Origin of the sequence: Psychrobacter sp. K31L, assembly GCF_017942195.1 — a bacterium.
GTDB classification, from domain to species: Bacteria; Pseudomonadota; Gammaproteobacteria; order Pseudomonadales; family Moraxellaceae; genus Psychrobacter; species Psychrobacter glaciei.
Map to the genome: position 1 here is coordinate 1 of NZ_JAGKSC010000010.1, position 57671 is coordinate 57671.

Annotated in this window: 49 protein-coding genes (1 of these 49 running past the window's edge); 22 read left to right on the forward strand and 27 right to left on the reverse strand. The window is 43.6% G+C overall.

What is annotated here, in order from left to right:
- Nucleotides 1–279: 279 nt before the first annotated feature.
- The 4 genes from fusA to J5X94_RS12595 all read right to left on the reverse strand — a co-directional run bounded on the left by fusA (nt 280) and on the right by J5X94_RS12595 (nt 5390).
- Nucleotides 280–2406 carry an elongation factor G gene (gene fusA / locus J5X94_RS12580; RefSeq protein ID WP_010200606.1) on the reverse strand — a complete coding sequence of 709 codons (2127 nt, stop codon included), beginning with the start codon at nt 2404–2406 and terminating at the stop codon, nt 280–282.
- 363 nt (nt 2407–2769) lie between these two features.
- The gene (gene rpsG, locus J5X94_RS12585) at nt 2770–3243 is read right to left on the reverse strand and encodes a 30S ribosomal protein S7 (RefSeq protein ID WP_010200608.1); all 474 of its coding nucleotides are present in this window, start codon (nt 3241–3243) and stop codon (nt 2770–2772) included.
- Between the two features lie 210 nt (nt 3244–3453).
- Nucleotides 3454–3828 (reverse strand): 30S ribosomal protein S12, encoded by a 375-nt coding sequence (gene rpsL, locus J5X94_RS12590; RefSeq protein WP_010200611.1) that lies wholly within the window; start codon nt 3826–3828, stop codon nt 3454–3456.
- Between the two features lie 410 nt (nt 3829–4238).
- Nucleotides 4239–5390 (reverse strand): EcsC family protein, encoded by a 1152-nt coding sequence (locus J5X94_RS12595; RefSeq protein ID WP_210541464.1) that lies wholly within the window; start codon nt 5388–5390, stop codon nt 4239–4241.
- Nucleotides 5391–5984: 594 nt separating this feature from the next.
- Here J5X94_RS12595 and J5X94_RS12600 point away from each other — a divergent pair.
- Both J5X94_RS12600 and J5X94_RS12605 read left to right on the forward strand, forming a co-directional pair.
- On the forward strand, nt 5985–7220 hold the full coding sequence (locus J5X94_RS12600) for a beta-ketoacyl-ACP synthase II (protein WP_210541465.1): 1236 nt from the start codon (nt 5985–5987) through the stop codon (nt 7218–7220).
- 3 nt (nt 7221–7223) lie between these two features.
- A complete protein-coding gene (locus tag J5X94_RS12605; RefSeq protein WP_210541466.1) occupies nt 7224–8897 on the forward strand; it encodes an anthranilate synthase component I family protein in 1674 nt (557 codons plus the stop codon).
- A 99-nt stretch (nt 8898–8996) separates the two neighbouring features.
- Here the strand turns inward: J5X94_RS12605 and hisC are convergent, their stop codons facing one another.
- The 8 genes from hisC to J5X94_RS12645 all read right to left on the reverse strand — a co-directional run bounded on the left by hisC (nt 8997) and on the right by J5X94_RS12645 (nt 17329).
- Nucleotides 8997–10130 carry a histidinol-phosphate transaminase gene (hisC, locus tag J5X94_RS12610; RefSeq protein ID WP_210541467.1) on the reverse strand — a complete coding sequence of 378 codons (1134 nt, stop codon included), beginning with the start codon at nt 10128–10130 and terminating at the stop codon, nt 8997–8999.
- An 87-nt stretch (nt 10131–10217) separates the two neighbouring features.
- Nucleotides 10218–11513 carry a histidinol dehydrogenase gene (hisD, locus tag J5X94_RS12615; RefSeq protein WP_210541468.1) on the reverse strand — a complete coding sequence of 432 codons (1296 nt, stop codon included), beginning with the start codon at nt 11511–11513 and terminating at the stop codon, nt 10218–10220.
- A 285-nt stretch (nt 11514–11798) separates the two neighbouring features.
- Nucleotides 11799–12494, reverse strand: coding sequence for an ATP phosphoribosyltransferase (hisG, locus tag J5X94_RS12620; RefSeq protein WP_210541469.1), 696 nt, complete (start codon nt 12492–12494; stop codon nt 11799–11801).
- A 146-nt stretch (nt 12495–12640) separates the two neighbouring features.
- Nucleotides 12641–13909, reverse strand: a complete 1269-nt coding sequence (gene murA / locus J5X94_RS12625) for a UDP-N-acetylglucosamine 1-carboxyvinyltransferase (RefSeq protein WP_210541470.1) — start codon at nt 13907–13909, stop codon at nt 12641–12643.
- 117 nt (nt 13910–14026) lie between these two features.
- On the reverse strand, nt 14027–14278 hold the full coding sequence (locus tag J5X94_RS12630; RefSeq protein WP_010200621.1) for a BolA family protein: 252 nt from the start codon (nt 14276–14278) through the stop codon (nt 14027–14029).
- A 176-nt stretch (nt 14279–14454) separates the two neighbouring features.
- Nucleotides 14455–15435 (reverse strand): alpha/beta hydrolase, encoded by a 981-nt coding sequence (locus J5X94_RS12635; protein ID WP_210541471.1) that lies wholly within the window; start codon nt 15433–15435, stop codon nt 14455–14457.
- A gap of 243 nt (nt 15436–15678) precedes the next feature.
- The gene (locus J5X94_RS12640; RefSeq protein WP_210541472.1) at nt 15679–16533 is read right to left on the reverse strand and encodes a BON domain-containing protein; all 855 of its coding nucleotides are present in this window, start codon (nt 16531–16533) and stop codon (nt 15679–15681) included.
- A gap of 271 nt (nt 16534–16804) precedes the next feature.
- Nucleotides 16805–17329 (reverse strand): YraN family protein, encoded by a 525-nt coding sequence (locus J5X94_RS12645; protein WP_210541473.1) that lies wholly within the window; start codon nt 17327–17329, stop codon nt 16805–16807.
- Nucleotides 17330–17453: 124 nt separating this feature from the next.
- Between J5X94_RS12645 and rsmI the strand changes: the two genes are divergently transcribed.
- Both rsmI and J5X94_RS12655 read left to right on the forward strand, forming a co-directional pair.
- A complete protein-coding gene (gene rsmI, locus J5X94_RS12650) occupies nt 17454–18410 on the forward strand; it encodes a 16S rRNA (cytidine(1402)-2'-O)-methyltransferase (protein ID WP_210541474.1) in 957 nt (318 codons plus the stop codon).
- Nucleotides 18411–18462: 52 nt separating this feature from the next.
- A complete protein-coding gene (locus tag J5X94_RS12655) occupies nt 18463–19482 on the forward strand; it encodes an adenosine kinase (protein ID WP_210541475.1) in 1020 nt (339 codons plus the stop codon).
- A 112-nt stretch (nt 19483–19594) separates the two neighbouring features.
- Here the strand turns inward: J5X94_RS12655 and J5X94_RS12660 are convergent, their stop codons facing one another.
- Together J5X94_RS12660 and nfuA are read right to left on the reverse strand one after the other, a co-directional pair.
- A complete protein-coding gene (locus J5X94_RS12660) occupies nt 19595–20869 on the reverse strand; it encodes an O-acetylhomoserine aminocarboxypropyltransferase/cysteine synthase family protein (RefSeq protein ID WP_210541509.1) in 1275 nt (424 codons plus the stop codon).
- 285 nt (nt 20870–21154) lie between these two features.
- Nucleotides 21155–21835, reverse strand: coding sequence for a Fe-S biogenesis protein NfuA (nfuA, locus tag J5X94_RS12665; protein WP_010200634.1), 681 nt, complete (start codon nt 21833–21835; stop codon nt 21155–21157).
- A gap of 498 nt (nt 21836–22333) precedes the next feature.
- Here nfuA and J5X94_RS12670 point away from each other — a divergent pair, with 498 nt between their 5' ends.
- The 4 genes from J5X94_RS12670 to J5X94_RS12685 all read left to right on the forward strand — a co-directional run bounded on the left by J5X94_RS12670 (nt 22334) and on the right by J5X94_RS12685 (nt 27080).
- Nucleotides 22334–23335 (forward strand): alpha/beta fold hydrolase, encoded by a 1002-nt coding sequence (locus J5X94_RS12670; protein ID WP_210541476.1) that lies wholly within the window; start codon nt 22334–22336, stop codon nt 23333–23335.
- 112 nt (nt 23336–23447) lie between these two features.
- Entirely contained in the window at nt 23448–24515 is a 1068-nt protein-coding gene (locus J5X94_RS12675; RefSeq protein WP_210541477.1) for a bifunctional nicotinamide-nucleotide adenylyltransferase/Nudix hydroxylase, read from the forward strand.
- Nucleotides 24516–24814: 299 nt separating this feature from the next.
- Entirely contained in the window at nt 24815–26212 is a 1398-nt protein-coding gene (locus J5X94_RS12680; protein WP_210541478.1) for a nicotinate phosphoribosyltransferase, read from the forward strand.
- Between the two features lie 4 nt (nt 26213–26216).
- On the forward strand, nt 26217–27080 hold the full coding sequence (locus J5X94_RS12685; RefSeq protein ID WP_210541479.1) for an SGNH/GDSL hydrolase family protein: 864 nt from the start codon (nt 26217–26219) through the stop codon (nt 27078–27080).
- 208 nt (nt 27081–27288) lie between these two features.
- On the opposite strand, the gene J5X94_RS12690 is transcribed toward J5X94_RS12685, so the two are convergent.
- Nucleotides 27289–27588, reverse strand: coding sequence for a type B 50S ribosomal protein L31 (locus tag J5X94_RS12690; RefSeq protein ID WP_010200640.1), 300 nt, complete (start codon nt 27586–27588; stop codon nt 27289–27291).
- Nucleotides 27589–28350: 762 nt separating this feature from the next.
- On the opposite strand from J5X94_RS12690, the gene J5X94_RS12695 reads away from it, so the two are divergent.
- Nucleotides 28351–28956 carry a YceI family protein gene (locus J5X94_RS12695; protein ID WP_210541480.1) on the forward strand — a complete coding sequence of 202 codons (606 nt, stop codon included), beginning with the start codon at nt 28351–28353 and terminating at the stop codon, nt 28954–28956.
- Between the two features lie 85 nt (nt 28957–29041).
- On the opposite strand, the gene J5X94_RS12700 is transcribed toward J5X94_RS12695, so the two are convergent.
- On the reverse strand, nt 29042–29476 hold the full coding sequence (locus tag J5X94_RS12700; protein ID WP_010200644.1) for a hypothetical protein: 435 nt from the start codon (nt 29474–29476) through the stop codon (nt 29042–29044).
- A 699-nt stretch (nt 29477–30175) separates the two neighbouring features.
- Here J5X94_RS12700 and J5X94_RS12705 point away from each other — a divergent pair.
- Complete coding sequence (locus J5X94_RS12705; RefSeq protein ID WP_228293262.1) at nt 30176–31843, forward strand: FAD-dependent oxidoreductase; 1668 nt, start codon at nt 30176–30178, stop codon at nt 31841–31843.
- Nucleotides 31844–31999: 156 nt separating this feature from the next.
- Here J5X94_RS12705 and J5X94_RS12710 read toward each other — a convergent pair whose 3' ends face one another.
- Nucleotides 32000–32677, reverse strand: a complete 678-nt coding sequence (locus tag J5X94_RS12710; RefSeq protein WP_010200649.1) for a TIGR00730 family Rossman fold protein — start codon at nt 32675–32677, stop codon at nt 32000–32002.
- Nucleotides 32678–33210: 533 nt separating this feature from the next.
- On the opposite strand from J5X94_RS12710, the gene J5X94_RS12715 reads away from it, so the two are divergent.
- Nucleotides 33211–34164, forward strand: a complete 954-nt coding sequence (locus J5X94_RS12715; protein WP_228293263.1) for an alpha/beta fold hydrolase — start codon at nt 33211–33213, stop codon at nt 34162–34164.
- Between the two features lie 55 nt (nt 34165–34219).
- On the opposite strand, the gene J5X94_RS12720 is transcribed toward J5X94_RS12715, so the two are convergent.
- Nucleotides 34220–34960 carry a putative quorum-sensing-regulated virulence factor gene (locus J5X94_RS12720; protein ID WP_210541481.1) on the reverse strand — a complete coding sequence of 247 codons (741 nt, stop codon included), beginning with the start codon at nt 34958–34960 and terminating at the stop codon, nt 34220–34222.
- Nucleotides 34961–35140: 180 nt separating this feature from the next.
- Between J5X94_RS12720 and J5X94_RS12725 the strand changes: the two genes are divergently transcribed.
- The gene (locus tag J5X94_RS12725; RefSeq protein ID WP_210541482.1) at nt 35141–35731 is read left to right on the forward strand and encodes a M23 family metallopeptidase; all 591 of its coding nucleotides are present in this window, start codon (nt 35141–35143) and stop codon (nt 35729–35731) included.
- Here the strand turns inward: J5X94_RS12725 and phoR are convergent.
- The 3 genes from phoR to dtd all read right to left on the reverse strand — a co-directional run bounded on the left by phoR (nt 35728) and on the right by dtd (nt 38179).
- Nucleotides 35728–36816 carry a phosphate regulon sensor histidine kinase PhoR gene (gene phoR / locus J5X94_RS12730; protein ID WP_051000744.1) on the reverse strand — a complete coding sequence of 363 codons (1089 nt, stop codon included), beginning with the start codon at nt 36814–36816 and terminating at the stop codon, nt 35728–35730. The two genes, J5X94_RS12725 and phoR, sit on opposite strands and share 4 nt — an antisense overlap.
- A 62-nt stretch (nt 36817–36878) precedes the next feature.
- The gene (gene phoB / locus J5X94_RS12735; RefSeq protein ID WP_210541483.1) at nt 36879–37583 is read right to left on the reverse strand and encodes a phosphate regulon transcriptional regulator PhoB; all 705 of its coding nucleotides are present in this window, start codon (nt 37581–37583) and stop codon (nt 36879–36881) included.
- A 143-nt stretch (nt 37584–37726) separates the two neighbouring features.
- Nucleotides 37727–38179, reverse strand: coding sequence for a D-aminoacyl-tRNA deacylase (dtd, locus tag J5X94_RS12740; RefSeq protein ID WP_210541484.1), 453 nt, complete (start codon nt 38177–38179; stop codon nt 37727–37729).
- Between the two features lie 116 nt (nt 38180–38295).
- On the opposite strand from dtd, the gene asd reads away from it, so the two are divergent.
- Nucleotides 38296–39138 carry an archaetidylserine decarboxylase gene (gene asd / locus J5X94_RS12745; protein WP_210541485.1) on the forward strand — a complete coding sequence of 281 codons (843 nt, stop codon included), beginning with the start codon at nt 38296–38298 and terminating at the stop codon, nt 39136–39138.
- Nucleotides 39139–39285: 147 nt separating this feature from the next.
- On the opposite strand, the gene J5X94_RS12750 is transcribed toward asd, so the two are convergent.
- From J5X94_RS12750 to fadB, 5 genes are all read right to left on the reverse strand, one after another.
- Complete coding sequence (locus J5X94_RS12750; RefSeq protein ID WP_228293264.1) at nt 39286–39891, reverse strand: DUF1287 domain-containing protein; 606 nt, start codon at nt 39889–39891, stop codon at nt 39286–39288.
- 91 nt (nt 39892–39982) lie between these two features.
- The gene (locus tag J5X94_RS12755; protein ID WP_210541486.1) at nt 39983–40612 is read right to left on the reverse strand and encodes an HD domain-containing protein; all 630 of its coding nucleotides are present in this window, start codon (nt 40610–40612) and stop codon (nt 39983–39985) included.
- A gap of 59 nt (nt 40613–40671) precedes the next feature.
- Nucleotides 40672–41247, reverse strand: a complete 576-nt coding sequence (locus J5X94_RS12760; RefSeq protein ID WP_189586717.1) for an isochorismatase family protein — start codon at nt 41245–41247, stop codon at nt 40672–40674.
- A gap of 320 nt (nt 41248–41567) precedes the next feature.
- On the reverse strand, nt 41568–42740 hold the full coding sequence (gene fadA, locus J5X94_RS12765) for an acetyl-CoA C-acyltransferase FadA (RefSeq protein ID WP_189586714.1): 1173 nt from the start codon (nt 42738–42740) through the stop codon (nt 41568–41570).
- Between the two features lie 230 nt (nt 42741–42970).
- On the reverse strand, nt 42971–45130 hold the full coding sequence (gene fadB / locus J5X94_RS12770) for a fatty acid oxidation complex subunit alpha FadB (protein WP_210541487.1): 2160 nt from the start codon (nt 45128–45130) through the stop codon (nt 42971–42973).
- A gap of 806 nt (nt 45131–45936) precedes the next feature.
- Here fadB and J5X94_RS12775 point away from each other — a divergent pair.
- The 4 genes from J5X94_RS12775 to J5X94_RS12790 all read left to right on the forward strand — a co-directional run bounded on the left by J5X94_RS12775 (nt 45937) and on the right by J5X94_RS12790 (nt 49994).
- Nucleotides 45937–47034, forward strand: a complete 1098-nt coding sequence (locus J5X94_RS12775; protein WP_210541488.1) for a polyprenyl synthetase family protein — start codon at nt 45937–45939, stop codon at nt 47032–47034.
- Nucleotides 47035–47104: 70 nt separating this feature from the next.
- Complete coding sequence (locus J5X94_RS12780; protein ID WP_210541489.1) at nt 47105–47923, forward strand: DUF72 domain-containing protein; 819 nt, start codon at nt 47105–47107, stop codon at nt 47921–47923.
- Between the two features lie 170 nt (nt 47924–48093).
- Nucleotides 48094–49134 (forward strand): ParA family protein, encoded by a 1041-nt coding sequence (locus J5X94_RS12785; RefSeq protein WP_210541490.1) that lies wholly within the window; start codon nt 48094–48096, stop codon nt 49132–49134.
- A gap of 2 nt (nt 49135–49136) precedes the next feature.
- The gene (locus tag J5X94_RS12790) at nt 49137–49994 is read left to right on the forward strand and encodes an SIR2 family NAD-dependent protein deacylase (protein ID WP_210541491.1); all 858 of its coding nucleotides are present in this window, start codon (nt 49137–49139) and stop codon (nt 49992–49994) included.
- 328 nt (nt 49995–50322) lie between these two features.
- Here J5X94_RS12790 and J5X94_RS12795 read toward each other — a convergent pair whose 3' ends face one another.
- The gene (locus J5X94_RS12795) at nt 50323–50952 is read right to left on the reverse strand and encodes a superoxide dismutase (protein WP_201593112.1); all 630 of its coding nucleotides are present in this window, start codon (nt 50950–50952) and stop codon (nt 50323–50325) included.
- A gap of 539 nt (nt 50953–51491) precedes the next feature.
- Here J5X94_RS12795 and rdgB point away from each other — a divergent pair.
- The 5 genes from rdgB to J5X94_RS12820 all read left to right on the forward strand — a co-directional run.
- Entirely contained in the window at nt 51492–52154 is a 663-nt protein-coding gene (gene rdgB / locus J5X94_RS12800) for an RdgB/HAM1 family non-canonical purine NTP pyrophosphatase (protein WP_228293265.1), read from the forward strand.
- 663 nt (nt 52155–52817) lie between these two features.
- On the forward strand, nt 52818–54161 hold the full coding sequence (gene tig / locus J5X94_RS12805; RefSeq protein WP_194621088.1) for a trigger factor: 1344 nt from the start codon (nt 52818–52820) through the stop codon (nt 54159–54161).
- A 391-nt stretch (nt 54162–54552) separates the two neighbouring features.
- On the forward strand, nt 54553–55248 hold the full coding sequence (gene clpP / locus J5X94_RS12810; RefSeq protein WP_026037287.1) for an ATP-dependent Clp endopeptidase proteolytic subunit ClpP: 696 nt from the start codon (nt 54553–54555) through the stop codon (nt 55246–55248).
- 116 nt (nt 55249–55364) lie between these two features.
- A complete protein-coding gene (clpX, locus tag J5X94_RS12815; protein ID WP_189586686.1) occupies nt 55365–56642 on the forward strand; it encodes an ATP-dependent protease ATP-binding subunit ClpX in 1278 nt (425 codons plus the stop codon).
- Between the two features lie 410 nt (nt 56643–57052).
- Nucleotides 57053–57671 carry the 5' portion of an SDR family NAD(P)-dependent oxidoreductase gene (locus tag J5X94_RS12820; protein ID WP_210541492.1) on the forward strand. The gene runs 398 nt beyond the window's last position, so the window shows 619 of its 1017 coding nt (coding positions 1–619); the start codon lies at nt 57053–57055; its stop codon lies beyond the right edge, outside the window.

Below are 57671 nucleotides of genomic sequence, written 5' to 3' on the forward strand. Positions count from 1 at the left end.
CCGATGGTACCGACGTTGACGTGTGGCTTGCTGCGTTCAAACTTGGCCTTTGCCATGGGTATTTCCTCTTTTTTTGGGGGCAGTGCTCAACTAGTATAAATACAATAATTGAGACAATCCTGACCACATTAAGATAATTGTTAAAAGGTCGCACATACTAATGTGCAGATATTATAAGAAAATCACGGCCAATAACAAGTCTTTTAACCAATTATTGACGTATTATTCAATGACAATATAGAGACCTGCCCTATATTGTCACCATTAAATAGACTTTACTTACTCGTCGCCATCTTTAGAGTTGAACTTAGAGATGATGTCAGCGGCTACTGATTTTGGAATCTCAGCGTACTTTTGGAATTCCATTGAGTACGTTGCACGGCCTTGAGACATTGAGCGCATTTGGGTAGCATAGCCAAACATTTCGGCTAATGGTACTTCTGCACGGATTTGCTTAGTGCCACCAGGCAGATCTTCCATACCTTGAACCATACCACGACGACGGTTTAAATCGCCCATGATGTCGCCCATGTAATCTTCAGGTGTCTCAACTTCAACTTTCATGACTGGCTCAAGTAGTGCAGGGTTTGCTGCCATGAAGCCTTTTTTGAAAGCGATAGAACCAGCCATTTTGAATGATAGCTCATCCGAGTCAACGTCATGGTAAGAACCGTCATACAATGTCGCTTTTACGCCAACGATTGGATAGCCAGCAAGTACGCCATTTTTCATGCGCTCTTGAATACCTTTATCAACCGCACCGTGGAACTCTTTTGGTACCGTACCACCAACAACTTCTTCAGAGAATTCATAAAGAACGTCGCCAGCTGGATCCATAGGCTCAAGACGTAACCAAACGTGACCAAACTTACCACGACCACCCGTTTGACGTACGAATTTGCCTTCTTGTTCAACCGTCTCACGAATCGTCTCACGATAAGCAACCTGCGGCGCACCGATGTTGGCTTCAACGTTAAACTCGCGCTTCATACGATCTACAAGAATCTCTAGATGCAGCTCACCCATACCACTGATGATAGTCTGACCAGATTCTTCGTCAGTGTGTACACGGAACGATGGATCTTCTTTAGCCAAACGACCTAAAGCGATTGACATTCTTTCTTGGTCAGCTTTGGTCTTAGGTTCAACCGCTAGGCTGATAACTGGATCTGGGAATTCCATGCGCTCAAGCGTGATAACATTGCTTTCGTCACATAGCGTATCACCAGTCGTTACATCTTTCATGCCAACCAATGCAGCGATATCACCAGTGCGGATTTCTTCAAGCTCTTCTTGCGTGTTTGCCATCATCTGTACGATACGGCCAACGCGCTCACGCTTCATTTTAACTGGGTTATAAACGCTGCCGCCCTGCTTGATAACACCTGAATAAACACGAACGAAGGTTAAATTACCGACGAACTTATCATTCATGATTTTGAAAGCAAGTGCTGAGAATGGTGCGTCGTCTGATGCTTCACGAGTACCTTCGCTTTCTTCTTTGTCATCAAGAATACCGCGAATAGCTGGTACATCTATTGGAGCAGGCAGATACTGAATAACCGCATCCAACATCTTCTGTACACCTTTGTTTTTAAAGGCAGTACCACAAAGTAGTGGAATGATTTCGTTATCGATAGTCAACTGACGGATAGCAGCGTTGATTTGATCTACTGTCAATTCGCCATTCTCAAGATACTCATTCATGAGTTCTTCAGAAGCTTCAGCAGCGTTTTCTACCAAATACTCACGATATTCTTCTGCTTTTTCTTGAAGTTCTGTTGGGATTTCGCGCTCGTCATATTCCATACCTTGAGACGCTTCATCCCAATAGATGGCTTTCATAGTCACAAGATCCACTACGCCTTCAAAGGCATCTTCTTTACCAATTGGAATAACCAATGGTACTGGCTTGCCGCCTAAACGAGTTTTGATTTGATCGATAACACGATAAAAATCAGCACCAACGCGATCCATTTTGTTTACGAATGCAAGACGTGGAACTTTATATTTGTTAGCCTGACGCCATACGGTCTCAGACTGTGGCTGAACGCCGCCTACTGCACAGTAAACCATGCAAGCGCCATCAAGTACACGCATAGAACGTTCAACTTCAATCGTGAAATCAACGTGACCTGGGGTGTCAATAATGTTGATACGATGTTCGTCAAACTGCTTAGCCATACCTGACCAGAAGCAAGTAGTCGCCGCTGAAGTAATAGTAATACCGCGCTCTTGTTCTTGCTCCATCCAATCCATGGTGGCTGCGCCATCATGAACTTCACCAATTTTATGACTAACACCGGTATAGAATAAGACACGCTCTGTCGTGGTCGTCTTACCAGCATCAATGTGCGCAGAAATGCCGATATTGCGATAGCGTTTTAGGGGAGTTTTACGAGCCATAGTGTTTTCCTAGGGAAATTCGTGTATATATTAATGTGTTGTATCTCTACCTCATACTCTATGACAAAGCAGTCAGCTTCGTAATATTACTTACTGATTATTGGGCCTAATACGGACAAAAAAAGAGCAAATACTTAGAATATAGCGGCATCAAATTGGGGATGCTGTCTATGAAGAACAGTATCCTTTTCAGGACAGCATCTTGACAGATGTCCGCCATCCAGATTATGTGAGTATTTTATTATCTTACGATGAAAAAATATCAATAACCTGATGAGGATGGCGGCAATCAATAGAATAAATAATTAACTAGCATAAACTATTGCTTTAAAACCACTCTTAACAAGTAGTCTAAAAAATAGTCTAGAAACGGTAATGAGAGAACGCTTTGTTAGCATCTGCCATACGGTGAACTTCGTCACGCTTCTTCATAGCGTTGCCTTTGCCGTCAGCGGCATCATTCAATTCGCCAGCCAAACGCAAAGCCATTGATTTTTCAGAACGCTTAGCAGCAGCTTCAGCTAACCAACGCATAGCCAAGGCAGTACGACGGGAGGGGCGTACTTCCATTGGTACTTGATAGGTAGCACCACCAACACGGCGAGCTTTTACTTCTACCATTGGGCGTACATTCTCTAAAACTTCTTCAAAGAAAGATACTGGATCTTCGATTTTACGTTTTTCACTGACTGTCTCAAGGGCACCGTAAACGATACGCTCAGCAGTAGATTTTTTACCATGACTCATTACATGGTTGATGAATTTTGCAACAGTTTGGCTACCAAACTTAGGATCCGGTAGGATCTCACGGGTAGCAACGACGCGACGTCTTGGCATAATAAATTTCCTTGTCTTCAGGAGTGTCCAACATTCACAACATCATACTCGTCATCATAGGACATAGTAATGAGTTGTCAGTTAGCCTTACTGCATGGTGGTATGTTTAGGTGTAGCTAGCCAATATAAAGTAATTTATATTAACCAATACTACTGTTGACACCAAACCCATGCACAGTTATTGGGTGATGCAAATAAGCTAAGCTAATATTAAGCTTTAGGCTTCTTGGCACCATACTTAGAACGACCTTGTCTACGGTCTTTAACGCCTGCGCAATCTAGTGCACCGCGAACAGTGTGATAACGTACACCTGGTAGATCTTTTACACGACCACCGCGGATAAGAACAACACTGTGCTCTTGTAGGTTATGACCTTCGCCGCCGATGTAGCTTGATACTTCATAGCCTGAAGTCAAACGTACACGACATACTTTACGCATGGCTGAGTTAGGTTTTTTGGGCGTGGTAGTATATACACGAGTACATACACCGCGACGTTGTGGGCACGCTTGCAACGCAGGAACTTTTGACTTTTCCTTGATGGTTTTGCGACCCTTGCGAATCAATTGGTTAGTTGTTGCCATAAGGCATCCTTCTCCCGTTTGGTATAAAACAAAAAAATGGGGAAATGCACCATCGATCTGACGCAATTCGCAGATTTCGGCACACCCATTTTTAGGACAGTATATTATAAAGAGTTGTTGCTGCTAATTCAACCACTTATGAGTTGTTTTACTTTACAACATTCGATATATATGCATTAAGCCTACCACTATAACACTTTATCTGTTCTGCACTGAAAAATAGCTGAAAAACAAGACGTTAAATACGGTGGTGTTGGCAGACTTACATACTATGAACACAAGCATTATCAATAAAAGATATTTAGAGGTAAATGCCTGGCAGTTCGTGACAACTAAATGGCGATATTATCTTACTTTTCAAGACAGCTAAGACAATATCGCTACATTTAAATATGGACGGTTGTTTCAATTTACTTATTTTGCTTATCTGCTGCTTTGTTTATGCTCTTTGATTTGCTGTCTGACGATTTGTTTGAGTTGTCTTTTTTGCTCTCTTTGTCTTCTGGGTCTTTGCGCTCATCGTTACTTTTATCATCAGAATTTTTGCTATCAGTACTTTTATCAGCACCTTTCTCATCATTGCTGGCGGTTTTGCTCACCTCTTCCTCGCTACCGCTATCATCGGTAATCGCACGATTGGCAAGTTTGGCTTCTGGGGCAAAAGTCGCTTGCGCCACACCGATCACTTCGTCAATGAGTTGGCTGTTATAACGCATGCCTACCACTACCGCAGTGCCTGGTAAAAAACGACGTATCCATGATAAATTAATTTGATCAAGATCGATACCTACCTGACTGGCAATATTGTCTACTTGTTCAGCATAGAAATTCACATTTTTGTTTTTAAGGCCTAGGTTTTTAAGCTCACTATGCAGACCATTGCTTTGCGCGTTGTCCAGCAAGCCTTTACCGATACCAATACCAGCAAGCAGCGCTTGTTTTTCTTGCATCTTACTTAGGTCAGCATTGGCAAGCAGCTCATATGCCATCTTGACGCCTTGCTTACCTGTTAACGGCTTATTATAAACCGCAGCCAATTGATAGACAGTACGCAAAGACACCAGCAATAACCATAAAGTATCAGCCAGCAAACCTGGTAATCCAGCCAAGCCCGTTAAGCCACCAATCGTAGCAAGCGCACGGTTTTGATTGGCAATATCGGTCGCCAGGGCATAACGCTCTTCATCGTCTAAACTTGCAACGCTAGCAAAACGATGCTCATTGGGCAGGTCAATTTGACTCCAAGTAGCGGCGAGCTTAGCAATTTGCGCAAAAGCGCCATCAACTGTCGATTGAAACAGGCTATTCGGCACTACTTTTTTGGCATACTTACCATAGGTAGCAAAACGAGTGCCTAATAATTGCTGAGTCGCCTTTAGGGTTTGTTCACGAAATAAATCTTGCTGATAGTCTTCATCACCTAAATCTACCGCTTTATAGTGACTCGGTTTACCCGTTTTTGCATTCATGCTATCAATCGCTGCACCCATACGTTCTAGGTTGTTGCGAGCAAAATAGCCAATAGTATTGATACCCTTAGAGAGAGTGCTACGCTTTGCCATCGTTATGTCCTTAATATGATGATTGGTCATTTTTTATAGTAGTAATGAATGGGTCATTTTAGCCAATGAGGCAAACAGCTGTCAGTGCGAACAATGTTATCGCGCTCACAAATTTTGTATCTAAAAGTACAGCTTATTCGTAGTTATCGACCTTTTCCTGCGTCTCTGCCCTACTTTTATCTGTATAAAAATAGCGGTATCTTAACGGCTAAAACCACGATTATCATATCGCAAAAAAGTCTGTCATGGCTACTTTTAACCGCAATCAATGTTTTGTGGTTATTTTGCACTTATCCAAAGATTTTGAACCCTTGATACGTTATCATATGACATAGGCTAAGGCATTAGCTGGCAATCATGTATTTGGTTCTATGATGATAAAAACAATCACTTTAGAGAAACCTTTAGAAGTTAAGTAGCCTCTAAAAGTTAAAAAACTTTTTAGAGTTAACATTTATTTAATTGTCTAGATTACCTTTAACCAGCTGCTGCTATCATAAAACAGCCATGCCAACCGCTACATAATAGAATGATGGACTCAAAAGCGATTATTAAAAGTAATTATCAAAAATCGTTATTAATAAGGAATAGAATATGCGCCGCGTTGTTATCACTGGAGCAGGGATTGTCTCTTGTATCGGACATGACTTAGCCACGGTTACTGCCGCTCTTAAGCAAGGGCAGTCTGGCATTACATTTAATGACTCTTATGCTGAACATGAATTTAAATCACACATTAGTGGCAGTATCGATAAAGCAGAACTCGACACCTCCGCTATAGATCGTAAGTTAAAGCGCTTCTTTAGTGATGCCAGCCTTTATGCATATGTCAGCGCCCTAAATGCGATTGAGCACGCTGGCTTATCGCTTGAGACTATCAATAGCAATCCACGTGTGGGCGTCGTAGCCAGCTCGGGCGGCGCATCGACAGAAAATATCGTCAATGCGATAGATGCGATGCGTGAAAAAGGTCTGCGCGGTGTCGGTGCGATGGCAGTACCAAAAACCATGGGCAGCTCGGTATCCGCCGCATTAGCCACTGGTCTAAAAATTCAAGGAGTGTCCTACTCTCTTGCTTCTGCTTGCGCAACCTCAACCCACTGTATTGGCCATGCCGCTGAGCTTATTCAGTTAGGCAAAGCCGATATCGTCCTCGCTGGTGGCAGTGAAGCTGAACACTGGACGCAGTCTTGTATGTTTGATGCGATGGGCGCAGTTAGTACTCAGTATAATGACACGCCAAAACTTGCCTCAAGAGCTTATGACAAAGACCGTGATGGTTTTGTGATTGCTGCTGGTGGCGCGATGGTTGTTGTAGAAAGCCTAGAACATGCTCAAGCACGCGGTGCCAATATATTGGCTGAAATCGTCGGCTACGGTGCCAGCTCTGATGGTGCAGAAATGGTCGCACCAAGCGGTGAAGGCGCAGTACGCTGTATGCAACAAGCACTAGCCGAAGCTGGTCTAGAAAGCGTCGATTATATCAACAGCCACGGTACGAGTACGCCACTAGGTGATATCACTGAGCTTAAAGCGATTGCTAAAGTATTTGATAATGATCTCAGCAAAGTACCGCCTATCAGCTCAACCAAATCGATGACCGGTCATAGCTTGGGTGCCGTCGGTGCGCAAGAATTAATCTATTGCCTATTGATGCTACAAGAAGGCTTTATCGCGCCAAGTATTAATGTTGAAAATTTAGACCCTGCGGCTGAAGGCTTTGATATCGTCACCGAAAAACGTGATGCCAATCTCGAAACCTTGATGAGTAATAGCTTTGGCTTTGGTGGTACGAATGCTACCTTAATTATCAAAAAGTTTGACGCGTAAATTATGCCCGCAGAAAATCATAAGAATACTGAGCAGACAGTTTCTGCCCTATCGCCAGCTACGCAACCTAGCTGGCGTTTTGGTGAGCTAACGGCTGCCGAATTAATACCACAACTGCAAAGTCATCTAATAGCAAAAGATACTGAAGCCAACTGGCAATTGGTTTGGTTAAGTAATGATGACCGACCAGTGATTGGTTTGCTCCCTAAAGTAAGCTGGTCCGTCCACTATGATGCTGCCAATAATAAGCCAACTGACGATCCGTCAGGCGCTTATAAAGTTAGTAAAAATTGCCGTGGTTCTTGTCTTGATGATAGCCCTACGTCAACAACGACATATATGAGCTATGCTAAATGGCAGGATGAATTAATTGCTTATAGCCAAGCTTGTGAGGATGCTAATAAAGACTCAAAGCCAGCAAGCGATGTAAATGAGAAGCCAAGTTATCATCATGGTCTGATAGGCTTTATCGGTTATGATATTGCTGCTCATGAGCTCAGCCCAGCTGCAAATATCGAGCTGGCAGCGCAGCCTTGTGCGGTATTAGGTCATTACGATATCTACCTAACCCCGTCTGATAAAGAAAATGGCTGGAGACTAAATACACTAGGTTTAAATACTGATAGCGAGGCAACAGACGCAATACTATCAGCGCTTATATCGTATTTAGACATGCTAGACCATGAATTATTCAATAGAAAAAAACCCTCTAATGACAGTGCATCATCGTTAGCGCCCTTAATATTGAACGAGCGCTGGCATAAAAATGATTATCAAAGGGCTTTTGCAAAAACCCAAGATTATCTACAGCAGGGCGACTGCTATCAAATCAATCTGACCCAAGAATGGCAAGGTTCTTTTGATAACAACCTCAACGATGATGGCATTTTACCGATGCTTATTGATTATTTACCTGCCCTACATCGGAATACAAAAGCTCCCTTTGCAGGGTACTTAGCCGCTAATCACTTTAACCAGGACATCAAAGACCATACGTCATTGCATCCGTTCGAATTATTGAGCTGCTCACCTGAGTTATTTTTTACTTTTACAAAAGACACTAACACCGGCAAACATCATATTCGCACCAAACCGATCAAAGGAACGATGCCGCGCGGATTGAATACTGCACAAGATAATGCTTATAAACAGCAACTGATCGATAGTGAAAAAGATCGTGCCGAAAACGTCATGATCGTTGATTTATTGCGCAATGATTTGGGTAAATATGCCAAAACTGGTAGCGTAAAAGTGCCGCAGTTATTTGCGATTGAGACCTTTAGCAATGTGCATCATATGGTTAGTACCATCACGGCTGAGTTAAAGCCAGATACGCATCCATTAGCCGTATTATTTGGCAGCTTGCCTGCTGGCTCTATTACCGGCACACCAAAAAAGCGGGCGGTTGAGATTATATCTGAACTGGAAACTGCACCACGTGGTGCTTATTGCGGTACCATGGGCTATATGAACTTTGATGGTAGTGGTCAATGGAATGTACTCATTCGTACCCTGCAAGCAAATGAATCGTTGATCGGCGCTAGAGAAGTCAGTTTATGGGCAGGCGGTGGTATTACTGTCGCTTCTGATTGTGATGCAGAATATCAAGAATGTCTCGATAAGGTAGGTAATCTGTTAAGTGTCTTAAGTCAAGAACATCTCTATAAACACACTTAAGCGTCATTCAAAAAGGCGACTAAAAAATCCTGCTAATGTTATGTTGAGCAGGATTTTTTATTACTACAATTTCAAACCATCAAGACCGCGAACGAGATATTAATCAGCAACGATTTCAGCCTTTTTCTGCAATGCTTGCAAAGCCTCGATTAAACGCTCATTCTGATCAGCCGTACCGGTCGTAATACGCAAGTACTCACTGATGCGTGGTTTGTCAAAATGACGGACGATGATGCCTTGCTCTCGTAATGCATTCGCTACCGTACTCGCATTACCCTCTTTTGGACGCACAAATACAAAGTTGGCATGTGACGGCAGCACTTGATAATCCAATGCCACTAAGTCTGCTGTTAGTGACTCACGCAGGTCAATAACCTGCTGACGCGTTTGCTCAAAATATTCAGTATCTAAGACGCTGGCCGTCGCCCCAGCTTGCGCCAGTTTATCGAGTGGATAACTATTAAAGCTATTCTTCATGCGTGTCAGTGCTTCGATTAATGAGATATTTCCAAAGGCCATACCGACGCGTAAACCCGCGAGTGAGCGTGATTTCGAAAAGGTTTGCGTCACAAGAATGTTGTCAAACTCATTAATTAAGCTCACTGCTGAAATTTCTGAATCTGAGCTGCCATCAACTGCCCCAGCAAAATCAATATACGCCTCATCAATCACAATCACTGCATTAGTGTGCTCGCCCGCCAACTTACGAATGTCGTCAAGCGATAATAATAAACCGGTTGGCGCATTAGGATTGGCAATGATGATACCACTGCAAGGCTGACGATATGCATCAGGGTCGATACTGAAATCCTCTTCTAGCGCAATTTGTATCAAATCGATACCAAAAGTCTGCGCATATACAGGGTAAAAACTATAGCTGATATCAGGGGCTAAAACGGGGCGCTCTTTTAGGAAAAAACTGGCAAAAACGAGCGCCAACACCTCGTCTGAACCGTTACCGACAAAGACTTGGTTTGCTTCAATACTATAAAGCTGTGCCAATGCGGCACGCAAATCATCAGATTCGGGCGCAGGATACAAGCGTAAATCATCCGCTTGCTGCTCTAAAACCTTTGCGATTGCCTCCCCTACTTTCGGTGAGGGTGGGAATGGGTTTTCATTGGTATTTAATTTACATAAATTGTCGTGTTGCGGCTGCTCACCAGGGACATAAGGTGACAAGTTACGCGCTTTAGATGACCAAAGTCTGGTATCTATCTTTGACTCACTCATAAATTATCCTAAAATTAGCCACGAAGACTATTAAAAGTAAATGTCTAAAAAAATGTCAAAAACAACTCTTAAACCATCCAAGCTATCTTACTGATAACGATAGCGAGCTGAACGTGCATGGGCTTCTAAGTCCTCACGCTGCGCTAAAATATCTGCCGTTTCAGCCAATGGCTTGCTGCCTGCTTCACTACAATAAATAATCGAAGACTTCTTTTGGAAATCATAAACGCCGAGTGGCGAAGAAAAACGTGCGGTGCCAGATGTTGGCAACACATGATTGGGCCCTGCGCAATAATCACCAATCGCTTCAGGCGTGTGACGTCCCATGAAAATAGCACCAGCATGACGAATGTCACTTAATAGCGCATCAGGATTATCAACAGACAACTCTAAATGCTCAGGGGCAATACGATTAATGAGCGCCAACCCTTCAGCTCTATCTTTTACTAATATCAACGCACCACGATTTTTTAGCGAATCACGAGCGATATCAGCTTTTGGTAATTCTGCCAGTGCTTTTTCAATTTCAGCGGCCACTTCTGCGAGCTGCTGTTCACTGGTCGTGACAAAGATAGCTTGGGCGATACGGTCATGCTCAGCTTGTGACAATAAATCCATGGCTAGCCAATCAGCGCGATCTTGCGCCTCGCCCTCTGCATAGACCAATACTTCAGAAGGGCCAGCAATCATATCAATACCAACTTGCCCAAATACCGCACGCTTCGCCGCTGCCACGTACTTGTTACCAGGTCCGGTGATTTTATCTACCGCTGGAATCGTTTCAGTACCGTATGCCAATGCCGCCACTGCTTGCGCACCGCCGATGGTAAAGACACGGTCAACTTGTGCCAAATGCGCCGCTGCCAATACCAATGGATTGAGTATACCTTTAGGCGCTGGCACCACCATGATCACTTCATTGACGCCGGCTACTTTGGCAGGAATAGCGTTCATCAATACAGAGGATGGGTAAGACGCCAGACCACCGGGTACATAGATACCAACGCGATCGAGCGCAGTCACCTTTTGACCCAAGCGATTGCCCAGCTCATCTTCGTATTGCCAAGTTTCTTGTACTTGGCGCTCATGGAAGGTCTGTACCCGTGTCGCTGCCGTCATCAATGCTGTTTTTACTTTTTCGTCAAGGTTAGCAAACGCCTCAGCAAGTGATTCTTTAGAGAGCTCTAGCTCTTGCATTGTCGTCGCTGGATGCTGGTCAAACTGCTGGGTTAACGCCAATACGACGCTATCGCCATCGTGGCGCACTCGGGCGATGATATCATCAACGGTTTTTAGTAAATTGGCATCATTGACCGTTTCAAAAGCAAGCAACTGTGTCAATTCACTATCAAAACTGGCATCTTGGGTACTTAACTGGCGCATGACCTCATCCTATGTCTGGGCATAAAATACTGCTAAAAAATAAACGATGGAAAAATAAAGCCAACGGTATAAATGTGGCAAAAGCTTTCGTCAGCTTATCTATAATTATTTTATTCAGATTATACTGAATACTTACTATTTGACAAGCCAACACAATAAAACCAGTTTAGCATGCTATGTCTATCATAGAGCGCTAAACTGGTTTAAAAATCTGCATGACCATGCTTTATATTATCAATACATACTTCATATTATCGATGATAGGCATCTTTATGCATTTCTGTTTTATGAGTTGCTAGCAACGCTGTTTTTAAAGCTATCCAAGATCGGCTCAAGTAGCGCAAATTTGCGCTTGTAGCTAACCTGATTGACAATCAAACGTGATGACACATCACAAATATGATCGAGAGCTTCCAGACCATTGGCGCGCAACGTATTACCTGTATCAACCACATCGACAATCAAATCACCCAAACCGACTAATGGGGCAAGCTCCATTGAACCGTATAGCTTAATGACATCGACTTGCTGACCTTGACTGGCAAAGTAAGCACGGGCAACATTGACATACTTAGTGGCGATACGTAGGCGGCGATTGGGCAGTGGCGCATCTTTTACGCCAGCGGTCATCAGCTTGCATTGAGCAATTTTCAAATCAAGCAACTCATAGACATGATTGGCACCATGCTCTAACAACACATCCTTGCCCGCTACCCCAAAGTCAGCAGCGCCGTGTTCAACGTAGGTTGGTACGTCGCTGGCACGCAGAATCAAAACACGCACATTAGGATTTGAGGTCGGAAAAATAAGTTTGCGTGAGGCTTCAGGATCTTCTAAAAGCTCAACACCAGCTGCGCGTAGCAATGGCATGGTCTCTTCTAGAATACGGCCTTTTGATAAGGCCAGTGTTAGACCTGAAAACTCATCATTTACTTCGTTTAATAAACCATTACTCGGTAGATTGTTGCTTGCTTCAGTCATAATGACATCGTGTCCATGTACAGTGAGTATCCTCACTAAAGAGGATTTTTTAAATTTATAACATCAAACGTTCAATTTTATAACGCCAATCCTAACAATAGTTGGCGCTACAAAATCTCATCAGCCAATCAAGCTTAATCGCTGGTTTAATCGTTGGTATTGATACGTTCGATATTAACCCCAAGCGCACGCAGTTTTTCTTCAACATGCTCATAGCCACGATCGATATGATAAATACGGTCGATTAAGCTTTCACCTTCAGCAGTCGCTGCCGCCATCACTAATGACATAGACGCACGTAGATCAGTCGCCATGACAGGGGCAGCCGTGAAATTTTCGACGCCTTTAACCACAGCAGTATGACCATCTACTTGAATAGATGCGCCTAAACGATTGAGCTCAGGCACATGCATATAGCGGTTTTCAAAGATATTTTCGATGAAAGTACTCGTACCATTCGCCAAGCAGGCAATCGCCATGACTTGCGCTTGCATGTCAGTGGGAAAGCCAGGGTGTGGCTGGGTACGGATGTCGACAGGCAGTGGACGACCTTTCATTTGGGCGCGAATCCAATCATCGCCACTGGTAATCACGGCACCCATGTCTTCGAATTTTTCTAACACAGGCGTTAATAATAGTGCAGAAGTGTTTTTGGTCAACACATCACCGCGAGTCATCAACGCGCCAGCAAGGTAAGAGCCAGTTTCGATACGATCCGGCACCACTGAATACTCACAACCGTGCAAGCGATCAACGCCTTCGATGGTCATGATCGAGGTACCAATACCGCTTATTTTGGCACCCATCGCGACCAACATATTGGCCAGATCAACCACTTCTGGCTCAAGCGCACAGTTACCCAAAACAGTCGTTCCCTTGGCTAAGGCCGCTGCCATAATGACGTTTTCAGTACCGCCAACGGTCACCATGTCAAAAGAGTAGTTACAGCCAATCAGCTTGCCACCTTTTGGCGCTTGTGCTTTTACATAGCCATTCTCGACACTAATCTCAGCACCCATCGCCTCAAAGGCTTTTAGATGTTGGTCGACAGGACGTGACCCAATCGCACAGCCGCCGGGCAATGAGACTTCTGCCTCGCCAAAACGCGCCAGCAATGGCCCAAGGACTAAAATCGAGGCACGCATGGTCTTTACCAAATCATACGGTGCATAGAAGTTATCAATAGTCTTGGTATCACAAGTGACGGTATCGTCCTGCTTTTGGATTTTGATACCCATGCCACCGATCAATTCAATCAACGTCCGCACATCTTGTAATGAGGGCACATTGTGCAATGTCGTTGGGGTCTCGGCCAATATCATAGCTGCCAGTAATGGCAAAGCAGCATTTTTGGCGCCTGAGATAGTAACTTCCCCTGCGATACGACTACTACCAGTGATTAAAAATTGATCCATAGAAGTGACAACCTAGCGATGAGTATTAAAAATAGTGAAAATCAGACTTATCGAACCAATCATTGTAATAATCGTTAAAACAATCCGTTCTTTAAAAGCCAATCGTATATAAAAAATTTAACCTTTTGACTGAACATCCCATTCAGCAGGCGTCAGCGCTTGAATATTGAGCGCGTGAATATCACCACTGGCGATCTTGTCATTGACTAACGCATAGATCGCTTGCTGACGTTGCACGGCGCGTTTGCCCTCAAAACTGGCATCAACCACGCGTACATCAAACTTATTACCTTGATTGGCAGCTTGAATAAAAGCGTCTGGGAAGTGAGTCTGTAAAAATGCAATCAAATCGTCAGCGTTCATGCTCATAAAATATTCTGCCTTAAAGTTTCAGATAGGGTATAGAGGTAAAGTGACGACATTATAACAAGAGTTGAAGCATCTTACAGTACTGTCTTACGCAACTGCGCCTAAGCGATTAAACCAGCACTAACAACACGGTTAAATGCCAAATATTTAAATAGCTGCAGTATGAGCAGACTTGACTATTTGAGCTTTTTATCCAAGTACGTTAATACTTGCGCACGCACATCATTGACCCATCGTAGCGGTGGTGCCATCGCACCGATACTGGTGGCATGGCTAGCCCCTTTGATTTCGCCGTTTTCCACAGTGACACCCGCCTCTTGCAGCGCTTTGGTCATTTTAATCGTATTGGTTGCATACACCACTTTGTCTTTTTCGGCAGTCAGCAATAGATATGGCGGCTGCTCACCTTTGATTTGACGATCTGGCATTACCTCGTCTGGCGTGGCATCAGCAGCAAAGGCTGTTGCGCTGTCAAATTTACGAAAGTCATAACTATAAGGACCAGCAATACCGACAACCGCTTTAATGTCTTTTGGCTTAACACCATAAGGCGCTAAAAAATCTTCATTAGCAACAGCAGCAACTGCATTGAATGCACCAGCAGAATGTCCGACCACCGCCAAGCGTTTTGGATCGGCATGCAGGCTGGTCGCATTGTCGAGGCTCCAAGCAATCGCTTGTGCCGCATCTTCGACATAATCAGGATAAACATGTTCAGGTGCTTTACGATAATTAATCACGGCGGTGACATAGCCTGCCTGCGCCAAGCTTTGACCAACAAAGGCGTACTGTTCTTTATTACCACTCTCCCACGAACCACCATGGACAAAAACCACCATTGGATAACTGTCGTTGATAGCGCTTTGGGCTTTCATCGCTTGTGCCAATAGCTTGGGATAATAAATATCTAAGTCTTGCGATGGCTCATCACCATATAGAATGTTTTTACTGACCCCAACGCCGCCACTTGACGTAATACCATTGACCACAGCAAGTGGTGACAAAGCTTGCGCATTTTGGGCAGCGAGTGCAATGCCGCCTATCGCCAATGCAGCAGTAACGCCTGCCCCTGTAAGTTTGAGCGTGCGGGCTTTAATATTTGGTTGTTCGGTATTGCGTGAATCAATAGCTGGAGCGCGCGTGCTTGAATCCTTCATAGCCAGTATTCCTATTATATTTATTTTCAATCAACAATGGATTGCCTTATAACAGCCGTATGGGTTCTGTACTTCATTCATCATAAAAAATAACGACGTTTTATGATGAATGAGCCTCACGCTGTCACACTTGTTTTTCACTTTTTATATCTTACTGGCTGGCTGAAGCATTATCGTGCTTTTACTGTTGCCACTGTTTAGGATTATTGTGATTACTTAACAGTGCGCTTATTGATTAAATACTTATTGACCCTGATAAAGATCAATATAAGGGCTGGATGACGGCTGATTAACCGACTCCCCTTCCTCTGTTATGACAATAGGTGTCGCAGTACTAGTAGCATTAGGCGTCACAGCGTTGTTTACATTAGAGTTAACGTTAGACGCTACATTAGAGTCAATAGCAGGCACCATCGTAGGATTGGCCAAATTATTTTCATACATAATATCGTCTTCAGCCAACTTCACCCCTCTATCATCGACGACGGTGGTCAGCAATACCAGCTCTGTAATACCGATTGTGTCGTTAGCGATATCAATCAGATGGCTTTGTTGGGTAGGCGTCATGCGCCCCATAATATAGACCACACCATTATCAGTCACTGCTTTGATTTGTGAGGCTTTGACACCGTCATTCGCTGCGACTTTTGCCAATAGCTTTGAGGTGATATAACCATCGTGAACGGTTGAGCTATAACCCTTCGAGGCACTAACATTCAGCTCGTTGTAGACACGGCGCACATCTGGCATGGAGCTGACAACTTTTTCGACTTCTGCTTTGATTGCCTCAGTTGGTACTTCGCCTGTCAATAACACTTCACTGTTAAAACTATCAATACCCATACGGCTGATTTGCTGTAGATCTTCTTTAAGCCCATAAACATTGATTTTGACCGTATGCTCAATACTGCGATCGAGCAGACGCTGTGGAATCGTGCGCTCGGTCATCGGCACGCCATAGGTGCCCTCGGTACTATTGGTCAGATAATTGGTGCTACAACCTGTACTGACGAGAACGAGACCTGTCATTAGCATAACGCCTATCGCTGTGCGACGTGATGAACCAAAAATAGCAGTGCGCAAATGCATCCGTGTCATTATTTACCTCTTAAAGCATGATGGTGACGATTGTATGAGATCAATTGGTTTAGCCGTTTTAACTGAGTAACTATCAAATATCAAATATCAAATATCAAATATCAAAATAAGAATTATCGACTGAGTAATCGCTAACGTCGTTGTTTCTACGACTAGCCATTTTCTTTCAATCACTTTACTTAATTTTTACGGTGGGCGGTTAGGTTTTTGGTAACGACAACATGGGGTCGTACTTTCTTTGCCTGATTGGTGACACAGTTAAAACGCACCATTACCATGCGCTTGCTATAAAAGCGCTTCTTAGCCATTCTGGCTGATTCTTCGATTTATTCGTAAAATCCCTGTTATTTTTATCCGTATTATTTACAGCAATGCTGTGAGTATTAACCTTATTCGTATCATAAGCAATCACATCAAAGCGGCACTCATAGTGACTATACTCAGGGTGCGCTTGTAAAAAATAACGAGCCGTCTTTATAATTTTACGTTGTTTGCTTGCCGTGACGCTAAGCGCGGCGTCACCAAAACCTGAATGCTGGCGCTGACGTACTTCAATAAATACCAGCGTCGACCACGCCTGCCCCGTCTCTAGCATTATTAAATCTAACTCACCAACTTTATGCTGCTGCCAGTTTTGGGTAATCAGCTGTAATCCTTGCGCTTGTAAAAACTCACACGCTCGTTGTTCAAAGCGGCTGCCTTGGCGCTGTTTTGGTGAAGTAAGGGTCAAAGGTTTATGATCTGCCATAGCGTCCATGGGTCTGGTCAACATTTCATAATTATCATAGCACAACATGCTAAACTAACCACTTTTGCGCCCTTTTGTCATTATTGATTGTTCATTATTTACCTGAACGATATATGATAAATGCCAGCGCCACCTTATTTTTTAATTCCAGTTTTTAATACTTCGAGGTTTTATGTCTACCCCTACTGCGATGCCAGCTTGCCTATATATCGTTGCCACGCCGATTGGCAATCTTACCGATATGACACCGCATGCGGTTGATATCTTAAAGCAAGTCGCTATCATTGCCTGCGAAGACACCCGCACTTCGGGTAAGCTGTTGTCGCATTTTGGCATCGACACTAAAGATAAAAAAAGCAGTAAAACGGACGATACCAAAGTGCCAGCCACTCATAATAACTTGGATGATTCTGAGGCTGTAGGTAAGCAAAAAGGACACAATAAGCTTTGGGCATACCATGAGCACAATAGCGCCATTCAAACGCCTAAAATTATTGAGATGATTCAGCAAGGTCATTCGGTCGCCTTAATCAGTGATGCCGGTACGCCGCTGGTCAGTGACCCTGGTTATCAATTGGTGCAAGCTGCCCATGCTGCTGGGGTTACTGTGTCGCCTATCGTTGGCGCTTCTGCGGCGCTTGCTGCATTGTCTGTAGCGGGATTACCGTCAGACCGTTTTAGCTTTATTGGTTTTTTACCAGCGAAAACCCATGGTCGCCAAAAACAGCTGACTGCTCTAAATTCACGCACCGAAACATTGATATTTTATGAAGCACCGCATCGTATTATTACCAGCTTAGAAGATATGGCGACGATATTTGGCGCGGATCGCGACGTGACTTTTTGCCGCGAATTGACCAAAACCTTTGAGACCGTCCGTAAAAGTACGCTAGGCGATTTGGTTGAGTTTGTCAAAGCAGATGATAATCAGCAGCGTGGCGAAATAGTCGTGGTGGTCGCTGGCGTTGATGCGGCACAAGATACTGACGATATCAGCATCCATGACAAATTATTGCAAAGATTGTTAGAGGATTTATCGGTCAAAAAAGCCGCTGCATTGGCGTCCGATATTACGGGTGTCAAAAAGAATGCCCTCTATCAGCGTTTGCTTGAGCTACAAGCCGAATGACTTTCCACTATAAAAGATAAGCGTTTATAATTTAATTGAGGAGAAATAAGCAATGTACGATGTAATGGCGATAGGGAATGCCTTGGTTGACCACGAATATGTGCTATCTGATGCAGCGTTGGAAGAGACAGAGTTGACCAAAGGCAATATGACCTTGGCAGGTATTGAAGAGCAGCAGCAACTGTTGGCCTACTTCCAGCTTGCACAAATTGCGCCATCAAAACAAGCGGGTGGTGGCTCAGCAGCCAATACCATGTACGCCTTTGCCAGTTTAGGTGGCAAGCCGTTTTATGCTTGCCGTGTGGGCGATGATGATCAAGGCGCCTTTTACCTCAGGGACTTGCACGAAGCAGGTGTCGCCACCTCAGACAAATCTATCCATGAAGGCGGTGTAACTGGATCTTGTGTGGTTGCCGTTACAGAAGACGGTGAACGCACCATGCAGACTTATCTAGGCACCTCAAGCGATATTGTCGCTGATAACGTCGATTTTGATGCGCTAACGCAAGCAGATTGGTTATACCTAGAAGGCTATTTAGCCATGTCCGAGGGCATCCAGCCAGCCATGACTCAGTTACGTCAGCAAGCTGGCATTCATAATGCAAAGATTGCGGTGAGCTTCGCTGATCCAGCGGTGGTTAAATTTGCCAAAGACGGTTTGCTCAATATGCTGGGCAACAAAGTGGCAGTGATATTTTGTAATAGTGAAGAAGCCAAGCTCTTTACGGATAAAAAACAAGTCAAAGCAGCCGCGCGTGCCTTACTTGAGCATTGCCAAATTGCGGTAGTGACGGATGGCGAAAAAGGCGCTGTTATCGCTCATAAACCTGATGCCGAGTCAGAGATTGTGGTGCATGATATTGCTACGCCAGTCGTTGCCAATGTCATCGATACCAATGGGGCTGGCGACAACTATGCGGGGGCGTTCTTATACGCGTTATCGCAGCAGTACACCTTACCAGAATGTGGTCATCTTGCCAGCGAAGTGTCCGCACAAGTGATTCAACAATTTGGCCCACGACTCATGCCGCAGGATTATAAAGATATTGCCAAACGGGTACTGTCCGCTTAATCTCTAAACATATTTTAGGACATCACAACCCTAATAAAAAAGCCCATATCGAATCGATATGGGCTTTTTCTTTTGCAAATTATTTAGTTTTAATAAATCAAAAACTTGTAGATTAAGCCGAGGCTAGAGCTTGCTCTAAATCGGCTTTGATATCATCGATATGTTCAATACCAATCGATAGACGCACCATATCAGTACTCACGCCAGCATTGGCAAGTTCTTGCTCGTTTAGCTGACGATGGGTCGTGGTCGCTGGATGACACGCCAATGATTTGGCATCACCAATATTGACCAAGCGCGTTATCAACTGTAGCGCGTCAATAAAGCGCGCCCCTGCTTCAAGTCCACCTTTAACACCAAAGGTCAAAATAGCAGAGGGCGTACCCTTCATGTATTTCTTAGCAAGCTCATGCTCAGGATGATCTGGCAGACCCGCATATTTTACCCAAGCAACTTTATCATGGTCACGAAGGTATTCAGCAACGGCTTGGGCGTTCTGTACATGACGCTCCATACGCAAGCTCAGCGTCTCCATACCCTGCAAGATACCAAAAGCATTTAATGGACTAAGTGCCGCGCCAGTATTACGCAGCGGTGCCACGCGAGCACGAGCGATAAAGGCCGCTGCACCAACGTCCTTGACGAAGTTCACACCGTGATAACTGTGATCTGGCGTGTTCAGCAATGGGAAACGCTCAGGGTAATCACCCCAAGGGAACGTACCACTATCGACAATCGCACCACCAATCGAGGTGCCCGTACCACTCATATATTTGGTTAATGAATGAATGACAATATCCGCCCCAAACTCAAACGGACGGCAAATCGCTGGCGTGGCAACCGTACTATCAATCACCACTGGCACACCATATTCGTGCGCGATGTCACTGAGTGCTTGAATATCAATAATGTTACCCAGTGGATTACCGATACTTTCAGCAAAGACCATCTTGGTTTTATCATCAATTAAATCACGAATCGCCTCAGGATTTTTGTGGTCAAAGAAGCGGACTTCGATACCTTGACGCGGCAAAGCATGGGCAAATAAATTGTAAGTACCGCCATACAAGGTTGATACAGCAACGATGTTGTCACCCGCTTCACAGATGGTTTGAATCGCATAAGTGATGGCAGCCATACCAGATGCTACTGCAAGCGCACCGATACCGCCTTCAAGCGCCGCAACGCGCTCTTCTAATACCGCATTGGTTGGGTTCATAATGCGTGTATAGATATTACCCGCGACTTTTAAATCAAACAAATCTGCGCCATGTTGGGTATTATCAAACGCATACGAGCTGGTGTGATAAATAGGCACAGCGACCGCTTTGGTCGTTGGCTCAACACTATAACCGGCATGAATCGCTAAGGTCTCTAAGCGCTGCATTGGTTTTGCTCCATTATCTGAATTGGTCTCTGGTTGTCCATCACTCATCACAAACTCCTTGGTAGTCACTAAAAAAAGCATCAATCAAAATAGATCATTTAAAGGTATCGATTGACCAATAATCTCTAAAAAAGCCATCTTATAAATGATAGCCATAAAAAAAAGCTGAGTTAATCATAACCCAGCTTCTTTATGAAAAGAATAGCCAATGTTGGGTTTATTAATAACCACCCAGCATAAGCAACCCTATTTCAATCTACTTCTGATTGTATTGATACTTACCACTTATTTGTAATAAGCATTTTCAGTACGAGTATGATCCGTCTCATCGATGACTTGTGTCAGCTCTGGTATTTGCTGCTTAAGTTGCACTTCGACGCCTTGACGCAAGGTCATATCAACGGCTGAACAGCCTTGGCAACCACCACCGAATTTCAGTACAGCAGTGAGACCAACGCCTTCTTCATCAATCAACTCAAGCAACTGTACGTCACCACCATGCGCCGCTAAACCTGGGTTAATCTCAGACTGTAATACGTAGTTGATACGCTCTTCTACGCTGGCATCAGCACCCACTTTTGGCATTTTAGAGTTTGGCGCGCGGAAAGTTAGCTGACCACCGAAACGATCTTTATTGTAGTCAATGACCGCATCTTCTAAATAAGGGACTGACGACGCTTCAATAAAAGCAGAGAAATCATCGTAGGTAAAACGTAGATCAGCACTGTCTTCTTCGCCCGGTTGGTTATAAGCCATACAACACTCGGCACGCGGCGTACCAGGATGCTCGACGAAGATACGCACACCGATGCCGTCGGTATCTTGCTTGGACAGTAAATCGGCCAAATAACCTTGGGCTGACTCGGTAATGGTGATATTACTTTTCGTTTCTGCTTGCTCAGTATCTAGCGCTGATTCATAGTCTGCAGATTGATCTGATTGGCTGGCTTGATTGTGCTCACTCATAATTTTTCCTATGCGTTATGACACAAACGCGACTGCTGTCATAGCTGCTGTGTCGTGAATTTGGGCAATTTGGTTTAACAGTTATCAAGCATAACGGTTGATATTATAGTGCTCTAACGGCAATCTTGATAAAGGTTTGATAATTTTATAACCACTATTATAGCGCATTCAGTCGATAATTCCGACTGCGCTACTGCGAATTAAAGCGTGACCGTTATAAATAGCCACTATTGGTTTTTTTAATGGTGACATATAAAAGATAAATAGGTGACGTTAATATAGATAATAGAATGGGCTAATAATGCAATGCGATGCAAAAAACTTTAATTACCCACACCGCGCCTGCTATTGTTTATATTAAGGCTGCTTGATTGATTATCAAGGATGAAAGTGTATTAGGGATTGCCGAGTAGACATATCGTGCTACTCAGTATTAATCATACAATAAATGATGTCATAAACGATGCCATAACAAAACAATCTAGACGAGACCGCTTTATGATGACAGAAACCCTAAAACTGGTAAGCACCAAAGACGGCGAAAAAATAGCAATTTGGAAGATTGTGGATACTGCAAAAGATGAAAACAAAACTGACATTCTTACCACCAATGCGCCTAGGGTCAAAGGGCAAAACATTCTGTTGACCCATGGTACCTTTTCGGACAAGCAAACTTGTTTAAGAATCGCCCACTATCTGGCGCAGCTTGGTCATCATTGCTACATTATGGAATGGCGTGGTCATGGTGCGAGCTTGATACCAACAGACAAATTCAACTTCGAAACCGTCGCAACTTATGATTTTGAGGCCACCTTTCGTTACTTATTTGCTGAGTTAAAACTGGATAATCTACACTGCGTCACCCACAGTGGCGGTGGTGCCTGCCTAACCATGTTTTTAATCCAAAACCCCCAGTATATTGACCACATCAACAGCATCAGTATGTTTGCCTGTCAAGTTTATGGCGCAGTATCGAACCCGATTAGCTACACTAAAATTCTCGCAGCCAAAGTATTTACGAGACTACTAGGCTTTATCCCAGCTAAGAAGCTTAAAATGGGTCCTTTTAACGAAAGCTACTATACGATGAACCAGTGGTACGACTGGAACCTGAACAAAGACTTTAAAAGCAGTTTCATCAAACAAAATAAATTTGAAACAACGACGATTGATGAAAATACGCCCTCTAACATCGCATCTGAAAATGCTGCATCTCATACTACATCTAATAAAAGCCACTTCGATTATCGTCAGCATATGCCAACTATTACCACGCCTATCTATGCGATCAGTGCCAAAGGTGACCATTTTATTTCGCCAACCCGTGGCTGTCAGTTGTTTTTTGATAAGTTTGCTAACCCAAAAAACGTCTTTCGAGAGTATTCCCTTGACCATGGAGACTTGGATGATTACACACACAGCCGTGTCATGGTCAGCCGTAATGCTGCAACAGAGATTTGGCCAACGGTGACCGCATGGATAGAGAAGCATGCAAGGTAACGATGACACACCCCTACACATCTTTATACTTGTCAGAAAGTCATAGGCTGTGTCAGTATTAGCGTCATCAATTTTTAACCAATAAAAAATAAGTCGTAGGAAAGTGGCGTCTATGAGTAGATTATCAGAGCAAAATCTAGATACACAAAACCCAGATAAGCAGGACAAAAAACACTATCGTTATTTGGTGTTTATTGGGCGCTTTCAGCCGTTTCATTGCGGGCACAAAGCGGTCGTGGATGAAGCATTGAAGCGTGCCGACAATGTCATCATGCTCATCGGCTCCGCAAACTTACCACGTAGCTTACGCAACCCCTTTAGCGTTGCTGAGCGTGCCGCGATGATTAAAGACGCGTATTCAACAGCAGATGCCGCGCGTATTCACTGCGTCGGACTCGATGATGCGCTCTACAATGACACGCGCTGGCTGCAATACGTGCAAGCAGGCGTGAAGTCGGTCACTGGCGACTTGCAGACCGATATTGGTCTCATTGGTCATTCAAAAGACAGCTCATCGTATTATTTATCGCTATTCCCCAACTGGGCGTCGGTCTCTGTACCCAATTATCATAATCTATCGGCGACCCCTATTCGGGACAGCTATCTCATGGGTGCCACACCAACGCCTGAGCGCACCCCTGAGTCGACCCGCAACGTCCTAAATGACTTCAAAAAAACCGAGGATTATCAGCAGCTGCACGAAGAAGCTGACTTCGTTGATAAGTATAAAAGACAGTGGGAGTCTGCGCCTTATCCACCTACCTTTATGACCGCTGATGCCTTGGTCGTCCAGTCAGGTCATATTCTGTTAGTAGAACGTCGCAGTATGCCAGGGCGCGGACTATGGGCACTGCCCGGTGGTTTCTTGAATCCAAAAGAGACGCTCTTTGATGCCTGTATCCGTGAGCTACGCGAAGAGACGCGCCTTAAAGTCCCAGAGCCAGTATTACGCGGCTCTTGTCATAGTCAACATACCTTTGACGACCCTTACCGCTCAGCGCGTGGTCGCACGATTACCCAAGCCTTTTACTTTCAGCTAAAAAACGATCCAAAAGGTCTGCCCAAAGTAAAGGGCGGTGATGACGCTGCCAAAGCGTTTTGGCTACCACTTGCCGAGTTGGATGCCACTATGATGTTCGAAGATCACTATGCGATTATTACTAAAATGGTAGGTTTGTAAGACATTGTGTCATTGACTGTTTAGTGTATTAATGACTCATTTTCAATCAATGACACTCTATATAATTTACCTTATAAGTTTGGTTTTATCAGTGCCACTTATATTTTCACCGCCCAAGCCGATAGACGGCAAGGGTTACTAAGCAGCATTTAGTTATCCTTACTAGATGCTGTCAATGGATGAATCGTTAGACTGTTGAACAATAAATTGATGCTAATGTACATAAAATACTTTTAGTCCATTTAAGGCTCAACAATGATGCGAGTCGTCCATTTCACTCAAAGCAGAGGAGTTCTGTGATGTATACCAGCAATTTAAATAATTTAATCTTAAATAGCGACAGCTATAAAACCTCACATTGGGTGCAATATCCAAAAGGTAGTGAGTATCTATCCAGCTATATTGAAGCGCGTAAAGGCGATTACGATGTGGTGTTCTTTGGTCTGCAAGCCTTTATTAAAGAATACCTGAGTACCCCTATTACCCACCAAGATATTGATGAAGCCGAAATACTCATTCAAGCGCATGGCTTGACCTTTAATCGTGCAGGGTGGGAGCGCTTAGTTGATAAACATGGTGGTTATTTGCCACTACGTATCGAAGCCATACCTGAGGGCAGCATCGTACCAGTATCCAATGTGGTCTGTCAGATTATCAATACTGACCCAGAATTCTATTGGCTACCAAGCTATATCGAAACGGCATTACTCCGTGCTATCTGGTATCCGTCAACGGTCGCCAGCGTCTCGCACTATTGCAAAGGTATCATTCGTCAAGCGCTAGAAAAATCAGCGGACAATACTGAATCATTAACCTTTCGCTTGCATGACTTTGGCTCGCGTGGTGCGTCTAGTCAGGAGTCCGTGGCACTTGGTAGTCTTGCTCATTTGGTAAATTTTGCCGGTACAGATTCCATGACCGCTTTGGTGGCTGCCAGTCGCTGGTATCAAATGGATAAAGACATGCCCGCCTTTTCTATCCCTGCCGCTGAGCATAGCACCATGACTGCATGGGGTCGTGATGGCGAAACTGCTGCTTTTGCCAATATGATTGAGCAGTTTGGTGGGGCGGGTAAGAGTTTTTCAGTGGTCTCTGACAGTTATGACTTATGGAACGCCATTGACAATATTTGGGGTGGCAGCTTGAAGGACGACGTAAAAAACATGGGCGGTACCTTAGTCATCAGACCTGATAGTGGTGAGCCTGCTAAAGTAGTCCGCGAGGCACTGGAGCGCTTGGCAGTGAAGTTTGGCACGACGGTCAATAGCAAAGGCTACAAAGTTTTGCCAGACTATGTACGTGTTATCCAAGGGGATGGTATTAGTCCGCAAAGCTTGAGCAAAATTATCGACGTGGTCATGAAGGCAGGATTGAGCGCTGAAAACGTGACCTTTGGTATGGGTGGTGGATTACTGCAACAAGTCAATCGCGATACCATGAGCTGGGCGATGAAAGCCAGTGCCATCTCTATCGATGGCGCATGGAAAGACATTTATAAAGACCCTATCACTAGCCGCTCAAAACGCTCAAAAAAAGGTCGCTTGGCGTTGGTCGAAGACAGCAACGGACAGCCAACAACCATCAAAGCGGATGATCTACCCACTGATGCAGACAACCTGTTACGTGACGTGTATGTCGATGGCAAATTACTCGTCGAAGACAGCCTCACTACAATTCGGGAGCGTGCAGGATGGTAGTAATATGATAAATAGTAATAAAATGGCGTCGGTTGCACGCGACGTCTTACTCGCCCCTGTTTATCTTTATCAAGGCCGCAAAATCAAGCGTGATACGGTGCGCTTGCCTGAGCCAAACGGAGAGCGACACGGACATATTCAATTAGGCAAACCGACTGATACCATTGCTAATAATGCAAAAAATGAGACCAAGCAAACGCTAAACCTCATGATCGTTGGCGATTCAGCAGCAGCGGGTGTTGGTAGTCAGACACAGCATGAGGCACTCGTCGGTAATTTGATGCCAATCTTAGCGCAGCAATCTGTGATTAATACTCAGTTTGCTAACTTGGTCTGGTCGTTGCAAGCGACCACCGGACATACCAGCTTTGATATCTTGCGCAGGCTGTATGTGCTGCCCGCGCCTAGCCACCCTATCGATGTAATGGTGCTGAGTGTTGGCGTCAATGACACCACCTCGAACGTTTCTGTAGGTAAATGGCAGCAGCAAATCGAAGATATTATTGCGATCGCTCAGCGTAAATTTGGTGTACGGCAATTGATTTTTTTGAGTCTACCGCCTATGGCGAAAATGCCTGCGATACCGGCCCCTTTGAATAACTTCGTCGGTGCTAAAGCTTCAATGCTTGATAAAACATTACAACAAGTATGTACAAGTAATGAGGGTGTCACTTATATGGCCACTGATTTTCCAAGGATGATAGAAGAGCACTCTAAGGGCATGCCAATTGATATTAAGGTGATGTTTGCCAGTGATGGCTTCCACCCTAGTAGTTTAATGTATGGCTACTGGGCGCAGCAGTTGGCAGAGCTCATTGTCAAGTTACTTAATTCATCAGCTGCCAAATTGAGCCGCCCTGCTTTCTAAAAGCTAATATCTCAAAGCTGATATCTCAAAGCTGATATCTCAAAGCTGATATCTCAAAAACTAACATCTTGAAAAATGACATCTTGAAAAATGACAGCTCAAGATTTAATAACCTAAAACTTAACGTTGAAGTTTAAACAAAAAAAACCGCTGAATAATCAGCGGTTTTTTATGGCTTAGCAAAATAAATTGACGCGATAAACGTAACTTATTCAGCAGAATCAGCAGCTTGTTCAGTAGAATCAGCAGCTTTCTTGTTACGGCCACCAAACGCACCAAAGCGTTTGTTAAAGCTAGCAACACGACCTTCGGTAGAAGTTTTACGTTGCTCACCAGTATAGAATGGATGCGACGCACTTGAGATATCAAGTGGGTAGTATGGGTATTCTTTACCTTCGTATTCACGAGTGGCTTTGGTTTTAGCCGTTGAACGAGTCAAAAAGAACACGTCAGCGTTAGTGTCGTGGAACAAAACTTCTTGGTAATCAGGATGGATATCTTTACGCATAATAAACTCTCTATGTCCGATGTATTTACAGTTTTATTGACAATGTGTCGAAGTTTTTATAAAGAAGTTCTTATAAAAAAGCACTTATAAAACTGAGCATACGTAACTGAGGCACTAAGGACATTTGCAAGGCTGGCAGCTGCGTCACTGGCTTATTCCAGCACCCAACACCATACCTCTGCTTACCTAGCCTTCCCCAGCGGGAAAATTAAACCGCGATTTTAACGGTTTTTGGTGTTTGATGCAAGCAGCAGTTGCGATCATCATAGAGGATAAAGCACCAGCAAACCGACAATGTTATTGAGATAAGTATTTTATGCTATTATAATATTTAATTAGATAAACCACTTAATAACGACTAAATTTGTAGATTATTTAAATAATACCTGCTTTTTAGGGCATGTCCTCATTTTAAAAATGGTGATAAAAATGAGATAAATTGCAGTCAAACGAGGAAAATAGCGCAGATAATATCGGGATATTAACCAGCTATTTAACGATTCTTGGCAAAATTTAGCCATTTTTAGCCCGTTTAGATATGATCAATTGAATTGAGGACACGCCCTAGTATTGAGTTTTTAGTATTAAGATTCATAAAGTATTAGCCGTGTTGCCCATAGCCTGCTTTTATAAATACTTACTGCTATTATGACAAACGTCACCTCAGTGACCATTCAATACTCGTAAATTAATCATCGTTAAATTAACGGTTATTAAATGAAGTACTACTCATTCACAGTCACTAAATAAGGATAATAAACAATGATAAATACTGCCCTAAAAACCACCACGAAAGCCCTACTCATTAGCTCAGCACTTGCGGTCACCACCATGGCAAGCGCGGCATTACCTAGCCAATGGCAATTAGATGACTCACATACCCGTGTTGGTTTTTCTGTCAATCACTTAGGGTTTTCAACGACCATGGGTCGCTTTAATGATGTGCAAGGTGTGGTCAATTATGATATCAAGGCCCCTAGCAAAACCAATATGAGCTTTACAATTGCAACCGATAGCATCGATACCAATTGGGATGCCCGTGATAAGCATCTAAGAACGGATGAATTTTTTAATGTGGCTAAATACCCAGCGATGACTTTTAAATCTACCCAAGTCACTTTTAGCAACCCACAACAAGCCAAAGTAACGGGTGATTTCACCATGCTTGGCCAAACCAAGCCCCTCACACTAGACGTAACGTTAAATAAAATCGCCAACAGCCCTCTTACGAAAGAGCCAGTCATTGGTTTTCGTGCTACTGGTATCATTGATCGCGCAGCCTATGGTATGACGGCGTTTGCTGCTGGCATCACTACCGAGGTTCCCATTCAAATCGATGGTGAATTGGTACAGAAAACAACAAAATAGCGCTGAAATATTTTTTAAAAAACCTTTACCTAAAAAAGCAGCCACTATGATGGCTGCTTTTTTTTCGATTTGAAACCTACTTGTTTTATTTAGTTTTAACAATGTGCCAAACGCCAAGCTTGTTATCGCCGTCGGTATCGCCAACTTTTGTATCATTGGCATAAAAGTACAAAGGCTTACCATTGACAGCCCATTGATACTTACCATCTTCCCGCTGAAAAGCAGCGAACTGACCAGAAGCTTGGGCATTGCTCGGTGCCATAAACGCCGGCCAAGCTAATAGACATGCCGAGCCACACTCTGATTTGTTCATGGAGTCTTTGTCAAAGGTATATAGCGTCATTTTGTTGGTGGCATCCACTAGCATGCCATTCATGCTTGCAACGGGCGCTTTATTGCTCATGGTAGCTTGTACGTCATGCATGCCTGAATCATCATTGCCAAACACATTGTTTAGCGTCGAACAACCCGTTACGGTCAACACACTGGCTAGAGCAGATAACATCAGAATACGTTTCATAATCACTTCCTTGTATTTAAAAGTATTTAAAAAAAACATCTCATTAATCTAGATTTTTATGGAACTGAATTTTTATTGAACATGGTGTTCATTAATTATCAATATTGCAATCTGCTGATTTGTGCGATAGTTAAGTCATACGCTCAGACAGTTGTTTTACTTTCATACACTTTACTCTCACAGAGGATTTCAAGTTATTTTACTATAGCATATGCTCTAAAACGGTCGTTTTTGCCAGAATATAAACTTACAAAAACCTGCGAATATTACAAATCAGTAAACCATGACGTGAATCTTATGAGCAAAGGTATTTCATGTTGATGGACGTTTAAAGGATTGTTAATACTTAAATGATGCTAGGCGTCTCATTTCTATTTTTGTTTTTCATGGTCAAGACAGTCCATGGCAATTTGTTGACAAAACTAATGCATCTACTTACGTATTTGCCATCATATGCACAGTAGGTTTTCGTAAAATAGCGCTGTAAATGATAAGCAGTATATGAGAAGAGCCATATAATCAAAAGTATGACTATAGCGGTCTCATATGAATGTTGAACTTGACTGTATCCGCACGCATATCAATAGCTACAACAAGATTCAAGACACTGACATGATCACACACTTATATGCCCAAACAATTATATGAATAAGCAGAGCATGTCCCGACGCTGATGCTATCAAGGATATAACAACGACAATGACCGATAATTTTAGCAAAAACGCCTCTCAAGCCATCCTGCATGATGCTGAATTGCAGAATACTGATGCTCAGGATATTGACCTCAAAGATATCGAATTTTTAGAGACTAAGCTTGATACAGCAGCGGCTGCCACAAAGGACGAGCTATCTAAAAAACGCGTCGGCATTCTAGGCGGCGGTACTGCAGGGGCAACGATTGCTATTCGCCTCGCTGCATTAGGACTTGAGACCTACGTCTTTGAAAAGAAAAAGTCGCTTATCGATGGTCCACCAATGTGCCATTTGCACGCGGGTGGTAATCTATACCGTGAAATCCCTGACGAAGACTGCGTTGCTTTGCTTAAGCAGTGTATCGATATCCTGCGCCTTTATCCTTATACCATCGATGTACGTCCAACCGTATTTGCTGTCCCAACGCGCGACGAAGGTTTACCCGAGGATTTACTCCCGCGTCTCGATATCTTGACCGATGCTTATCGCGAGCTCATCGCACAAGACAGCAATAACAAAGTACTGGGCGAACCGGAAAACTACTATCAGCTCTATAGTCATGAGCAACTGATTGCGCTGTCTGAACGTGAGCAAGTTGCGATACCGAGCACGGTTGACGAATGGGTGATACCGGTTGCCAAATATCTGGACTTAAATAAAGTGAAGTTTCCGCTTATCGTCGTGCAAGAGTATGGCTGGAATATTTTTCGTTTAGCCGCTTCTGCTCAACTCGCCTTAGAAGGCTATGAGCATGCGCACGTCTTTACCAATACGGAAATTAAGCAAGTCATGCCTGTGGATTGTGAGAACTGTACCAACGCTGATCACCATGTCACAAAATGGCGCGTCGATTACCAGCAGGCGAGCCGGTCTCAACCTGAGTCTATCGAAGTCGATTACTTGGTCAACGCTTGCGGTTTTCGCACTGGTGTTATCGACGATATGGTCGGTGTCAAAGTCGAGCGTATGGTTGAGTTCAAATCTTCTTATATCACGCACTGGGGCGACGCTGGTGGACAAATACCCGAGATTATCGTGTATGGCAGTCGCGGCACGCCAGAAGGTATGGCGCAGCTGACCCCTTATCCAGGCGGTTACTTTCAAATCCACGGTATGAGTAAAGCCATTACCCTATTTACTGATGGCTTGGTCGCTTCTGATAAAGCCAGTGCACAACCTCAATTACCGCCTCAGTATGTACATTATATCGAAGATGGCTGGGACAAAGCACCGCTACAAGCCCGTAGCCAGCAAGCGATTGAGTACGTAGCAGAGTTTGTGCCTACCTTTAACAGTGCGCGCACCGTCGGTAATGCTTTGTACGGCGGGCAGCAAATTCCGGGTCAGGACGATACCTTACGGGTAGCAGATGTGAGTTTATACTCTAATATACGCTACGCCCGCGCAGAAAATGTCAAAGCGTCGTCCACCTTGATCGCTGCTGATCAAATCGTTAATGAATTGACGACTCTTGGCTTAATCGACAATGACACAGCAGAAAATCGTAGTCGCCATGCGCATGAATGGTCATACTTGGCCCATAATGACCGCTTAACGATTGATAAAGTGGCACGCATCTTGGCTGAAGATCGTGGTTTCCCAGCAGCAATGGCTGATGTCAATCATAGCATTCGCGAGATGGCGTTAGAGAATTTAACACCAGCTCAGCCTTAGGCGTTTGCCGTCTGTTAATACGTTCGATAAATCTGGCAGTAGCCAACGCTAAAAAGTATAGAAAAAAGGAGGTCGTCGCTAGTGATTAGCGACGACCTCCTTTTTTCTTATATACAATGAGACCATTTAACAGCTCATATTCTGATCTACCTATATTTAATTGCCCGCCATTTTTTCAGTATCGACCGCATCATCTATCGTCACGATTGTCCGTAACAAATCAATCGCTTCAGCGATGGTATTACAAACCACCAAACGCTCAAGATCTTGCTGCTTCATAAAGCCTTGTTCTGTGGTATATTTTAAGTGCTCAATCATGCGATCATAAAAGCCATTAATATTCAGAATAATCATCGGCTTTTCATGTTGATACAGCTGACGCCATGTGGCGATTTCCATAATCTCTTCGAGTGTACCAAGACCACCGGGTAAGGTAATAAAAGCATCGGCGTACTCTGCCATGACAGTCTTACGCGTGTGCATGGTATCGGTCAGATGCAGACGAGTCAGACCCTCATGGGCGATTTCGTGTTTGAGCATAAAGGTAGGAATCACACCAACAGCTTGCGCGCCGCCTTTGATAACGTCGTCAGCCACTGCACCCATTAGACCAATACTGGCACCGCCATAAACCAAACCCAACCCATTTTCTGCTAGAGCACGACCAAGCTCACGGGCTGCTTGCTCATAAACCTCACTATTACCCAGTCGTGACCCACAATAAACAGCCACTAATGGCATCGCTAATGTTGATTTATCCACGGCTTTTTCGATATGAGTGATATCTTGGCTGGTAATAACTTCATAATTTTCATTATTAATTTTCATTTGCATATAACGCTCCTAAGTTTGCTTAGATTATTGTATTGAATGGTTCGGTAAAGGGGTTTATCGTTTGTTAGAATGACACAATATGACGTTTATCACTAACGTTAACTCGCTATGACGTTTATCACTAACGTTAACTCGCTGTATTCTGTAGTGCTGCCACCTTTTACTCTTTTTACGCTTTGCTGATAAGAGCTTATGATGAGGCGTTCTCATAAGGTCTAAAGTGTTGTCAGCAGTCTATTAATTACGCATAATAAGCATCCGTCAAACTCACACCTATTTGTGATTTTTATATTTGTTTTTATAAGTGGTCAGTAGAAATAGCATAAATCTGGTTGCTCACAGAGAAAATAAAATAGCGCTCATTATCCTGCTATTTGCTAGCGTTTATCTTAACATAAGCCGTGCTATCACGCGGTAGCAACGATTTATCGCTACGCAATGACTACATTTTTTAGCACTGACTTGCTATAAAACGTTGCAGGTCAATACTTATCATCCTTAATAAAAACGACAAAACTCATCAAGGTATTTTTATGCATAATAATCATGCGCCATCTTCTGTAGCACCACAAGGTGACACAATCGACGCTAATAATGATCATGAAAGCAACGACGATAACGGCAGCTACTCACTAAGCATCATGACTGAGCGTAATCAAGCGTTGGCCGCAACGGTTTATCGTCCTACAGAAGCGGTCAAAGCCGCCGTCATGATAGCGCCTGCCACTGGTATCAAGCGTCAGTTTTATCATAACTTTGCGAGCCATTTAGCAGCGCAGGGCTTCGGTGTACTGACCTTTGACAACGAAGGTATCGGCGAGTCACTAGCAACCGATTTGGCCAAATGTCATGCCTCACTGATAAGTTGGGGTCGTCATGATATGCCAGCCGTCCTCGATGCGTTGCAAGATGAATTTCCTGATGCTTCTTACCATCTCATCGGTCATAGCGCAGGCGGTCAGCTGATTGGTCTGATGCGCAATTATAACGCTATCGCTTCGGTGTTCAATGTCGCTTGCTCGTCAGGTTGTATCAAGAACATGGACATGCCGTATAAAATTAAAGCGATGGGTTTTATGGATGCATTCATTCCTGTCACTAACTTTGCATTAGGTTACACCCCATCAGATAAAATCGGCATGGGTGAGCCGCTACCACGCGGCGTGGCTCGTCAGTGGCGCGAATGGTGCAATGGCTCAGGTTATATAAAGACTGCCTTTGGCAAAAGTATTCACACGCATTTTTATGATGACATTCGCATGCCAGCACTATGGTTAGGCTTTAGCGATGACGAAATTGCGAATAGCAAAAACATCGACGACATGATTCGCGTCTATACAAAGATGCCGGTCGAAAAACGCTTTTTTGAGCCAAAAGATTTTGGATTAAGCAGTATCGGTCATATGCGTTATTTTAGTGGTCGAACCAATGCCAAAGCACCTGAGTTATGGCAAATGGCGGTAGATTGGTTAAATCAGCAACAATAACTTCCAAAACCACAGCTTCAAGCATGAATAAAAATAGAACGGCTGATAATGCGCTTTACTCTTTTACATTTTCTACGTCTGCTGCCTTAATACGCTTCGTCAACGCTGAATAAAGCGACGGCTGCATGTTATGGATGTTACCGAGCATCCATTTCACGTAGTTGATGGGCACGTCTTTAATCAGCTTACCTTTATGCTTACCAAAGGGCATCTTGCTCACGGGATTGGCTTTGTTAGAGATAGCATGTGCCGCCGCAAAATCCGTCGGCGCAATCTCTAGACGCTCACAGCAAGCTTGATAAAGTAAGTAGCACATACGGGCATCACCTAGCGCGTCATGAGCGGCTATCGTCATTCTGCTCGCCTCAGACTTGCCCAATAATTGCTCGATACACTTAGATTGACTGTAGCCGCTCCACTCTGGGAAGGCCACGCGCGCCAGCCTCACGGTACAAATCAGCTTGGCAGAGGGGCTACCAATTACCCGCCAATCAAAACGTACGTTGTGACCAATTAAGTATTTGGGCAATTCAAATTGCTCCAAATCAAAACGCTCAAGCCCAGCCACGTCGTCATCCGTAATACCATGCACTTTGATAACAACGGGTGATATAGAGCGACCACTGTTGAAATATTTCATCCACTCAAATCCGCTGGCCACATTGATAGTCGCCACCTGAATCGGTCGTGGGTCACGGCCTTGATCGGTTTCGGTATCGATAACCAGCGCCGTATCAGCCGTGGTAGAAATGTCAGCCAAGTTAGAAATGTCCGCAGAATTAAAAGCATCAGTCATAAAAATTTAACCATCAATAGCACCATCGTGGCTGAATAGGAACAATAAATAGATAAAACTCTATTTATTGTACTTGTATTTATGGGGGTAAAAACCATAGATAACAATGCTATACACACCTTGGAAGATAGGGGTTTTATAATACTAACTCAAACTACATCAGATATATAAGAGACATCAATGCTAGCAGATGGCAATAATCGACCACCAAAGCCAACACTATGCAGCCGTTTGCTAAGCCTAATAATAAGGGCTACGGTGTTACTAGCGCTGTTATTTGTATTTGATAAATTACTACCTAGCATTAGCCAACAGACACAGTCGTTTGTCGTGGCAAAATGGCAGCAACTGAGTTTATTGCAGCAAGAGTTGCCCATAGAAAACAGCCTTCCCAGTCCACTACCAGAGCAGCATCTAACCGACACTTGGGGCGCAGCACGTAGCCAAGGGCGCTCCCATGAGGGCATTGATATTTTTGCAGCGCGGGGCACACCGGTACAAGCTACGACGCAAGGCATCGTCAGCAAAGTTGGCGAAAATACATTAGGGGGACGCGTGGTAATGGTGGTCGGACCGGGCGGCGCAGGACATTATTACGCCCATCTAGAGGATTATGCCGACATCGTACCCAATGACTGGGTAAATGCTGGTGATATCATTGGCTATGTTGGCGACAGCGGTAATGCTAAAGGAACGCCAACCCATGTTCATTATGGTATTTATATCAATGGCAGCGCAGTGAACCCCTACCCACTTTTACAAAAAGATTAAGGCGCATGGGCAGAACGTACATAAGCGCTAGGAAATACTGCACTAAAGGTCGAGCCTTTGCCTTCTACCGACTCTATGGTTAGTTGCGCCTCATGTTGATATAAGACATGTTTTACAATTGCCAACCCTAAGCCCGTACCACCCGTAGCACGGCTGCGTCCGCTATCGATGCGATAGAAGCGTTCCGTCAGGCGCTCGATATGCTGGGGCGCAATACCGAGACCATCATCTTCGACGGCAAAGCGGCAGCCTTCCGATGTTTTTGTCCAGCTGATAGCGATGTTGCCACCCTTTGGCGTGTATTTGATGGCATTAATCACTAAATTGGATAAGGCGCTCGTTAAATACATCTCTGAGCCATACAGTCCATCGTAAGTGTCTATCTGCAAATGAATAGTATGACCATATTCTTGGTTATACGCCTGCGCATCATCATAGATATGCGTCAGTAACTTGGTCATATCAATATCATTTAGCTCATGCGTCTCTTCTATTTCGATGCGAGACAATAGCAGTAAGTCATTCACAATCCTATTCATACGAGCAGTCTGCTGGGTCATTAGCTCAAAACCACGCCGCCACTGCGGGGGCATATCCTCTTGATCGGAGAAATTTTCTAGATAGCCCATCAGTACGGTCAATGGCGTACGCAGCTCATGCGAGACATTGGCCACAAAGTCACGGCGCATTTGCTCTAAATGCTGCAAGCGTGTCACATCATAAATTATCAGTAGTTTTTCATCACCGAAAGGCGTCAGTTCACACTTTAGATAACGTTTAGGATCTCGCCATGACACCATGTGCACACCATCGCTCGGTGGCGTGATAGCCTGATAATACTGGCGAAATTCAGGCACGGTGATAAAGTCAAAAATGCTTTGACCTTTATTGCTTGACTGCAATAACAATAAATCTTCCGCTGCCTGATTCCACCATTCCAAACCATCATCATCATTGAGCAAAATGACCGCATCCCGTAGTGCTAGTAAGGCACTGCGGATTTTTTTGAGTTGATTTGTTGTATTGTGCTGGGCAACCTGCTCTTGCTCACCCTGTTGCTCATTTTTTATCGGCATTATCGTCATCGTTATCCTTACTACTATCTTCTGCGTTGTTTTACGTTTGCCACGACTTGTTCTATCTTAATCTAATTGGATTCAATCAAGCTGGAAAACCGATACCCAGTACCGCGCACCGTTTGTATCAGCGTAGCACAGTCATAAGGCTGTAGTAATTTACGTAAACGCCGAATATGGACATCAATCGTTCGATCTTCAATATAGACATTGCCGCCCCAAACCTGATCTAGCAGCTGTGTCCGTGTATACGCACGCTCTGGATGACTCATAAAAAATGCCAACAACCGATACTCTGTCGGTCCTATGTCAATGAGCTGGCCCGCCGCCGTTACGCGCTGGCTTTTGGGATCTAAGCTAAGCTTGCCGATTTCGATAGGCTTGTCGGCGCTCAATGTACTACTACGACGTAGCACTGCCTTGATTCTTGAGATTAATTCTCGTGTCGAAAAAGGCTTGGTCATATAGTCATCAGCACCTGCATCAAGACCATGAACCTTACTGTCTTCCTCACTTTTGGCGGTTAGCATAATAACCGGTATCTCAGCGAGCAAATCGTCGTTTTTGAGCATACGACAAAAATCAATACCGCTTTTTTCGCCGGTCAGCATCCAATCCAATAATATGAGCGCCGGACGGTGATCGACCACTTGCTGATGTGCCTCTGATGCGTCGGCGGCCTGCAAGCTATCAAATCCAGCCATCCCTAACGTCATCACAATCATTTCACGAATCGCAGGCTCATCCTCGACGATCAAAATTTGCTCATTGTACATACGGCAACCTTATTATTATAGTCAAAATATCAGCGTTCAAAAAGTTAGCACCCAAAAATCAAAGTACAAAAATAGGCGACGGACATTCGCCTGTTGCTACTTATTAAACGGACTAATTATGACAGCTTGATGACAGATAATTTTTATACTTCTAATAAAAAGTTTAAGGGCCCATCATTGACGCTGGCAACTTGCATATCAGCGCCAAACTGACCAGTGGCAACATTGTGATGCTGAGTGTTGGCATAATCAACCAGTTGTGCAAACAGCACTTGAGCAGCATCAGGTGCCATCGCACCACCAAAGTCAGGGCGACGACCCTTGTCTGTTTTTGCCATCAAAGTAAATTGCGACACCAACAACAGTCCGCCACAGACCTGTTGCACATTTTTATCCAGTTTACCGACCTTGGCAGGATCTTCATCGTTTTCAAAAATACGATAGGCCAAGATTTTGTCGATCATGCGTTGGGCAGTTTGCAGGCTATCTTCATGCCCCAAGCCAATATATGCCAATATCCCATGATCGATTTTGCCAATACAATGCTGATCGACGACGACGTTGGCATGGCTCACCCGTTGTATAAGTGCTTTCATTTACTGATTCCTTAACAGATTATGCTCAGACAATAATGTGCTGTCCATGATAAAATACAGCCATTAACTTGCCTAATTTTTATTCTTATTTCCAATCCTATTTTGGTAGCCTTATTATGAATGTATTTACCACCTTACAACAGCTTGTCCCGCAGCAGCAGCTGAGTAAAGTCGCTGGGCGTCTAGCCGCCAGCCGTCATCCGTACGTCAAACGTGCCTTTATTCGTGGCTTTGCCAAAGCTTACGGCGTCAGCTTAGGTGAGTATGAGCGTCAGAGCTTTAATGCTTATGAGAGCTTTAATGACTTTTTTACCCGTGAGCTCAAAGAAAATGCACGTACTATCGACAGCAGCGCCAACGGTATTGTCAGTCCTGCTGATGGTATCATCTCGCAGCTAGGTCAAATTGAAGACCATAAACTACTACAGGCTAAAGGTCGTCATTATGATGTTGGCCAATTACTTGCTGACAGCGAAGATGGTAGCTACTTCGCTGATGGTAGCTTTGCGACTGTTTATCTCGCGCCTAGTAATTACCACCGTGTGCATATGCCATTTGCGGGTACACTGACTAAGACCCGCTATGTGCCAGGCACACTGTTCTCTGTCAATAATACCACGGCCGAGAACGTGCCTGATTTATTTGCTCGTAACGAGCGTTTGGTCTGTTTATTTGATACGAAATATGGCAAAGCTGCCGTGGTGATGGTCGGTGCTATGATCGTCGCTGGCATCGAAACCGTCGCCACTGGCAAAATCAGCCGCACTGAGGACATCCAAGAATCAGAGCACAATATGAGCTTTGAAAAAGGCGCTGAGCTTGGACGCTTTTATTTGGGTTCAACGGCGATTGTCGTTTTGCCAAAAGCCGCAAAAGCAGATTGGCAGGACAGCATGAAAGCCAATAGCGTGGTAAAAATGGGACAGTTATTGGGTGAAGCAAAAGCTCAGCAAGCTTAATTTGTAAGAAACTCATAATACTGAAAAGCCCAGTTAAACGTAGATAATGACGTTTAACTGGGTTTTTTAATGGCTGTTAGTTTGTACTACTTCCATTTTGTATTGCTTGTTTTTACTACTTTGGGCTACCTTGTGCAAAAGCCTTTATCAATATCGAAAATGCTTATGGATAGGATAAGCAAATAGGATGTTTTCCTCCTGCGCACCACTTCCGATATTATGAATAATCAGCGGCGTACCATCAGCAGCTACTTTATCTGAGACGATACCGATGTGCGGCAAGTTACCCTTTGGCAGCCGCCATGACACAACGTCTCCCGCTTGAAAACTGCTTTTATCAGTCGTAGATAACGTCTGTCCATGACGTGCAAAAAACGTTTCAAGGTTGGGCACGCGTCGATGATCGATATTTTTGTCCGTTGACTTTAAGCCCCAAATCTTTGGGTAGCCCGACCAATTTGATTTCATATCATGGTTGATCAATTGCTGCAAATCCACATTTTGCAAACGATAAGCACGGACAATCACATCGGTACAGACGCCAGTCTCTATTGGTACATCGCCACGCGGAAAGTCCAGCTTACGGTAAGTAGGATCATAACTCACCGTGACACCAATCTGTTTTTTAGCATCGTGCGCCAATTTATCGCCATCACTGATAGGAGCAAGCGCTTGCGCCATTTGCGCTAGTCCCAGCATGCTGACAAAGGCTAGCGATTTGCACCATGTTTTATAGTTTTTAAATAAGTGCATGGAACCTCTCTATTATTATTAACACTATTCAATATAAAGATTTTAAACAGCGTCAAACGTTGCGAGTCAGTAACAAGGTGACGCTATCAATTTACTTATCAACCAACCACCCTTGCTGGGTCGCGTATTCAATGTTTTGTGATAACCAATCATGGATGGGAGGAAAGCTGTCTTTGATAAATTCATGCGCCCCTGCCACTTGCGAGCGTGTAACACCAAGCTTAATCCACGTTTTGCCCTCAGTATTTAAATTAAGCAAAAATGGCAATAAACGATCGACCACTCTAAGTAGATCAGCCTCTTTGCTATTACCTGTCTCCTGCTCCTCCCAGATCTCACTTAAATCAACAATCCCGTTACCGCGTTCGCGTTGTAATCGAGCAATACCCTCGCGCTCTTCGAAGTGCGCATCACGACGGGTATCAGCATATAAAAAAGTATCGCCCGCATCAATCTCACCCAAATCATGCACCAGTGCCATCTTAAGCAATTTTTCATGATTGACGTCTAACTCAAACAATTCAGCGATTGACCAGCATGCCATTGCTAAATGCCATGAGTGCTCAGCAGAGTTTTCCAAGCGAGTCGTCCCCGTCACATAGCTGCGTCGATTGACACGTTTTAGGGCATCAAGCTCTAATAAAAAATGCGTGACGTCATCTATCTTAATATTTGCATCGCGCGTTGGATTGGTCAGTTTTATAGGTGTGTTTGAGGACATATTTCTCTCTGATTAAATGCAATACAGCGCCTGTCTTATCAAGCGCTGTATTGCATCCGCTACTTAATCAAATTACTAATAGTCTTAAAGGCAGGGTCTTGGCTACTGCGGCATAATTCAAACAGAATGGATTCTACTGTCGTAATCACGCCGCCAGCGCGTCGAATACGGCGAATGGCTTGCTTTTTGTCATAAGGAAAGCGCGACCCAACGGCATCGCCAATAATAACTGGCTGCATCCCATTATCCAATAAATCCAGCGCCGTTTGCATGACGCAAACATGGGCTTCGACACCAAATAATAGGACAATGCTTCGATTTTGCTGCGCGAGATAATGCCATGAATCATTATTATCACAAGCGCTAAACGTGACCTTTTCAAAGCTTTTGGCATTGTCGCCTTCTAATACTTCACGTATCTCAGGTAGCGTATCGCCCAAACCTTTTTTGTACTGCTCGTTGAGCATAATTGGGATGTTGAGGGCTTGTAGACCTTTGATCAAAGTGACTGTCTTTTTGACGATATTTTCATGGTCATAAATATGCGGCGTTAAGCGTTCTTGAACATCGATTATCATCGCTTGGGTATTTTCGCGAGCGATTCGATAGGTACGATCGGTAATCATAGTAGACATGGCACACTCCTTGTACGGCTGACTTTATTGTTAAAGGCTATGTTAGTTTTATCATTGATATTGTCTTTATTAGCCTTATGCTCATTTAGTCATAGTTTGCTGAGTGCGTCAATGGAGATAATTTTTAATCACAATACACAATCTGTTTTACAACATCGAAATTCATTAGTTTAGCCCATAAAAAAACCTCCAGCCATAATGACTAGAGGTTTTATTTATTGGCACGTCGTTACTATCTAATTCGTATAATCTTATTCATATGATGCCACCATCAACGACTGATGCTGCTACGATGGCATACCGTATAAGTCAGACTAAAATTAAACACGCTCAATGATAGTAGCAATACCTTGGCCAAGACCGATACACATCGTCGCTAGACCGATTTCAGTATCTGACTGCTCCATCGCGTTTAGCAAGGTAACCGTGATACGAGCACCAGAACACCCTAGTGGATGACCTAGCGCAATCGCGCCACCGTTGATATTGACGATGTCTTGCTTATCCGTCAAGTTCAAGGCTTTTAGTACTGACAAGCCTTGCGCTGCGAATGCTTCGTTTAGCTCGATGGTTTGCATATCATCGATGCTCATGCCAGCACGCTTAAGTGCTTTTTGCGTAGCAGGTACAGGACCGTAACCCATGATAGCGGCATCACAACCGGCCACAGCCATGCTGCGAATACGAGCGCGCGGCTTAAGACCTAGCTCTTTGGCTTTCTGTGCGCTCATCACTAGCATTGCAGACGCACCGTCAGATAATGCAGATGACGTTGCAGCCGTCACCGTACCACCTTTAGGATCAAAGGCTGGACGTAGATTTTGCATTTGCTCCATCGTAGCATCAGGGCGAATCACTTCATCGACGGTACATAGTTGCAAGCGACCAGCAGCATCATGACCTTCGATACCGATGATTTCATTGTCAAAACGACCTTCAGTGGTCGCAGCCCATGCACGGCGATGAGACTCAAGACCAAAGGCATCTTGCTCTTCACGGGTGATGCCATTCATACGGCCCAACATCTCAGCAGTCAAGCCCATCATGTTTGAAGCTTTTGCATAATGCTTTGATGCTTCAGGGTTAAGATCAACACCATGCATCATGCCGACGTGACCCATGTGCTCTACACCACCGATGATGAACACATCACCTTGGTTGGTCATGATTTGGGCAGCAGCAGTGTGTAGCGCCTGCATAGAAGAACCACATAGACGGTTAACGGTTTGACCACCAGCAGTCTTTGGAATACCAGCCAGCAGACCGATGTTACGACCGATGTTTAGACCTTGCTCTAGTGTCTGATTGACACAACCCCAGATGATGTCTTCAACGTCGCGTGGGTCGAAATCGTTACGTTCAACCAATGCACGTACCAATTCAGCAGACATGCTATCAGCGCGAACGTGACGGAACATACCGTTTTTGGTTTTACCCATCGCTGAGCGTACGCCATCTACGATGACCACGTCTTTTGGACTTAAAATTGTCATACTATCTTCCTTTTCAATTTTTATTGTCAGTGTAGTCAGTTCATTTTAATGCTATCAACTCGTCAATCTCGCTTAAAGTACAATACGTACATTTGCACTCGATTTCCTCGTACTAGCATTAAATGAAACTCACTATAATCGTACGTTCACTATTGGAGACGATTCATGTCTCAATTGCTCTTAGCCTAAATAGCAAACGTACGGCACTTCATCCTAGTAGTGACTGCCTATTACGCTGTGGCGTAAAAGGTCTCGCCTGCGGCTGCCATATCGCGAATCTTTTGCGGCGCTTCATAGGCTTTGCCAAGATGGGCGTATTTTTCACACAATGCCAAGTAGTTATCTAGACCCATTTGGTCGACATAACGGCAAGGGCCACCACGGAATGGCGGGAAACCAACGCCCATAATCATCGCCATATCAGCTTCAGATGGCGTGCTAACGATATTGTCTTCTAGGCAGCGCACGGTCTCATTACAGAAAGCCAGCATAGTACGGTCGATAATCGCTTGATCGTCAAAGGTTTGCTTGTCGCTATCTGTCGTGGTTTTGAGTAGCTCATAAGTGGCTTCGTCAGCAACTTTCTTTGGCTTGCCGCGTTTGTCCATTTCGTACTTATAGAAACCAACACCGTTTTTCTGACCTAAGCGTTTGTTTTCATATAAAAGCTCAATAGCACCTTTATAATCAGGCTTCATGCGATCAGGGAAACCTTCTGCCATGACTGCTGCGCCATGTACACCCGTATCTAGACCAACGACGTCGATTAGGTAAGCAGGACCCATCGGCCAGCCGAATTTTTCCATGACTTTATCAACATGGACGAAATCAGCGCCTTGCTTAAGCAGCAAATCAAAGGCGCCAAAGTATGGGAACAATACGCGGTTCACAAGGAAGCCTGGACAGTCATTCACGACGACAGGCACTTTGCCCATTTTTGTGGCCAAAGCAACGGTCGTTGAAATCGCTTCTTCAGATGACTTCTCACCGCGAATAACTTCTACTAGCGGCATACGGTTTACTGGGTTAAAGAAGTGCATACCGACGAAGTTTTCTGGACGCTCAAGTGCTTCAGCTAAGAAAGTAATAGAAATCGTTGAGGTGTTTGACGCTAGGATGCAATCGTCTTTTACTAGACCTTCTACTTCTTTAAGAACCGCACGTTTGACGTTCGGATTTTCTACGACCGCTTCGATAACGATGTCAGTCTCAGCAAAGTCACCATAGTTAAGCGTTGGACGGATACGGCTTAAGGTTTCGCCCATTTTTGCTGGGGTCATTTTGCCGCGATCGACCATTTTGCCAAGTAGCTTGCTGGCTTCGCCCATACCAAGGTCTAATTGCTCAGACTTGATGTCTTTCATGATGATTGGCAAGCCTTTGCTGGCAGCCTGATAAGCGATACCGCCACCCATGATACCAGCGCCCAATACAGCCGCTTCATTGATTTCGTGTGCTTGCTTGCTATGCTGCTTCGCTAATTTCTTAACCAATTGATCGTTTAAGAATAGACCAACCAAGCTTTCTGCTTGTGGGGTTTTCGCCGCTTTTGCAAAATAGGTCGCTTCAACGTCGATCGCTTTGTCACGTGATAAATTCACATGCTTTTCGATTGCTTCGATCGCGAGCGCTGGTGCTGGGTACTGCTTAGGATTGGCTTTGGCAAAGATCATACCTTTAGCACTGTTGAATGCCATGGCTTGCTCAAGCTGATTTAGCTTAACAGGTACCAATTTCTCTTCACGTTTTGCTTTCCAATCAAGCTCACCTGAGATACATTTTTTGACCAAGTCAATCGCTGCATCTTGCAAGTCATCAGCAGGAACCGTCGCATCAACCAAGCCTAGCTTTAGTGCTGCTAGTGCTTTTTTAGGAGCGCCAGTCGCGATCAGCTCAAGTGCATTGTCGATACCAATGATACGCGTACTACGAACCGTACCACCAAAACCTGGGAAGATACCTAGCTGAGTTTCTGGTAGACCGATAATCGCTTTGTCACTCATGACACGGTATTCACAAACCAATGTCATCTCACAACCGCCGCCCATTGCCGCACCATTAATGGCAGCAACTTTTGGAAACGGCAAGTCTTCAAAACGATTGAAAGCGTCATTAACATGAACGACCCAATCTTTGATCTCGCTTTCTGACTTTTTGAAAGAACCGACGAATTCTGTGATGTCAGCACCAGCGATAAATACGCCTTTCGCCGAAGTTACGATAAGACCTTTTACGTCATCAGCTTTTTCTAAAGCGGTGACGGCTTCACCAAACTGCTTGTTGGTTTCGGCATCAAACTTGTTCACGCTCTCATTTTCGGCGTTGTACTGCATATTGGCGATGCCATCCTCTAGCATTGTCACCGTGATGCGATTTCCTTGGTATACCATCTGAAACTCCTTTCTATATAACGAAAGCTACGTTTTGAATTAAAATAAATAGCCAGTTACTGTTAGTAAAATGGGTAATAGCACTGTGCGCCTGTTGTGTCATAAAAACCAACACAGAGTCTACGCACGAGTGAAGATGTCTTTATTATCTAGCGCTCATGATGATGCACTTATTTTGCGTTTCTTACATGACATCATATGACACTTCATTTATATAATTTCTTTCAAGGTGCTGCTGTTGCAAGTGTTGATGTTATAAATATTGACTGAGATATGGTGCGATATGAGGCATCGACGACCAAATAACCTGAGTAAAAACCTATTGCCATCGTCACCAGATCATTTTCACGTCAATTAGTGTAGGGGATTATGCCCCTCACTGTCACAAGCTAATGCCATACTCGCAAGTCACTCTTAAATCGCTTGCAGGCATTTACCTTACGCTTAAAGTGTTTTAGTGAACAACCGTATACTTAGTTATCGAATTGAATCACTAACTTAGATAAACAATGAACCTAATCTTGAATGAGTACCATCTCAAAGATGGTAGACCGTTGGTGCTATCCGATTAATTGTACCTCGCTTAGCTTGCTCTTTTATCAGAACATATTCAACCAATGAGTGAAATCATCTATGCGTAACTAAATCTTGTTGTTATCTTTCGGCTGAAGTAAGCCTTGTCCCAAACAGACCGCAACAGAAAAATGCCAAAAACAATCGATTGATACTCTGTCTCACACAAGCAATATAATCGTTCATGCTACACTAACGATAATTTTATTACTCCTCTGATAAATGGTTGGATTATGACTGTTTCTTCTACGCCAAGCGTTATGCCTACTAGCTTTAAGTCTTTTAATCGCTCTGACAGCAGCACCGATAGCAATGCCAATAATAGCACCAAGCAATTCCATAGTGCTGTACGTGCGCAATTAGCCAAAGATATCGATGTGCTGTTTGCTTATGCCCAGCTACCAAGCCCACTGTTGGATGCCTGCCGTTATGTGATGACGGGTCAAGGTAAATTGGTGCGTCCACTGCTGGTCGCCAGCGCCTTTGCCAACGTGAATGATAATAATAATAAGAATGTTGATAATAAGTTTAATACAGACACGGCAGTCAGCGATGAATTAGCATCGTTATTAGAAAACGACTCAGATTATGATATGGCGCGCCGTGCCGCGTTGGCGGTAGAGCTGCTACATACCTATTCGTTGGTGCATGACGATTTGCCCTGTATGGACGATGATGAGCTGCGCCGTGGTCAGCCAACGGCTCATATCGTCTTTGAAGAATCGACCGCCCTACTCGCCGGTGACGTATTACAAACGCTAGCTTTTGAAGTATTGACCGCAGAGCTGCCTACCTTTGCGCCTTATGACTCAGATATTGCCAGCCAGCTGCTCGCTATATTTGCGCCGCGTGCTAGACGTATGGTCTCCGGTCAAATGCTAGATCTCAATGCAGAAGCCAGTGACAGCATTTCACAAAGCGATTTGGAAGCCATTCACCGTGATAAAACGGGCGCATTGATTGAAGCAGCCATGCTTATGGGTGGTATATGTGCTGGGGCGACGGCTCCGCAGCGTATGGCACTACAAGAGTGTGCTCAGCATATTGGCCTAGCCTTTCAAGTTCAAGACGATATTTTAGATGTCACCACCAGCACCGATACGCTTGGCAAACCTGCCGGCAGTGATGAAAAACTAGACAAATCTACTTACGTGAAGCTGATGGGTGTTGATCAGGCGACTGACTATGCACAATCGCTGTTTAATGATGGGCGTGCTGCCATCATTCGTGAAATGAGTAGTCATGAACTGAGTAGTGAAAACGAAAAAACAGATACAGACAACGACGCACTACTAGCACTAATTGAGTGGCTATGGTCGCGTAAGAAATAGTTTAGTGAATAACCGAAGACAAAAGATATCGTAGCAAACTTTATTACCCAAACGGCAGTGAGTGGTCAACATGGACAGTAACCCTACCCCGCGTATCTACCTTGGCACTGGTGGCTATAGCGATACCGATTTACTCGGTACGCTGTACCCTACTGGCACCAAAAAAACCGATTTCTTACGTGAGTACGCCAAGCAATATGGTGCGGTGGAGATTAACAGCAGCTTCTATGCGCCTATTGGACAAAAAGCGTTCGCGGGTATGGTCAATAAAGCCTACGTGCAAGCCGACAGCCAGTTAAAATTTGCCGTCAAACTACATCAAGACTTTACTCATGCACGCAAAGGCACTGCCGAACACGCACAAGCATTTCTAAACGCCTTATCTCCGCTTATCGAAGCAAATGCTCTAGCACCTTTGTTACTCCAGTTTCCGCATGGTTTTGATCGTACTCGCGAGCATCGTCTCTATCTGGCAGAGCTTGTCAGTTGGTTTCAAGACTACCCACTCACCATTGAGTTTCGTCATAACGCTTGGCACACGCCGCAAGTGGTCGATAGCTTTCGGCAGCAAGGTCTGATTTGGTGTAGCGTTGATTATCCCAAGGTTAGCGGACTGCCACCATCACGATTGATATTCACTGAACGCACTGGCTACCTGCGTATGCACGGCAATAATCTAAATTGGTGGGATGCGATGAGCGCAGCTGACCGTCATGATTATCGTTATAGTGAAGCTGAGATGCAGGACTGGGCGCAAGCGATTGCTAATCAGCGCCAGCACTTTGATACGCTCTATATCTTCTTTCAAAACACTGTCAATGCGCATGCTTTTTATAATATTGCGATGTTGCGGGAAGCTTTGGGTAAGTTTGGGTTTGAGGTGTTGTGATGTCGAATAGTAATATTAGTTGCGAGTATCAATTAAAATTGGAAAGAATGCAAAATTGCTCAACTGTCTGTATATTTCAGCTAGGATCTAACTACTAGCTTGTTTTTATAAGTATATTGTACCAATATTGATACTAGTAAGTAGTTAATATCTATATACAAGGAAAAAGCATGATAGCTTTAGCTATGTTTAATAACAAAGGTGGAGTTGGTAAAACTACTCTTACATGTAATATTGCTTCTTATCTAGCAAAGAAGGAAGGAAAAAGAGTCTTAGTCATTGATTGCGATCCTCAATGTAATGCAACTCAGTTGATTATGGGTGAAAGTTATGCGGCTGAATTATACTTTTCTGATTCAGCTGCAGGTATGACGACGACAATTAGTGATATTTTAAGACCTATTGAAGATGGTGACTCGACTATTTCCGACAGTATCATTCCTATTAAAAGTTCAGACAACCGCTTTGGGGTAGATTTAATTCCAGGTCACCCATCCTTTTCAATAATTGAAGATCGACTTGGAGCTGCTTGGCATGATTTGACAGGCGGGGACATTGGTGGAATAAGAAAGACTAACTGGAATACTTTTCTCAAAGAGAAAATTAAGAATAACTATGACTATGTTCTTTATGATTTAGGACCTAGTTTGGGCTCTATTAATAGAAGCGTACTTATCGGTTGCGATAAGTTTATGACTCCTATGGGAACTGATATTTTTAGTATACTGGGGATTCGTAATATCTCAACATGGTTGAAATCATGGGTTGACCGGTATCAAGTTGGTCTAGAACTATCTGAAAGAAATTCGCCAGGAAGCTTAAGTCGTTTTAATATTGATAGTAACAGTAGTCTTCCAATAACGAAAGGATATGTCGGTTATACAATCCAACAATATATAACTAAGTCTAAAGGTGGTGTTAGAAGACCTACTCGTGCGTACGAGGAAATAATTAAGAACGTTCCAACAGAAGTAGAAAACTCGTTATCAGAATACTTATCATTGGGTATGAATAATACTAACCTTCAATTAGGTGATGTTCCTCATTTATATAGTCTCATTCCACTAGCACAGTCTGTTTCAGCCCCTCTTTTCGAATTAAAAAGTAGTGATGGAATTGTTGGGAGTCAGGGAAAGCAAAAAGAGCAATATGAAGTAATTATTGGCGGCATATGCGCTAACCTTCTTGACAATATTACTCTAGGACGATGAATATGTGGCCTAAAGCTTTGATTGAAGAACTTGCAGCAAGACGTTGTGTAATATTTTTAGGTGCAGGAGCATCCGCTGGTTGTAAAACTGTCGGTACAGATCCCAAGAGTCCTCCAAATTGGGAACAATTATTAGAAGGCCTGAAAAGTATTGCGAGGGATAAAGATTCTTTAGAAATAGTTGATGATTTAATCGCTAAAGAAAAATACCTTGATGCTGCAGAAATTTTATTTGGAAGCACTAATCGCGCTGACTTTTCCGCCTATATAAGGGATATTATGGCGGTACCCAGATATCAACAATCCTCTATACATGAAAGTATCTTAACTATTGATCCCAAAATTGTCGTTACAACAAATTATGATGATATATATGACAATTATTGTAGAAGTGGACAAGAAAGTGGCTTATATAATGTTTGTAAATACTATGAAAGTCATTTAGTTTCAGACTTAAGGTCACCTGTTAGACAAATTGTAAAAGCGCATGGTTGTATTAGCGATCCTTCAAAAATGGTACTTACAAGATCTCAGTATTTTAAAGAACGTCAAAATCATCCAAATTTCTATAAAGTACTTGATGCTCTATTTTTAACAAATACATTATTTTTTGTTGGTTATAGTCTTTCTGATCCAGATATTCAATTGTTGTTGGAAAACTCTAATATTGCTTATGAAAATTCACACCCTCATTATGCTCTTGTTTCTGAAGGTATAAACAAGTCTATAAAAGAAGCATATAGAGAAGCTTATAATATTGATTTTATTGAGTTTCCTACTGATGATTATAATAGAGCTAACGAAATGTTAAACGAACTCCAATTATTAGTTACTGAAAGGCGTCAAGTAAATCCTGCGTAATGATAAAGTTTATTAGAGCGTGTCATCAGTTAGATTGTGGGGCTTAAAATGAGAAAAATTGCAGCTAAACAATGAAGATCTCGCCATAAATATAAACATATTGACAAGATTTCTGACGATGTTTGACAAAATTTAGCCATTTTAAGGCCACTAAATGTATCAATGTGCTAACTGATGACACGCCCTAGTTAGTCTTTAGAAAAGATATTAGACAAAATCAATATAAAAATTAAAAGAACATACTTTCAAAGAGTTATAACTAAGTTTAAACAAAAAAAAGGACGCCTCTCAGCGTCCTTTTTTATCAATCAAATACTTGAGTTAAAGATTACTCTTCAACGCCAGCATCTTGACCTTTATATTTTGCGTTTGCGTAGTCCCAGTTCACTAGCTTGTCTAGGAACGTATCTACGTAGTCAGGACGACGATTACGGTAATCAACATAGTACGCATGTTCCCATACATCACAAGTCAATACAGCGACTTGGCCGTTCGCTAGTGGCGTACCAGCGTTAGGTGTTTTAGCGATTGACAATTTACCACCGACTTTATCAGCCACTAGCCAAGCCCAACCTGAACCAAACTGCGTCAATGCTGCGTTTTTGAACTCTTCACGGAACTTATCATAGCTACCGAAATCTTCTTCGATTTTAGCTTTTAGATCGCCAGTAGGTTCGCCGCCGCCGTTCGTTGGCGTCATGCAGTTCCAGTAGAACGTGTGGTTCCATACTTGAGCTGCTTGGTTAAACATACCTTGTTTGCTGTCATCGTTAGCAGTTGCTAGGATGATTTCTGGCAACGTTTTGTCTTCTAGACCAGAACCTGGTAGCAAATCGTTAAGCTTGGTCACGTATGCATTATGATGCTTGTCATGATGATACTCTAGCGTCTCGGCACTGATATGTGGCTCTAGTGCGTCTTTTGCATATGGTAGTTCTGGCAATGTAATGTTTGACATAGTTATTTTATCCTTGCTGTTTAGCCGTTAGTTTATAAAATTGATCATAGAAACTGAATTTTACGCTATTTTTACACCGCAAAAAACACTATAAAATAGCGGACTAAATTGGCTGAGTTTATTGTTAGAAATGAATGTTATCGCTTGATACATGTTACTGCTCAATACAATATCACGTATCATTATGAATCCAAAATTAACCTAGCGGTTACTACTTGCTATTATTCTTTGCTTAAAAGCCAAGTGTTTGACTTCATAAGCATTTATTAATTAAATATTCAAAAGTTACAGGATATAACTCGCTGTAGCTTGGCGACTATTATAGCAACAATGACCAAAAGTATCAGTTACCAAATGTTATAGACCGTACAATCAGTATAGCCATTAGCTATGTATTAGCGGATAGCCCAAGCTACCTCACAGACATCAATGACTACTGCAAATATGACGGTTAGCTAGATTTATAGCCATAGTAAAAGACACTAAAAATAAAAGCTAGATTAAACAGACTACACATAACCACTTAACGGAAAGACACTATGACCAACACGAGCACCATCGACACTCCCCTACACGCGACACAATCAACGCCGAATAGCCAATGGGTACTCGCCAGTAATAACAAAGGCAAGCTGGCTGAATTCAAAAGATTGTTTGCTGAAGCGAATTTGGATGTGATGATCATCCCGCAAGGTCAGCTCGATATCGAAGATGCCATCGAGGATGGCTTGAGCTTCGTCGAAAACGCCATTACAAAAGCCCGTCATGCTAGCCGTATCAGCGGACTGCCTGCTATCGCTGACGACTCAGGACTGTGTGTGCCTGCACTCGGTAACGCACCGGGCATCTACTCTGCTCGCTATGCTGGTGAGCATGGTAACGATAGTAAAAATAACGCCAAGCTCATCGCTGACTTACAGCCTATTCGTACTGAGCACGCTAACGAGCCTATTAAAGGGTTATTTGTTTGCGTACTGGCGATGGTGCGTCATGCTGATGATCCATTGCCGATTATCGCCCAAGGATTATGGCATGGCGAGATTTCAGAAACAGCGCATGGTGATGGTGGCTTTGGTTATGACCCATTGTTTTGGATACCTGACTTACAAGCCAGTGCGGCCAGCTTGAGCGCTGCTGATAAAAACAGCATCAGTCATCGTGGTCAGGCGATTCGACAGCTACTGGCGCAGCTGCCTTTATAAGCAACTATAGTCAGTCCAATATTAAAAAGATACAGCGGGACTGGGATGAATTTTTTATAGCATCTGTCGGCATAGGCACAGCAAGCCAGAAAAATTTATACCAGTTTCGCGTTATTAAATACTGTATCCGTTTTATTGAGTATCAGCTATATAGTCAAGTCTATATAAATCAGCTTGTATCGTATTTGCTCCACTTTAAACCAATACGACTAGACTCTATATAGATAAGCTAAATAGAACATCGAGCGCAAAAGTATGAACGGTGCGTGACGTGCAACTGACGTGGTAAGTTTTGAGCGAACAAACGGCAAACAGATAATTTTTACTTTAATAATCAGATAGATTATACTGTTCTACTTTTAAAATTTTTGTCGAAAACCGTTATATGTCTGTATAATTCACCAAAAAGCGTTATTATGCGGTGCATTAACGGTTTATTATTGATATTTGATAGCATTTACAACCTCGGCGGTTTTATATTTTGTGCTGGCAGCGATTGCTACCGATACTGATATGGACGTTGCGGGCTATCATTATCCCCTATTTATTCCAACGGCAATCCGTTGTACACGCCCGTATTTTGAGGCTCGGTTTGTCTATTACCATTTAATCCTAAGTACTGCTTAATTTTAAGTACTATCTAATCCTAAAGGTGTAATTAACATGGCTACAGATTTACAAGTCACAACCAACAAGCTATCTAACAAAGAAACCCAATTGACAGTTAAAGTACCTGTCGAAAAAATTCAAAACAAAGTCGAAGGCCGTATTCGCCAAGTTGCGAAAACTGCCAAGATTGACGGTTTCCGTAAAGGTAACGTCCCTATGTCACACATCCGCTCTCAGTACGGTGCTGGCATTCAACAAGAAGTTATCAACGATGTGATCCGTGATACCGTTTTTGAAGCGATCAAATCTGAAGACATCCGCGCGGTTGGCATGCCTAACATCGACGACGTAAAACTTGAAGATGATTTCTTGGTTTATCAAGCGACTGTTGAAATCTTCCCAGAAGTAGACGTACAAGGTATCGATGAGATCGAAGTTGAGCGTCATACTGCCAAGGTTGATGAAGCTGACGTTGACACCATGATCGAAAACCTACAAAAGCAACGTGAAGAATTCGTTGAGAAAAAAGGCATGGCTGCAAAAGACAACCAAGTGACTTTTGACTTTGAAGGCTCTATCGACGGCGAAAAATTCGAAGGCGGCTCTGCTGAAGACTTCAAATTGGTTATCGGTAGCAACCAAATGATTCCTGGCTTTGAAGCGGGTATCAAAGGCATGAAAGCTGGCGAAGAAAAAATCATCGAAGTAACTTTCCCAGAAGATTACCAAGCTGAAAACCTAGCGGGTAAAGAAGCTCAGTTCAAAATCAACGTAAAACTGGTTGAAAAATCTAAGCTACCTGAAATCGACGATGCGTTCCTTGAGCTATTCGGCGTAAAAGAAGGCGGCGTTGAAAAACTAAAAGACGACGTACGCAAAAACATGGAACGCGAAATCAAAAACGCTGCGCGTAGCCAAGTTAAGCAAGCGACTTTTGATGCATTGCTAGAAAAGAATGAGTTTGACGTACCAAACGCTATGCTAGAGCAAGAAATCGAGCGTCAACGCAACATGATGATGCAACGTTTTTCTCAGCAGTTCGGCTCTAACGCTGAAAGCTTCGATAAAGACATGCTACCAAATGAGCTATTTGAAGAGCAAGCGCTACGTGCTGCCCGTCTTGGCATCATCGTTGCTCGTGTTATCGATACCAAAGGCTTAGAAGTAGATCAAGCACGCGTTGAAACGTTTATCAAAGAAGCGGCTGAAAACTACGAAGATCCAAGCGAGGTAATCGAGTACTACACCACTGATAAGCAACAGCGCGCTAACATTGAGTCTGTAGTACTAGAAGACCAAGTGGTTGATTATCTAATCGAGCAAGGTAAAGTAACTGACAAAGAAGTGAGCTACCAAGACTTGCTAGCTGCTCAGCAACAGCAGCAGCAAGCGATGTAAGATGATGCTCTGATTATTCATCAGTGTCGTCACATCAGCGCTAATCGGTAACCATGCTTGAGCGATGCCCTAACATTTTGTTGGGGCATTTTTATTGGTGGCTTATATGCTATCTTTATCCATACTTTATAGCAGCTCCCCTTGATAAATCCATACAGACGCCTTATTAATAGGGAGTCATTTATCGTTTGTCACATTAAAACGTTACTATTGCCCCCATAAAAAAGTTACCATTGGTTCAATTATTTTTAGCGACATCTGGTGCTTATTATTTTAGCCAGTTAGTATTATTAAAAGATGGCAACATTTACAATGATAAGCATTAATAAAAGCTTGGCTGTTCGCTAATCTCTATTTCTTTATTTTATGTACTTATAAACAGGACATCTCTATGACAGATTATGATCGTATTACTGCTAACCCGCATTTTGATATGCTGATGAGTGCGCACAATACTGCTCAAAGCGCGCAACACACTCAAAGCGCCCCTCAGGCTGCATTAGTGCCTATGGTTGTAGAACAATCAGCACGCGGTGAACGCTCGTTCGATATTTTCTCACGCCTATTACGTGAGCGCGTTATCTTTTTGACTGGTCAAGTCGAAGACCATATGGCCAACTTGATCGTCGCACAGCTATTGTTTTTAGAAGCTGAAAATCCTGATAAAGATATTCACTTGTATATCAACTCACCAGGCGGCTCAGTAAGTGCTGGTTTGGCTATTTTTGATACCATGAACTTTATCAAGCCTGAAGTATCGACCATTTGCATGGGCGGCGCGTATAGCATGGGTTCATTCCTATTGGCAGCTGGAGAGAAAGGCAAGCGTTATGCCCTAGCCAATGCTCGAGTGATGATTCACCAGCCATCAGGTGGCGCACAAGGTCAAGCAACTGATATCGAAATTAATGCGCGCGAAATTTTAAAAACTCGTGCACGTTTGAATAAGATATTAGCTGAGCGTACGGGTCAGCCAGTAGAAAAAATTGAAAAAGACGTCGAGCGTGATTATTGGTTGGATGCCGAAGAAGCCAAAGAATACGGCTTGGTCGATGCAGTATTAGAGCGTCGCCCTGCTTCTTTATAATTACTGCATAAGAGCACAAGCTTTGATGAGCATCAAAAGCCTGAACGTTATGCGTTTTGGCTTTGATGTCAAAAATCAAAATATTTGTAAGTTTTAAATTTTAGGAGCGCCTTTATATGGCAAAAGATAAAACACCGCATTGCTCTTTTTGTGGCAAAGAAAAAAGCGAAGTAAAACAGCTGATCGCCGCTGATGATGCCAATATCTGTAATGAGTGCATCGAATTGTGTACCGACCTCATTGCAGATACCGACAATGACAATGACGATGCTGATAGCGAGATTGATACCTCTTGGGTCAATAAAAAGCTACCAACGCCAAAAGAGTTGCGTGCCAAGCTCGATGAATATGTCATCGGACAAGACGCTGCTAAGAAAGCACTGGCGGTCGCTGTTTATAACCATTATAAGCGTCTAAAAGTCAGCCAGACTTTAGCCAATGACAGCAAAAAATCTAAGATTGGCGCTGACGATGCCATGGTTGAATTGGCTAAGAGTAACATCTTGCTAATTGGCCCGACAGGCTCTGGTAAAACGCTACTGGCACAAACCTTGGCTCGTCTACTTGATGTACCTTTTGCAATGGCAGATGCGACTACCTTGACTGAAGCAGGTTATGTGGGTGAAGACGTTGAAAACATCGTACAAAAGCTGCTACAAGCGTCAGATTATGATGTAGCTAAAGCTGAGCAAGGCATCATCTATATTGATGAGATTGACAAAATCAGTAAGAAAGGCGACAACCCTTCTATCACGCGTGATGTATCAGGTGAAGGCGTACAGCAAGCCTTGCTAAAGCTTATCGAAGGTACAGTTGCTGCTATCCCGCCGCACGGTGGTCGTAAGCATCCACAGCAAGAGCTGATTCAAGTCGATACCAGTAACATCCTTATCATCGTTGGTGGGGCGTTTGCCGGTCTTGATGCGGTGATTCAGCAGCGTACAGAAAAAACCGGTATTGGCTTCAATGCTGATGTCAGCTCAAAAGACGATAGTAAACGTAGCTCAGATTTGCTACAGCAAGTCGAGCCAGAAGATTTAATCAAGTTCGGTTTGATTCCTGAGCTAATTGGTCGTTTGCCAGTGCTCGCTGCCCTAAAAGAGCTTGATGAAGAAGCGTTGGTGCAGATATTGACGGAGCCAAAGAACGCCTTGGTTAAGCAATATAAGTACTTGTTCGATATGGAAGGCGCTGATATTAGCTTTACCAAAGAAGCGCTTGATGCGATTGCCAAAAAAGCAATGGCACGCAAAACGGGTGCTCGCGGTTTACGCTCTATCGTAGAAAATGCTTTGCTTGATACTATGTATGAGCTGCCGTCTATGAAAGATGCGAAGACCGTGCTCGTCGATGAGGAAGTGATTAATGACGGCAAAACCCCTGAAATTGCTTAATTTAAAATGCCTTAATTTATAGTTCAACGATGACAGCTAATTACTTAATTGGCTGTCATCAAAAAAAGCGTCTGGCATTATGCTAAGACGCTTTTTTTATGTCTGGTCATTTTTAATAATAGAGTCAAAATATCTTAGAAACGTGACGGTATTGCTGATATCAATTTTTTGTCGCCTCTGTCTGCGCAGGCACAGCAAGCAAGAAAAATTGATATCAGCAGTGCGTCATGGTTCGATATTGCTTTTCACTGACTATAAGTGGCTCAAAAAATGACAGCTGCGTTTATCAATCGCAGGCAGCTAACCTTATAAACCATGCTAAGGTAAAGTGACTTTTTATGCGGTCTCCTTAGTGATGACCAAAGTTACGACCAAACCTCCCAAATCAATGATACAAAGGATTGTTTATCATGCTTAACAACGTTACTTCTATAGCAAGCTCCCTGCGTCAGCACCTACCTTTTTCTGCTAATAAAGATCATGATATTGCCCCTTATTATCGCAATCATGTTGCCGCCATTACCGGTGCAGGATCTGGTATGGGTCGTGAGCTTGCCATTCATTTAGCACAAATGGGCTGTCATGTCGCGCTATCCGATATCAATCCCGAGCAGTTAGCCCAAACCAAAGAACTGCTCGTCGGTTATGATGTCAAAGTCACCATGACCGTACTCGATGTCTCAGACAATAAAGCAGTGCAAGCATGGGCAGACGATGTCATGAGCGATCACGGCAAAGTAAACTTTATCTTTAACAATGCAGGCGTAGCGCTATACTCGACCGTAGAAGGTAGCAGTATCGATGAGCTGGAATGGGTCATGGATATCAATTTTTGGGGCGTGGTCTATGGCACCAAGGCATTTTTACCCTTAATCAAAAATAGCGTCAAAGAAAGCGAATCAACTAAAAGTGGTAAAGACAGCAAAGCACGCCAGTTTACTGAGCACGGTCACATTATTAATATCTCAAGTCTCTTTGGTTTGACCGCTCAGCCTTCGCAATCTGCCTATAACTCTAGCAAATTTGCGG

Coding starts and splice junctions, on each gene's coding strand:
- fusA (WP_010200606.1), bottom strand. CDS start 2,406: ATGGCTCGTAAAACTCCCCTAAAACGCTATCGCAATATCGGCATTTCT.
- rpsG (WP_010200608.1), bottom strand. CDS start 3,243: ATGCCAAGACGTCGCGTCGTTGCTACCCGTGAGATCCTACCGGATCCT.
- rpsL (WP_010200611.1), bottom strand. CDS start 3,828: ATGGCAACAACTAACCAATTGATTCGCAAGGGTCGCAAAACCATCAAG.
- J5X94_RS12595 (WP_210541464.1), bottom strand. CDS start 5,390: ATGGCAAAGCGTAGCACTCTCTCTAAGGGTATCAATACTATTGGCTAT.
- J5X94_RS12600 (WP_210541465.1), top strand. CDS start 5,985: ATGCGCCGCGTTGTTATCACTGGAGCAGGGATTGTCTCTTGTATCGGA.
- J5X94_RS12605 (WP_210541466.1), top strand. CDS start 7,224: ATGCCCGCAGAAAATCATAAGAATACTGAGCAGACAGTTTCTGCCCTA.
- hisC (WP_210541467.1), bottom strand. CDS start 10,130: ATGAGTGAGTCAAAGATAGATACCAGACTTTGGTCATCTAAAGCGCGT.
- hisD (WP_210541468.1), bottom strand. CDS start 11,513: ATGCGCCAGTTAAGTACCCAAGATGCCAGTTTTGATAGTGAATTGACA.
- hisG (WP_210541469.1), bottom strand. CDS start 12,494: ATGACTGAAGCAAGCAACAATCTACCGAGTAATGGTTTATTAAACGAA.
- murA (WP_210541470.1), bottom strand. CDS start 13,909: ATGGATCAATTTTTAATCACTGGTAGTAGTCGTATCGCAGGGGAAGTT.
- J5X94_RS12630 (WP_010200621.1), bottom strand. CDS start 14,278: ATGAGCATGAACGCTGACGATTTGATTGCATTTTTACAGACTCACTTC.
- J5X94_RS12635 (WP_210541471.1), bottom strand. CDS start 15,435: ATGAAGGATTCAAGCACGCGCGCTCCAGCTATTGATTCACGCAATACC.
- J5X94_RS12640 (WP_210541472.1), bottom strand. CDS start 16,533: ATGACACGGATGCATTTGCGCACTGCTATTTTTGGTTCATCACGTCGC.
- J5X94_RS12645 (WP_210541473.1), bottom strand. CDS start 17,329: ATGTTGTGCTATGATAATTATGAAATGTTGACCAGACCCATGGACGCT.
- rsmI (WP_210541474.1), top strand. CDS start 17,454: ATGTCTACCCCTACTGCGATGCCAGCTTGCCTATATATCGTTGCCACG.
- J5X94_RS12655 (WP_210541475.1), top strand. CDS start 18,463: ATGTACGATGTAATGGCGATAGGGAATGCCTTGGTTGACCACGAATAT.
- J5X94_RS12660 (WP_210541509.1), bottom strand. CDS start 20,869: ATGCAGCGCTTAGAGACCTTAGCGATTCATGCCGGTTATAGTGTTGAG.
- nfuA (WP_010200634.1), bottom strand. CDS start 21,835: ATGAGTGAGCACAATCAAGCCAGCCAATCAGATCAATCTGCAGACTAT.
- J5X94_RS12670 (WP_210541476.1), top strand. CDS start 22,334: ATGATGACAGAAACCCTAAAACTGGTAAGCACCAAAGACGGCGAAAAA.
- J5X94_RS12675 (WP_210541477.1), top strand. CDS start 23,448: ATGAGTAGATTATCAGAGCAAAATCTAGATACACAAAACCCAGATAAG.
- J5X94_RS12680 (WP_210541478.1), top strand. CDS start 24,815: ATGTATACCAGCAATTTAAATAATTTAATCTTAAATAGCGACAGCTAT.
- J5X94_RS12685 (WP_210541479.1), top strand. CDS start 26,217: ATGATAAATAGTAATAAAATGGCGTCGGTTGCACGCGACGTCTTACTC.
- J5X94_RS12690 (WP_010200640.1), bottom strand. CDS start 27,588: ATGCGTAAAGATATCCATCCTGATTACCAAGAAGTTTTGTTCCACGAC.
- J5X94_RS12695 (WP_210541480.1), top strand. CDS start 28,351: ATGATAAATACTGCCCTAAAAACCACCACGAAAGCCCTACTCATTAGC.
- J5X94_RS12700 (WP_010200644.1), bottom strand. CDS start 29,476: ATGAAACGTATTCTGATGTTATCTGCTCTAGCCAGTGTGTTGACCGTA.
- J5X94_RS12705 (WP_228293262.1), top strand. CDS start 30,176: ATGACCGATAATTTTAGCAAAAACGCCTCTCAAGCCATCCTGCATGAT.
- J5X94_RS12710 (WP_010200649.1), bottom strand. CDS start 32,677: ATGCAAATGAAAATTAATAATGAAAATTATGAAGTTATTACCAGCCAA.
- J5X94_RS12715 (WP_228293263.1), top strand. CDS start 33,211: ATGCATAATAATCATGCGCCATCTTCTGTAGCACCACAAGGTGACACA.
- J5X94_RS12720 (WP_210541481.1), bottom strand. CDS start 34,960: ATGACTGATGCTTTTAATTCTGCGGACATTTCTAACTTGGCTGACATT.
- J5X94_RS12725 (WP_210541482.1), top strand. CDS start 35,141: ATGCTAGCAGATGGCAATAATCGACCACCAAAGCCAACACTATGCAGC.
- phoR (WP_051000744.1), bottom strand. CDS start 36,816: ATGACGATAATGCCGATAAAAAATGAGCAACAGGGTGAGCAAGAGCAG.
- phoB (WP_210541483.1), bottom strand. CDS start 37,583: ATGTACAATGAGCAAATTTTGATCGTCGAGGATGAGCCTGCGATTCGT.
- dtd (WP_210541484.1), bottom strand. CDS start 38,179: ATGAAAGCACTTATACAACGGGTGAGCCATGCCAACGTCGTCGTCGAT.
- asd (WP_210541485.1), top strand. CDS start 38,296: ATGAATGTATTTACCACCTTACAACAGCTTGTCCCGCAGCAGCAGCTG.
- J5X94_RS12750 (WP_228293264.1), bottom strand. CDS start 39,891: ATGCACTTATTTAAAAACTATAAAACATGGTGCAAATCGCTAGCCTTT.
- J5X94_RS12755 (WP_210541486.1), bottom strand. CDS start 40,612: ATGTCCTCAAACACACCTATAAAACTGACCAATCCAACGCGCGATGCA.
- J5X94_RS12760 (WP_189586717.1), bottom strand. CDS start 41,247: ATGTCTACTATGATTACCGATCGTACCTATCGAATCGCTCGCGAAAAT.
- fadA (WP_189586714.1), bottom strand. CDS start 42,740: ATGACAATTTTAAGTCCAAAAGACGTGGTCATCGTAGATGGCGTACGC.
- fadB (WP_210541487.1), bottom strand. CDS start 45,130: ATGGTATACCAAGGAAATCGCATCACGGTGACAATGCTAGAGGATGGC.
- J5X94_RS12775 (WP_210541488.1), top strand. CDS start 45,937: ATGACTGTTTCTTCTACGCCAAGCGTTATGCCTACTAGCTTTAAGTCT.
- J5X94_RS12780 (WP_210541489.1), top strand. CDS start 47,105: ATGGACAGTAACCCTACCCCGCGTATCTACCTTGGCACTGGTGGCTAT.
- J5X94_RS12785 (WP_210541490.1), top strand. CDS start 48,094: ATGATAGCTTTAGCTATGTTTAATAACAAAGGTGGAGTTGGTAAAACT.
- J5X94_RS12790 (WP_210541491.1), top strand. CDS start 49,137: ATGTGGCCTAAAGCTTTGATTGAAGAACTTGCAGCAAGACGTTGTGTA.
- J5X94_RS12795 (WP_201593112.1), bottom strand. CDS start 50,952: ATGTCAAACATTACATTGCCAGAACTACCATATGCAAAAGACGCACTA.
- rdgB (WP_228293265.1), top strand. CDS start 51,492: ATGACCAACACGAGCACCATCGACACTCCCCTACACGCGACACAATCA.
- tig (WP_194621088.1), top strand. CDS start 52,818: ATGGCTACAGATTTACAAGTCACAACCAACAAGCTATCTAACAAAGAA.
- clpP (WP_026037287.1), top strand. CDS start 54,553: ATGACAGATTATGATCGTATTACTGCTAACCCGCATTTTGATATGCTG.
- clpX (WP_189586686.1), top strand. CDS start 55,365: ATGGCAAAAGATAAAACACCGCATTGCTCTTTTTGTGGCAAAGAAAAA.